The organism is Thermocoleostomius sinensis A174, from assembly GCF_026802175.1.
In the GTDB taxonomy this organism is placed as follows: domain Bacteria; phylum Cyanobacteriota; class Cyanobacteriia; order Elainellales; family Elainellaceae; genus Thermocoleostomius; species Thermocoleostomius sinensis.
Genome location: NZ_CP113797.1, coordinates 5,647,724 through 5,705,394 on the forward strand (window position 1 = coordinate 5,647,724; position 57,671 = coordinate 5,705,394).

49 protein-coding genes (1 of these 49 cut by a window edge) are annotated in these 57,671 nt (G+C 49.8%); 19 read left to right on the plus strand and 30 right to left on the minus strand.

Annotated features, from left to right (window positions below):
- A protein-coding gene (locus OXH18_RS24465; RefSeq protein ID WP_268610155.1) for a type I secretion C-terminal target domain-containing protein crosses the window boundary here: on the minus strand, positions 1–1,269 show its 5' portion. Its footprint begins 117 nt before the window's first position; the window shows 1,269 of its 1,386 coding nt (coding positions 1–1,269); the start codon lies at positions 1,267–1,269; its stop codon lies beyond the left edge, outside the window.
- Between the two features lie 949 nt (positions 1,270–2,218).
- Here OXH18_RS24465 and OXH18_RS24470 point away from each other — a divergent pair.
- A complete protein-coding gene (locus OXH18_RS24470) occupies positions 2,219–5,635 on the plus strand; it encodes a phycobilisome rod-core linker polypeptide (protein ID WP_268610156.1) in 3,417 nt (1,138 codons plus the stop codon).
- Between the two features lie 164 nt (positions 5,636–5,799).
- On the opposite strand, the gene OXH18_RS24475 is transcribed toward OXH18_RS24470, so the two are convergent.
- Positions 5,800–7,251 (minus strand): carotenoid oxygenase family protein, encoded by a 1,452-nt coding sequence (locus OXH18_RS24475; RefSeq protein ID WP_268610157.1) that lies wholly within the window; start codon positions 7,249–7,251, stop codon positions 5,800–5,802.
- A 142-nt stretch (positions 7,252–7,393) separates the two neighbouring features.
- On the opposite strand from OXH18_RS24475, the gene murD reads away from it, so the two are divergent.
- The gene (murD, locus tag OXH18_RS24480; protein WP_268610159.1) at positions 7,394–8,758 is read left to right on the plus strand and encodes a UDP-N-acetylmuramoyl-L-alanine--D-glutamate ligase; all 1,365 of its coding nucleotides are present in this window, start codon (positions 7,394–7,396) and stop codon (positions 8,756–8,758) included.
- Positions 8,759–8,829: 71 nt separating this feature from the next.
- Positions 8,830–9,561, plus strand: a complete 732-nt coding sequence (locus tag OXH18_RS24485) for a glutathione peroxidase (protein WP_315874621.1) — start codon at positions 8,830–8,832, stop codon at positions 9,559–9,561.
- Positions 9,562–9,673: 112 nt separating this feature from the next.
- On the opposite strand, the gene OXH18_RS24495 is transcribed toward OXH18_RS24485, so the two are convergent.
- The gene (locus OXH18_RS24495) at positions 9,674–10,378 is read right to left on the minus strand and encodes a GntR family transcriptional regulator (RefSeq protein ID WP_268610161.1); all 705 of its coding nucleotides are present in this window, start codon (positions 10,376–10,378) and stop codon (positions 9,674–9,676) included.
- 266 nt (positions 10,379–10,644) lie between these two features.
- Between OXH18_RS24495 and OXH18_RS24500 the strand changes: the two genes are divergently transcribed.
- From OXH18_RS24500 to OXH18_RS24520, 5 genes are all read left to right on the plus strand, one after another.
- Complete coding sequence (locus tag OXH18_RS24500; protein WP_268610162.1) at positions 10,645–11,715, plus strand: ABC transporter substrate-binding protein; 1,071 nt, start codon at positions 10,645–10,647, stop codon at positions 11,713–11,715.
- A 295-nt stretch (positions 11,716–12,010) separates the two neighbouring features.
- Positions 12,011–12,784, plus strand: a complete 774-nt coding sequence (locus tag OXH18_RS24505; protein WP_268610163.1) for an ABC transporter ATP-binding protein — start codon at positions 12,011–12,013, stop codon at positions 12,782–12,784.
- Between the two features lie 124 nt (positions 12,785–12,908).
- On the plus strand, positions 12,909–13,745 hold the full coding sequence (locus OXH18_RS24510) for an ABC transporter permease (protein ID WP_268610164.1): 837 nt from the start codon (positions 12,909–12,911) through the stop codon (positions 13,743–13,745).
- 159 nt (positions 13,746–13,904) lie between these two features.
- Positions 13,905–14,996, plus strand: a complete 1,092-nt coding sequence (locus tag OXH18_RS24515) for an aromatic ring-hydroxylating dioxygenase subunit alpha (RefSeq protein WP_268610165.1) — start codon at positions 13,905–13,907, stop codon at positions 14,994–14,996.
- Positions 14,997–15,080: 84 nt separating this feature from the next.
- Complete coding sequence (locus OXH18_RS24520) at positions 15,081–16,112, plus strand: aromatic ring-hydroxylating dioxygenase subunit alpha (RefSeq protein ID WP_268610166.1); 1,032 nt, start codon at positions 15,081–15,083, stop codon at positions 16,110–16,112.
- Between the two features lie 71 nt (positions 16,113–16,183).
- Here the strand turns inward: OXH18_RS24520 and OXH18_RS24525 are convergent, their stop codons facing one another.
- Positions 16,184–16,486 (minus strand): nucleotidyltransferase family protein, encoded by a 303-nt coding sequence (locus OXH18_RS24525; RefSeq protein ID WP_268610168.1) that lies wholly within the window; start codon positions 16,484–16,486, stop codon positions 16,184–16,186.
- An 85-nt stretch (positions 16,487–16,571) separates the two neighbouring features.
- On the opposite strand from OXH18_RS24525, the gene OXH18_RS24530 reads away from it, so the two are divergent.
- The 3 genes from OXH18_RS24530 to OXH18_RS24540 all read left to right on the plus strand — a co-directional run bounded on the left by OXH18_RS24530 (position 16,572) and on the right by OXH18_RS24540 (position 20,158).
- Positions 16,572–17,975 (plus strand): amidohydrolase family protein, encoded by a 1,404-nt coding sequence (locus OXH18_RS24530; protein ID WP_268610169.1) that lies wholly within the window; start codon positions 16,572–16,574, stop codon positions 17,973–17,975.
- Positions 17,976–18,176: 201 nt separating this feature from the next.
- A complete protein-coding gene (locus OXH18_RS24535; protein ID WP_268610170.1) occupies positions 18,177–19,565 on the plus strand; it encodes a DUF2252 domain-containing protein in 1,389 nt (462 codons plus the stop codon).
- Positions 19,566–19,885: 320 nt separating this feature from the next.
- On the plus strand, positions 19,886–20,158 hold the full coding sequence (locus OXH18_RS24540) for a hypothetical protein (RefSeq protein WP_268610171.1): 273 nt from the start codon (positions 19,886–19,888) through the stop codon (positions 20,156–20,158).
- Between the two features lie 188 nt (positions 20,159–20,346).
- Here the strand turns inward: OXH18_RS24540 and mgtE are convergent, their stop codons facing one another.
- The 10 genes from mgtE to OXH18_RS24590 all read right to left on the minus strand — a co-directional run bounded on the left by mgtE (position 20,347) and on the right by OXH18_RS24590 (position 30,433).
- On the minus strand, positions 20,347–21,723 hold the full coding sequence (gene mgtE / locus OXH18_RS24545; RefSeq protein ID WP_268610172.1) for a magnesium transporter: 1,377 nt from the start codon (positions 21,721–21,723) through the stop codon (positions 20,347–20,349).
- A 94-nt stretch (positions 21,724–21,817) separates the two neighbouring features.
- Positions 21,818–22,210: a magnesium transporter MgtE N-terminal domain-containing protein gene (locus OXH18_RS24550; RefSeq protein ID WP_268610173.1), complete on the minus strand. Its 393-nt coding sequence runs from the start codon at positions 22,208–22,210 to the stop codon at positions 21,818–21,820.
- 63 nt (positions 22,211–22,273) lie between these two features.
- Positions 22,274–22,714, minus strand: coding sequence for a magnesium transporter MgtE N-terminal domain-containing protein (locus OXH18_RS24555; protein ID WP_268610174.1), 441 nt, complete (start codon positions 22,712–22,714; stop codon positions 22,274–22,276).
- A gap of 163 nt (positions 22,715–22,877) precedes the next feature.
- Positions 22,878–23,231 carry a hypothetical protein gene (locus OXH18_RS24560; protein WP_268610175.1) on the minus strand — a complete coding sequence of 118 codons (354 nt, stop codon included), beginning with the start codon at positions 23,229–23,231 and terminating at the stop codon, positions 22,878–22,880.
- Positions 23,232–23,243: 12 nt separating this feature from the next.
- Positions 23,244–23,576, minus strand: a complete 333-nt coding sequence (locus tag OXH18_RS24565) for a DUF7219 family protein (protein ID WP_268610176.1) — start codon at positions 23,574–23,576, stop codon at positions 23,244–23,246.
- A 109-nt stretch (positions 23,577–23,685) separates the two neighbouring features.
- Positions 23,686–23,865 carry a hypothetical protein gene (locus tag OXH18_RS24570; RefSeq protein WP_268610178.1) on the minus strand — a complete coding sequence of 60 codons (180 nt, stop codon included), beginning with the start codon at positions 23,863–23,865 and terminating at the stop codon, positions 23,686–23,688.
- Between the two features lie 99 nt (positions 23,866–23,964).
- On the minus strand, positions 23,965–26,703 hold the full coding sequence (gene mgtA / locus OXH18_RS24575; RefSeq protein ID WP_268610179.1) for a magnesium-translocating P-type ATPase: 2,739 nt from the start codon (positions 26,701–26,703) through the stop codon (positions 23,965–23,967).
- A 60-nt stretch (positions 26,704–26,763) separates the two neighbouring features.
- On the minus strand, positions 26,764–26,943 hold the full coding sequence (locus OXH18_RS24580; RefSeq protein WP_268610180.1) for a hypothetical protein: 180 nt from the start codon (positions 26,941–26,943) through the stop codon (positions 26,764–26,766).
- Between the two features lie 1,134 nt (positions 26,944–28,077).
- Positions 28,078–29,460, minus strand: a complete 1,383-nt coding sequence (trxB, locus tag OXH18_RS24585) for a thioredoxin-disulfide reductase (protein WP_315874794.1) — start codon at positions 29,458–29,460, stop codon at positions 28,078–28,080.
- A gap of 154 nt (positions 29,461–29,614) precedes the next feature.
- A complete protein-coding gene (locus tag OXH18_RS24590) occupies positions 29,615–30,433 on the minus strand; it encodes a tetratricopeptide repeat protein (RefSeq protein WP_268610182.1) in 819 nt (272 codons plus the stop codon).
- A gap of 426 nt (positions 30,434–30,859) precedes the next feature.
- Here OXH18_RS24590 and glnA point away from each other — a divergent pair, with 426 nt between their 5' ends.
- Positions 30,860–32,281 (plus strand): type I glutamate--ammonia ligase, encoded by a 1,422-nt coding sequence (gene glnA / locus OXH18_RS24595; protein WP_268610183.1) that lies wholly within the window; start codon positions 30,860–30,862, stop codon positions 32,279–32,281.
- Positions 32,282–32,710: 429 nt separating this feature from the next.
- Here glnA and OXH18_RS24600 read toward each other — a convergent pair whose 3' ends face one another.
- Positions 32,711–33,586, minus strand: a complete 876-nt coding sequence (locus OXH18_RS24600; protein WP_268610184.1) for a DNA adenine methylase — start codon at positions 33,584–33,586, stop codon at positions 32,711–32,713.
- Between the two features lie 235 nt (positions 33,587–33,821).
- On the opposite strand from OXH18_RS24600, the gene OXH18_RS24605 reads away from it, so the two are divergent.
- Entirely contained in the window at positions 33,822–35,018 is a 1,197-nt protein-coding gene (locus tag OXH18_RS24605; protein ID WP_268610185.1) for a murein transglycosylase A family protein, read from the plus strand.
- A 38-nt stretch (positions 35,019–35,056) separates the two neighbouring features.
- Here OXH18_RS24605 and OXH18_RS24610 read toward each other — a convergent pair whose 3' ends face one another.
- Positions 35,057–36,529, minus strand: a complete 1,473-nt coding sequence (locus OXH18_RS24610; RefSeq protein ID WP_268610186.1) for a glycoside hydrolase family 13 protein — start codon at positions 36,527–36,529, stop codon at positions 35,057–35,059.
- Positions 36,530–37,189: 660 nt separating this feature from the next.
- Here OXH18_RS24610 and OXH18_RS24615 point away from each other — a divergent pair.
- The 3 genes from OXH18_RS24615 to OXH18_RS24625 all read left to right on the plus strand — a co-directional run bounded on the left by OXH18_RS24615 (position 37,190) and on the right by OXH18_RS24625 (position 40,178).
- A complete protein-coding gene (locus tag OXH18_RS24615) occupies positions 37,190–37,714 on the plus strand; it encodes a porin family protein (RefSeq protein WP_268610187.1) in 525 nt (174 codons plus the stop codon).
- Between the two features lie 233 nt (positions 37,715–37,947).
- A complete protein-coding gene (gene ffh / locus OXH18_RS24620; RefSeq protein WP_268610188.1) occupies positions 37,948–39,417 on the plus strand; it encodes a signal recognition particle protein in 1,470 nt (489 codons plus the stop codon).
- A gap of 278 nt (positions 39,418–39,695) precedes the next feature.
- Complete coding sequence (locus OXH18_RS24625; RefSeq protein ID WP_268610190.1) at positions 39,696–40,178, plus strand: hypothetical protein; 483 nt, start codon at positions 39,696–39,698, stop codon at positions 40,176–40,178.
- A gap of 359 nt (positions 40,179–40,537) precedes the next feature.
- Here the strand turns inward: OXH18_RS24625 and OXH18_RS24630 are convergent, their stop codons facing one another.
- Positions 40,538–40,855, minus strand: coding sequence for a slr1957 family protein (locus OXH18_RS24630; RefSeq protein ID WP_268610191.1), 318 nt, complete (start codon positions 40,853–40,855; stop codon positions 40,538–40,540).
- 311 nt (positions 40,856–41,166) lie between these two features.
- Here OXH18_RS24630 and OXH18_RS24635 point away from each other — a divergent pair, with 311 nt between their 5' ends.
- The gene (locus OXH18_RS24635) at positions 41,167–41,514 is read left to right on the plus strand and encodes a hypothetical protein (protein ID WP_268610192.1); all 348 of its coding nucleotides are present in this window, start codon (positions 41,167–41,169) and stop codon (positions 41,512–41,514) included.
- A gap of 62 nt (positions 41,515–41,576) precedes the next feature.
- Here the strand turns inward: OXH18_RS24635 and asnS are convergent, their stop codons facing one another.
- Complete coding sequence (asnS, locus tag OXH18_RS24640; RefSeq protein ID WP_268613252.1) at positions 41,577–42,965, minus strand: asparagine--tRNA ligase; 1,389 nt, start codon at positions 42,963–42,965, stop codon at positions 41,577–41,579.
- Between the two features lie 98 nt (positions 42,966–43,063).
- A complete protein-coding gene (locus OXH18_RS24645) occupies positions 43,064–43,858 on the minus strand; it encodes an SAM hydrolase/SAM-dependent halogenase family protein (protein ID WP_268610193.1) in 795 nt (264 codons plus the stop codon).
- A 345-nt stretch (positions 43,859–44,203) separates the two neighbouring features.
- Between OXH18_RS24645 and OXH18_RS24650 the strand changes: the two genes are divergently transcribed.
- A complete protein-coding gene (locus OXH18_RS24650; protein ID WP_268610194.1) occupies positions 44,204–44,494 on the plus strand; it encodes a DUF7219 family protein in 291 nt (96 codons plus the stop codon).
- A gap of 18 nt (positions 44,495–44,512) precedes the next feature.
- Here OXH18_RS24650 and wecB read toward each other — a convergent pair whose 3' ends face one another.
- From wecB to OXH18_RS24665, 3 genes are all read right to left on the minus strand, one after another.
- The gene (gene wecB / locus OXH18_RS24655) at positions 44,513–45,625 is read right to left on the minus strand and encodes a non-hydrolyzing UDP-N-acetylglucosamine 2-epimerase (protein ID WP_268610195.1); all 1,113 of its coding nucleotides are present in this window, start codon (positions 45,623–45,625) and stop codon (positions 44,513–44,515) included.
- A gap of 35 nt (positions 45,626–45,660) precedes the next feature.
- Complete coding sequence (purU, locus tag OXH18_RS24660) at positions 45,661–46,515, minus strand: formyltetrahydrofolate deformylase (RefSeq protein WP_268610197.1); 855 nt, start codon at positions 46,513–46,515, stop codon at positions 45,661–45,663.
- A 103-nt stretch (positions 46,516–46,618) separates the two neighbouring features.
- Positions 46,619–48,034: an MFS transporter gene (locus OXH18_RS24665; protein WP_268610198.1), complete on the minus strand. Its 1,416-nt coding sequence runs from the start codon at positions 48,032–48,034 to the stop codon at positions 46,619–46,621.
- Positions 48,035–48,645: 611 nt separating this feature from the next.
- Between OXH18_RS24665 and OXH18_RS24670 the strand changes: the two genes are divergently transcribed.
- Positions 48,646–48,936, plus strand: a complete 291-nt coding sequence (locus OXH18_RS24670) for a hypothetical protein (protein ID WP_268610199.1) — start codon at positions 48,646–48,648, stop codon at positions 48,934–48,936.
- A 445-nt stretch (positions 48,937–49,381) separates the two neighbouring features.
- On the opposite strand, the gene OXH18_RS24675 is transcribed toward OXH18_RS24670, so the two are convergent.
- From OXH18_RS24675 to OXH18_RS24710, 8 genes are all read right to left on the minus strand, one after another.
- Complete coding sequence (locus OXH18_RS24675) at positions 49,382–50,863, minus strand: cytochrome P450 (RefSeq protein ID WP_268610200.1); 1,482 nt, start codon at positions 50,861–50,863, stop codon at positions 49,382–49,384.
- Between the two features lie 158 nt (positions 50,864–51,021).
- Positions 51,022–52,233, minus strand: coding sequence for a NupC/NupG family nucleoside CNT transporter (locus OXH18_RS24680; RefSeq protein ID WP_268610201.1), 1,212 nt, complete (start codon positions 52,231–52,233; stop codon positions 51,022–51,024).
- A gap of 32 nt (positions 52,234–52,265) precedes the next feature.
- Positions 52,266–53,078, minus strand: a complete 813-nt coding sequence (locus tag OXH18_RS24685) for a creatininase family protein (RefSeq protein ID WP_315874795.1) — start codon at positions 53,076–53,078, stop codon at positions 52,266–52,268.
- Positions 53,079–53,189: 111 nt separating this feature from the next.
- A complete protein-coding gene (locus tag OXH18_RS24690) occupies positions 53,190–53,567 on the minus strand; it encodes a DUF4864 domain-containing protein (protein WP_268610203.1) in 378 nt (125 codons plus the stop codon).
- 46 nt (positions 53,568–53,613) lie between these two features.
- Positions 53,614–53,916 (minus strand): hypothetical protein, encoded by a 303-nt coding sequence (locus OXH18_RS24695; protein WP_268610204.1) that lies wholly within the window; start codon positions 53,914–53,916, stop codon positions 53,614–53,616.
- Positions 53,917–54,058: 142 nt separating this feature from the next.
- Complete coding sequence (gene cysE, locus OXH18_RS24700; RefSeq protein ID WP_268610205.1) at positions 54,059–54,802, minus strand: serine O-acetyltransferase; 744 nt, start codon at positions 54,800–54,802, stop codon at positions 54,059–54,061.
- 192 nt (positions 54,803–54,994) lie between these two features.
- Complete coding sequence (locus tag OXH18_RS24705) at positions 54,995–55,342, minus strand: resolvase (protein ID WP_268610207.1); 348 nt, start codon at positions 55,340–55,342, stop codon at positions 54,995–54,997.
- 120 nt (positions 55,343–55,462) lie between these two features.
- On the minus strand, positions 55,463–57,448 hold the full coding sequence (locus OXH18_RS24710) for a S8 family peptidase (RefSeq protein WP_268610208.1): 1,986 nt from the start codon (positions 57,446–57,448) through the stop codon (positions 55,463–55,465).
- Between the last annotated feature and the right edge of the window lie 223 nt (positions 57,449–57,671).

Genomic DNA, 57,671 nt, shown 5'->3' on the forward strand with positions numbered 1-57,671 from the left:
GTTCGCACCAATTTGCACAACTTGTACAAACTGGTTGTATCGATCGCTCTTGCTAACGTTGACCAATTCCGGCGTGTTAAAGATGGCTCGGAGGTCGATCAGATCATCGGTAGTGCTGAAACCAACGATCGTGTCTGTTCCTTCAGTCAGACTGTTGAAGACATAAGTATCACGCCCAGCGCCACCAATTAAGGTATCATTGCCAGCGCCACCAACCAATACGTCGTTGCCAGCTCCGCCAGTCAGCTTGTCATTGCCAGCCCCACCTTTCAGGAGATCGTTACCAGCCCCGCCAACTAGTCTGTCGTTGCCAGCGCCACCATCGAGTTGGTCATTGCCAGCCTTGCCCTTGAGAACATCATTGCCGCCTTTGCCTCTAAGGATATCGTTACCACTAGTGCCCGGTAGCTTGTCGTTAGACTTACGTCCCTTCACCGTTTGACCCGGTTTACCCTGCTCGAAGTCGATCGGTGCTAACGGCTCTGCCGTTTCTACAGGTACAGGAACTGGAGTTGGATTCGGGGTTGGGTTAGGACTGGGAATAGGTGATGGGTTGGGATTGGGCGACGGAAGTGGTTCTGGTCCTGGTGTCGGAGTTGGATTGGGACTGGGAGCCGGCATCGGATTTGGATTCGGCGTCGGCATCGGCACCGGCATTGGATCGGGTCCCGGCGTTGGCGTGGGGCTGGGCCCAGGGGTCGGATCAGGACCCGGTGTCGGAGTCGGACTAGGACCCGGTGTCGGATCTGGGTCTTCACCCGGGTCTTCTGGGTCTTCTGGGTCTTCACCCGGGTCTTCTGGGTCTTCTGGGTCTTCACCCGGGTCTTCTGGGTCTTCTGGGTCTTCACCCGGGTCTTCTGGGTCTTCTGGGTCTTCACCCGGGTCTTCTGGGTCTTCTGGGTCTTCACCCGGGTCTTCTGGATCTTCTGGGTCTTCACCCGGGTCTTCTGGGTCTTCCGGGTCTTCACCCGGGTCTTCTGGATCTTCTGGGTCTTCACCCGGGTCTTCTGGGTCTTCTGGGTCTTCTGGGTCTTCTGGGTCTTCTGGGTCTTCACCCGGGTCTTCCGGGTCTTCTGGGTCTTCTGGGTCTTCCGGGTCTTCTGGGTCTTCTGGGTCTTCCGGGTCTTCCGGGTCTTCACCCGGGTCTTCCGGGTCTTCCGGGTCTTCACCCGGGTCTTCTTGCTGAAGTTGTTCTAGCTGTTGCAGATTATCTTCCTCTAGTTGCTGAAACTGTTGCTGGCGAAGTAGTTCTTGCTGCTGTTTTTTCATTAAGATTTACCTGTCAAATGAATAGTTGCGAACTAAAATTGGGGCATTCTGGAGAACAAATCCTTACTTTCACAAAATCATTTTCTTTAGCTCAAAAACACCTAGCAAAAAGCTAGGTAAACCATCATCCGAGCTAAAGTAAAAGACTAAGCTTTGCCTTGTAATTTGAAGTAATAGGATTGACTGGGAAACAAGGGGCAATTGAATGACTATTGAATGCCTGTCAAGCTTGTTTAACGCAAGGTAGAATTCCTAAACCCATTGTTAAATTGCCCAAATCAATCGACTTATTAACGGAAAAAACAAAAACTTTCTAACGGGAAAAGCAAAGACTGTTGTGATGCAGCTCTAAATTTGAATCAAACAGAGTATGGAGAGTGGGTTTCGTTTCGACTTTGCTTGACCTACGGTTGGACGTTCAATCTACGCTCACTATGATTGAGACTCCACTCACTCGTCACCCCACTCACTTACGGCAGTTCTCACTTGCATAACCTACAAATCTCCGTAAGGGCAGTTCGTGAACTGTCCCTGTGGCTTATCCATCTGGTGATGGCTGTATCACTCCACTCAATTGCTAGGCAGAGGTTAGCTAGCTTATCTCAACAACTATCCTGAAGCGAATACATAGCCCGCCTTAGAAGAAGTCTTGCCATTTGTCAAGAAAAAGAAAAAAGTAACAAACCTTAAAGCAATTCTCAGGAGAGCGGCGTTGATCTTTTATGATCTCCACAGGAAAGCGGTTCGGCGTACTACACACTTTTTAATAATTCAGTGTAGATCCCCGAAACGTTTTAATCTTAAATATTAAAGCCAGTTAACCCTGGGCGATCGTTCCACTGGAATTCTACAAGTAGCGTTTGATACTTAACCTTCAAGCGATACTGACCGAGCGTCGCCGGGACAGGTTTCAATGCAATCACTATTTCAAGGGAGCTTTTGAAATCCAATGAGTGTTAAGGCAAGTGGTGGAAGCTCTGTTGCGCGTCCGCAGCTATATCAAACCGTACCTGTTGCAACCATTTCTCAAGCCGAGCAGCAAGACCGTTTTCTTGGACGGGGAGAGCTTAGTGAGCTATCCAACTACTTTAGCTCCGGTCTCAAGCGTCTAGAAATTGCACAGGTTCTTACGCAAAATTCAGAATTGATTGTTTCCCGTGCCGCCAACCGGATTTTCACCGGGGGATCTCCTCTCGCCTTCTTGGAAAAACCCAGAGATGATGAACCTGTTGCCATGACCATTGGTGGCACTCCATTAGATCAGCGGGAGTCGATGAAACTAGGAACGGCTACCTATGTAGCTGCTTCTGGTGGTGGCGGCGGTACTGGCTTATTCGGTGGCTTACGATCGCTGTTTACCAGTACGGGGGGTCCGAATCCTCCAGGATTCCGCCCCATCAACGTGTCTCGCTATGGACCTCGCAACATGCAGAAGTCCCTGCGCGATCTCAGTTGGTTTTTGCGCTACACGACCTATGCGATCGTAGCCGGAGACCCAAACATCATTGCGGTGAACACTCGTGGCTTGCGAGAAATTATTGAAAATGCTTGCTCTGGTGATGCAACGATTGTGGCGCTCCAAGGGATGCGGCAAGCCTCCATTGATTATTTTCAACAGGATGCCGAAGCTCAAACGATCGTGGCGCAATACTTTGACGTGTTGCTGACCGAATTCAAGGCTCCCACGCCGTCTAACAAACTGCGTCAACGTCCCAGTGGTGATCTCCAAGGGTTGGAGTTACCGCAAATTTACTTCAATGCGGCAGAGCGGCGTCCGAAATATGCCATGAAGCCGGGGTTGTCAGCCGGGGAAAAGAACGAGGTGGTCAAAGCGGCCTATCGTCAAATCTTTGAGCGAGACATTACTCGTGCTTACTCGTTGGGCATCTCTGATCTGGAATCAAAAGTAAAGAACGGCGACATCTCTATGAAGGAGTTTGTGCGGCGCTTGGCGAAGTCACCGCTGTATCGCAAGAACTTCTTTGAGCCGTACATCAATAGCCGAGCACTGGAATTGGCATTTCGTCATATTTTGGGGCGTGGCCCGTCATCGCGAGAAGAGGTACAGAAGTACTTTGCGATCGTTTCTAGTGGCGGACTGTCGGCCCTCGTCGATGCCCTGGTGGATTCACAAGAATATGCGGACTACTTTGGTGAAGAAACTGTCCCTTATCTGCGCGGGTTGGGTCAGGAAGCCCAAGAGTGCCGCAACTGGGGACCACAGCAAGATCTGTTTAAGTACAGCGCGCCCTTCCGCAAGGTGCCGCAATTCATCACCACGTTCGCGCGGTACAATCAGCCATTGCCTGATCAGCATGTGTATGGGTCAGGGAATGATCCACTGGAAATTCAATTCGGGGCCATCTTCCCGAAACAAACTCGCAATCCCAACACTAGTCCGGCTCCGTTTGGTAAAGATACTCGCCGCATTTTGATCAATCGTGGCCCTGGTATCAACAATCAGTTGAGTAATCCAGCGGCTCGTGGTGTTGCTCCTGGTTCCTTGGGTCCCAAGGTATTCAAGCTAGACCAAATCCCCAGCTACACGGGCACATTCAACAAGCGCGGCGGTAACACGCAGGGCGTCAGTGTTAAGTTTGCTGAAAGCTCAACCCAGAAGGTGATCAAAGCGGCTTATTTGCAAGTCTTTGGTCGCGATGTTTATGAAGGGCAACGGCTAAAGGTCTCGGAAATTAAGCTGGAGAACGGCGAGATTACGGTGCGGGAGTTTGTGCGGCAGTTGGCGAAGTCGGATCTGTTCCGCAAGCTGTACTGGACATCGCTGTATGTCACCAAGTCGATCGAATATATGCACCGTCGGCTGTTAGGGCGTCCCACTTATGGTCGTCAAGAGATCAATTCCTACTTTGACATTGCGGCGAAGAAGGGCTTCTATGCTCTGGTAGATGCCATCATCGATAGCATGGAGTATAGCCAAACCTTTGGAGAAGATACGGTTCCCTACGAGCGTTATCTGACTCCGGGTGGTTTGTCGTTGCGGACCAATCGGGTGGGCAGCATCAGCGATAAGGGCACGAAGCCAGCTGTTGATGAAACCCCAATGTTTGTCCAGATGGGAGCGGTGGCCGATAATCGCAGCATTGCCGATGTAGATTATCGCGTCAATCAAGGGGTCAGCAAGCGCCGAGAGCAAACCAAGACCTTCAAGCTCACCACGTTGGAGCCAACGGCTGTACAAACCGTGATCCGGGCAGCCTATCGCCAGATCTTCGAGCGAGATGTGGAACCCTACATCGTTCAAAACGAATTCACGGCGCTGGAGAGCAAGCTGGCGAACGGTGAAATCAACTTGAAGGAGTTCATTGAAGCCCTGGGTACCTCGCGGCTCTACATCAAGGAGTTCTACACGCCCTATCCCAATACCAAGGTGATTGAGCTAGGAACGAAGCACTTCTTAGGTCGAGCACCGATCGATCAAGCGGAAATCCGCAAGTATAATCAGCTTCTGGCATCAGAAGGCTTGGGTGCGTTCATTCGAGCTATGACCAATAGCCCAGAGTATGCCCAGAACTTTGGGGAGGATACGGTTCCTTATCGTTTGTTCCCAACGTTGCCTGCGGCCAACTTCCCGAATACTCAGAAGCTCTACAACCAACTCACCAAGCAAAACAAGGATGTGGTGGTGCCCAGCTTCGAGCCAGTCAAGTCGCGCATGGACATCACCAAGATGCCGTTGATGAGCAAGTCGATGGCTGATCTAGCCAAGCAAGCGCGTCAGCCCGACCTGACCAAACCCAGGTTTGTAGAACTGGGTCGATCGTTTACCAATGGCGATGGTCAGTCAGTGGAAGTGGGTGTGGGCACAACTCGCCGCAAACCCGCTCGGATCTATCGCTTGAATCCAGACAGCAGCTTGGCCGACAAAGAAAAAGTGGTCAACGCTGCCTATGTGCAGGTGATGGATGTATTCAGTGGTCAAGTGCCGCGTGAAATCCGGCGATCGGATCTAGAAAGCAAGCTGAAGAATGGCGAAATTTCGGTGCGCGAGTTTGTGCGATCGCTGGCTAGCTCCGATATCTATGTCCGTCGCTTCTACACGCCCTACCCCAACACCAAGGTAATCGAATTCTTGTTCCGTCATTTGTTGGGTCGTGCGCCTGCGACCCAAGCAGAAATTCGTCAATACAACAAGCTGTTGGCAGATGGAGGTCTGAAGGCGGCTGTGGATGCGATGGTGGGCAGTGCCGAGTACTCTCGCTATTTTGGCGAAGATGTTGTACCGTACAAGCGCTTCCCTTCGTTGCCTGCGGGTAACTATCTGGGCAGCGTCTTGGCCGATCAAGATCTGGTGAAGCAATCCTGGTCAGATTACTCACCTGCTTTCTTGACAGGACGGTTTAGCTAATCAATGTAGGGTGAGGGATGAAGGCTGAATCACCTCCTTGATCTCTCACTGTTACCTTTTTCTTTTGTTCCCCCTGATCTCAGCCGATTGGGGGAACTTTGTTATTGCTCGGAGTTCGTTATTGCTTGGAGTTCTTGAAGTTATTGCTTAGATGTCGCAGCCACTTAAACCGATCGCCAAATGCCGTGAAAACTAAACGGAATCACCTGCGGCAACCCCAACCGGCAAACGGGTTCGTCGGTTAACCGATCACTATCTAAGATCCACAGTTCGCTGCAATTAAGATTGCCGTCGTATACCACCGTTAAAATCCAGCCGCGATCGGGATTTTCAGGATCAGGTGCATAGATCGGTTCTGAAGGGTAGCGACCCGTACCAAAGTCCGCTTCGGTAAGAGTATTTGTGGCGTAATCCACGCGAGCAATGCAGCCAAATAGCTCTTGGGTTGGATCAACGCCAGCCCGATGCACGTTGAGGTACGTGTGTCGCCACGCTTGCCCAACCTGATGAGGAGGAATCACCGGAAATTCGCAAGAGCGATCGACAACAGGTTGCAGATCAAGAATCTTTCCCGTTTGTGGATTTAGCCGCACGCGATACAATTGTCCTTGACTGTGGGTCTGGGGTTGCCCCGTAGGAACTTCCCGCAGAAATTCATTGGTTTCGGTGAAACTATCGAAGCGAACAAAATCCAGCACTATCATGCCATCCGGATCAACCGCGCCGTTGCCAAAATGCCACTGAAACCATGGGTTGGCTTCGCCACGACTGACCACTGCCAGCGTTTCGCGATCGACCACTAAGATTTGCGTGGGTTGCTGCGGTTGCCACTCCAAACACTCGCTGTAGCTGCTTGTTCCTAACAATATGGGCAACACATTTAACTTCAGCGGCGGCACAAAGAAAATTAAGTATCGACCTGCCAAAGCGAAACTGTGTAAAAATGGAGCCTCTTTTAGCTTAATGGTCGCTTTATTCTGAATGATGCCGCGTCGATCGCTGCGATAGAGGTGCAATTGAGATTGCGTATCCACTCCAATATTGAAAATTTCTCCTGTCTGTGGATCTTGACGAGGATGAGCCGAGTAAGGTTGATTCGCGGCTAGCCCGCCATTCAAATCATCTAGCCCCTGTGTTTGTAACGTTTCCAAGTCTAGCGCATGGGGTTTTCCTGCTTCCCACAAAGTCAACAGGCGATCGGGAAGCGCAAACACAGACGTATTCGCCGTATTTTTCAGCGTATTGGCATTGGTCATTAGACTGAACCAATAATTCCACAACGGCCCCGGCGGCTTCATTCCATAATTGCTGTACAAAAACTCACCCACTTCAGACTCAGCCAAATAGCCCGCCGTATTGACATAGCGATACAATCCAGTAGCGCCAGCTTCGGTTAGGTGCACCGCCAAAACGGCACCATCGCCATCAAACCAATGGCCGACTGGTTGCCCGCCCCGTTCCAGCCGCCCTGGGCCATTACGATACAGCGTACCCCGCAACCGATCGGGAATTGTTCCCGACAACACTGTCAACGGCGTCTTAGCGAATTCTTTAGCAGGTTTGGCAAAAGCCTTAGCCCACGCACGGCGATCGAGGGAAGTAGAGAGTGCTGTCATACCCGAATCCTAAGATTAAGAACTGTATCTTGCTCTCATTGTGACGCATTCTAAAGTATCAAGCGAAACAGCCCCACTCCCCGTTCCCTACTTCCTATTCCCTAGTAGGATAAAGAGTGCTCAATCGTGCTTTGTGACCCTCATGCCAAACGCCTACGTCATCGGTCTTGGAAAATCGGGAATTGCGGCCGCACGCCTCCTGAAGCGTCAAGGTTGGCATGTCACCGTCAGCGATCGAGGGAATTCAGCCACACTTCAGCAGTTGCAGCAAACCCTGGCAGCCGAAGGAATTACCGTTCAATTAGGGCATACATTGCAGCCCAATCCGGCCAAGATGCAGCAAATTGTGGTCAGCCCGGGGGTGCCGTGGGATGCTCCCCCTTTGCAACAAGCTAGAGACCTGGGGATTGAAACCATTGGCGAAACCGAACTAGCGTGGCGATCGTTGCAGCAAATTCCCTGGATTGGCATTACGGGCACAAACGGCAAAACCACCACCACTGCTTTGATCGCTGCCATTTTTCAAACTGCCGGATTCCACGCCCCTGCCTGTGGCAACATTGGCTATGCTGTTTGTGAATTGGCGCTTCAAGAAGCCACAGATTCCCAGTCTCCTCCACTCGATTGGATCATTGCCGAACTCAGCAGTTACCAAATTGAAGCATCGCCTACGATCGCACCCAAAATTGCTGTTTGGACAACCTTCACGCCCGATCACCTCAGCCGTCATTACACCCTAGAGAACTACTACCGCATCAAAGCCCAGTTATTGCAGCAAGCCCAACTGCTAGTCATCAACGGGGACGATCCCTATTTGCGTCAACACGCGGTCAACCAGTGGCCAAGGGCCTATTGGACGAGCACCACCGGAAAAGCCAACTTACCGAATGGGCAGGGTGCTTTCATTGAAGAGGGATGGGTTCACGTTGGAACCGATCGCCTTCTTCCCGTCTCAGCGTTGCGGATGGTAGGCGCACACAACCAGCAAAATCTGTTGATGGCAGTGCTAGCGGCCCGACTCGCTGGAATTGATCAAACCGCCATTGCCGAAGCGATCGCCACCTTTCCAGGAGTACCCCATCGATTAGAGCACCTTGGGACTTGGAACGGACTGCAATTCATCAACGACAGCAAAGCGACAAACTACGACGCCGCACAAGTTGGGTTATCGTCTGTGGAAGCGCCAGCTATTTTGATTGCTGGGGGAGATGCCAAAGCTGGTGATGACACAGGTTGGATTGCCACGATTAAAGCCAAAGCCGCTGCCGTCTTGCTGATTGGCAGTGCTGCCCCAATCTTTGCTCAACGTCTAGAGCAAATGGGCTACACCAAGTATGAAATTGTGGAAACGATGGATCGAGCAGTTGTTCGGGCGGCTGAATTAGGACAATACCATCAAGCCAAAGTGGTGCTTCTATCTCCCGCTTGCGCCAGCTTTGACCAATACTCCAACTTTGAAGAACGGGGGGATCATTTTCGGCAATTGTGCCAGCTATTACTTGATTAGCTAATTTGACAAATTGTAGTCATTACGAGTACGCTTTTAGAGATTTTGTTGTTAGCGTATAGGAGTTGCCGATGCTATCCAATCGAGAAGGGCAGAGAGTGCCAGACGTTACATTTCGCGTCCGCAAAGATAGTAATTGGCTGAGTGTCACCACCGATGAACTGTTTACCGGAAAAACCGTGATTGTGTTTTCTTTGCCCGGTGCTTTTACCCCTACCTGTTCCTCGACCCATGTGCCCGGCTACAACGATCTGGCCCCGGTGTTTAAGGAAAATGGCGTAGATGATATCGTCTGCATTTCAGTTAACGATGCATTTGTCATGAACGAGTGGGCAAAGGATCAAAAGGCTGATGAAATTACGTTTATTCCCGACGGTAACGGCGAGTTCACCGATGGTATGGGCATGTTGGTTGATAAGACCGATCTAGGCTTTGGTAAACGATCGTGGCGCTACTCGATGTTGGTAAAGGATGGCGTCATTGAAAAAATGTTCATTGAACCCGACGAACCGGGCGATCCCTTCAAAGTATCCGACGCAGAGACGATGCTGCGCTATATTAACCCTGATGCGCAGAAGCCGATGTGCGTCACACTATTTACGAAAGTAGGATGTCCCTTCTGTGCACGGGCAAAGTCCATGCTGCAAGAGCGAGGTTTGGTTTACGACGAAATCGTTTTAGGGCGCGATGCGACGATGCGATCGCTGCGGGCTGCTACTGGAGCTAGTACGGTTCCCCAAGTTTTTATTGATGGTCGGTTAATTGGCGGATCGGAAGCCTTGGAAAAACATTTAAGTGCCTAGATGAGGGCATAGGGAAAGAGGTGAGGAACTCTGGAGGCAACTGTCTGTAGCTCCTCACCTTGTGTCGTTCCCCTCTATCTGCGATTGTTTCAGGTCGTACCTATCGTGTTTATCAAGTCATGTACAACCGTGCTACTCCCTCTTTAATCACCTCCACCAACTGTTCCTGCCGCAATGTCACATGGGCCGACATACAATTCACCGCCGCTTCAGAATTGCGATCGCAAATTGCCTGCAAGATCAGGTGATGTTCAGCGCAGGTAGTGCGACGGTAATGATCCTGCTCCATCGAGATTAAACGTAAATAATGGGCGCGGGCGTTGATATTTTGTAGCGTATGCAGGAGTTCGCTATTGCGGGAGAGTTGGGCGAGTTGCTCATGGAACCGCTCATCACACCGGGCACACTCCACCGGGGTGAGGGTGCAAAACGACTCCGCCGCCTGTTTCCAAACGTGCAGCAAATCCTCAATCTCTTCATCGGTAGCTCGTTCCGTCGCCAGTCGGGCACTCATCATCTCTAATCCGCACCGGACTTCGTAGAGATCGAATACGCGCTTCGTGTCCAGGGGTTTACAGGAAAAGCCCTTGCGGGGGACAAAATCCAGCAGTCCTTCTGCCACCAGCCGATTCAGCACCTCTCGCAGGGGGGTTCGGCTCACCTCAAAGGATGCTGCCAATTCCACCTCATTCAGCGGCTCACCGGGACGAAACTGATAGTTCATCGCCATCTGCTTCAATTGCTCATAGATGCGATCGACGCTACTGCCGGATTTTTTTTGACTCGTCTTAGGGGACTGGGATCTGACTTTAGCCACGGGAAGACTCCAAAAACTGCGACAGAAATTCAGCAATGGTAGCTGAGGATACAGAAGTCGCTGGGTAAAGCCGCTAACTTCTGTTGTATACAAGGTTGAATGCAAAAAGATATTCAAACTTGTATGTCTAGTATACGCCAACTTTCTAGCCCCAGATATAAAGCTTTGCGCCTTTTTCTGGGAAGCCCGTTCACCGCTTCGATCGCTTTGTTTTCGCTTGATTCCGACTGTATTTCGACTGTTCCTCAACCACAGGATTTCTGATCATGATGTTTTCTCGCAATTCCGCACCTTTCCAACTGAATCGGCGACGTTTTTTGCGCTATGGTTCCCTGGCAGTGGGAACAACGGTGCTGGCAGCCTGTACGAATGCTCCGCGCAATGCAACGACCTCCAATTCGGGTGCAACGACTACTGCTGGCAGCCTGGATCGGATCACCTTTGGCACAAGCTGGTTTGCCCAGGCCGAACATGGTGGGTTCTATCAAGCGGTCGCCACCGGAATTTATGAAGAACATGGACTGGATGTCACCATTCGCATGGGAGGGCCCCAGGTCAACGGCAACCAGTTACTCATGGCTGGAACGACGGATTTTAAGATGGGCTACGCCATTGATGCAATTAATGCGATTCAGGAAGGCTTGCCCAAGGTGACGGTGGCGGCCATCTTCCAGAAAGATCCTCAAGGTTTATTAGCCCATCCCAATGTTGGCATTAACTCCTTTGAAGACCTTCGGGGGAAAACGATTCTGCTCTCCACCAGTGCCCACACAACCTTCTGGCCGTTCCTGAAGGCGAAGTACAACCTGAGCGATGACCAGATGGGGGTTTACACCTTCAATGTGGGGCCCTTCGTGGCAGATAAAAATCTGGTACAGCAAGGGTTTATCACCTCTGAACCCCATGCCATTCAAACGGAAGGCGGATTTGAGCCAGTGATTCTGTTAATGGCGGATCATGGCTATCCCAACTATTCCTGCACGATCGAAACCCGACGGGAAATAGTAGACAACAATCCTGATCTAGTGCAGCGATTTGTTGATGCATCGATCAAGGGTTGGTACAGCTATCTGGAGAATCCGGCTCCTGGAAATGAATTGATTAAACAAGACAATCCGGAAATGAGCGATGAGCAACTCGCCTTTAGTCTAGCCAAGCTGAAGGAATATGGCATTATCACCAGTGGCGATGCCGAAACCCTGGGAATTGGAGCCATGACGGACGATCGCTGGCGGGAGATTTTCACCACAATGTCTGAACTGGGTGTGTTTTCCAATTCAGTGAACTATGAAGCGGCTTACACTCTAGAGTTCACAAATCAGGGAAAACAGGCTTAACAAGGCTAATGATAGTAGATTGGCATAAATAGGAGATCTTGCGATCGTCTAACCGTTCAACTGACAGGCAAGGTGACTGCGCTACGGATGGTGAGAACCTGTTCACGAAGCCAATCAAAATCTAATGTTTTTGGAGCGATAGGTTCATCCTTCAACTCATTTACCCTTTCTCCACACTCTCCATTCCCGATTCGCTACTCCCGATTCCCGATTCCCTATCCTGAGAGGATGTCGCCAAATGTCTGCTTCATTAATTTCAACTTTATCCAAACCTAATTCACTTAATTCAATCGCAATGGAGTCTTCGCCGATGCTGACCTTAGAGCATGTGGGCAAAACTTACGCCAATGGCACTGTGGCGTTGCAAGATTTTAATCTGGTGGTGGAACCCGGAACCATTACCAGTCTGGTAGGGCCATCGGGCTGCGGTAAGAGTACGGTGCTGCGAATTATTTCTGGTTTGGGGGATCTGAATACGGGGCGGATGTACTGGGGAGATCATCGTCCTTCCCATCGGCTGGCCTATGTTTTTCAGGAAGCGGCTTTGATGCCCTGGGCTACGGTGATGGATAATGTGCGATTACCACTGAAACTGGCGGGAGTCCCCAAGCGACCATCGATGGAACTGGTGTCGGAGGCGATCGCCCAGGTGGGGTTAGAAGGGTTTGAGCGGGTGTATCCCAGGGAACTGTCTGGCGGTATGAAGATGCGTGTTTCGATCGCCCGGGCCCTGGTGACTCGTCCCAATATTCTGCTCATGGATGAACCCTTCGGCGCGTTGGATGAGATGACCCGCAGTAAGCTCAACCAGGATTTGCTCACCCTCCAGCATCAGCGACAACTCACGATTTTGTTTGTCACCCACAGTATTTATGAAGCGGTGTATTTAGCGCATCGAGTGGTGGTGATGGCAGCGAAACCGGGACGAGTGGTGGCGGAGATTGAAATTGATAGCCCCCATCCCCGCGATCCAGACTATCGCACCTCTGCTCAATTCAACCGCTACTGTCGGGATGTTTCCCACTGTTTATCTGAAGCGATGGGAGAATCCCTGGTTCCGTCCCTCTAGGAAGCAAACTGAACACCCTGAACCTCTTGTGGGGTGGGCATCTTGCCCGCCCAGTCAACAACGCAGAAGCTCTGCAACAGATCATTTAACCCTAACTCTGACCAGTGAATCCGGAAATTAAACCATGCTGACTCCTGCCCTTAAACAACCCCAAACTTTGCCCCGCTGGTCGCGATCGCTCCTTTCAGCCGATGTGTTGGCTCCTGTGATTGTAGGACTGCTGATACTGACAAGCTGGGAACTGGCGGTGCGCTTGACCCATACCCCTGCTTACCTCCTGCCTGGCCCCATTCTGATTCTGCAAACCCTGGCGAGGGACTGGCCGCAGCTTTTGCCGTCCTGGTGGGTCACGATGAAAATTGCCTTCACGGCTCTGGTGTGTGCCACTGTATCTGGACTGTTCGTGTCCATCCTGTTTTCCCAAAGCAAGTGGATTGAACGCAGCTTCTTTCCCTATGCCGTCCTGCTGCAAACCACGCCGATCGTTGCAGTGGCTCCCCTGATTATCATCTGGCTTAAGAACAACACCTTTGCTGCGCTGGTGGTCTGCGCTTGGATTGTCGCCTTCTTTCCGATCGTCTCGAATACCGTACTGGGACTGAACAGCACCGATCCGTCGCTGGTGAATCTGTTCAAACTGAACCGAGCCAATCGCTGGCAAACCTTAAGATACCTGCGTCTACCGGCTGGATTGCCCTACTTTTTGGCAGGACTGCGAATTAGTGGCGGTCTAGCATTAATTGGAGCCGTTGTAGCGGAGTTTGTCGCGGGTACAGGTGGAACCCAATCGGGATTGGCTTATCAAATTCTCATGGCAGGATATAACCTGCAAATTCCCCGGATGTTCGCCGCCCTGGTACTGATCACCATTTCTGGCATCGGCATTTTTGTTGCCCTCTCCGCCCTCTCCCACGCCCTCCTCAAGGATTGGCACGCCAGCGCAGTCCGTCATGAAAACTAGGGGCGATCGGGTGTTTATTGGAATGCCCCAATCAAAACTGATGATCCTCCTCCACTCCTCACTCCTGCGGGCTACGCTCACGCTCCGCGAACATTCCTCACTCCTGTACGGGCGATTCGCAAATCGCCCCTTCACTCACTCACTCACGGAGAAAACCCCATGCTGACTACTCAACAACCCGTCCTGCGTCGATTCTGGTATCCCGTTATCCCCTTAGAGAACCTGCTAAATGGCCCGCAATCCTTCACGCTATTAGAACAACCCCTCGTACTGTGGCTGGATCAAAACGGGAAGCCGGCTGCCTTAGCCGATCGCTGTTGTCATCGGTCTGCCCAACTGTCGAAGGGAACCATTAAGAACGGTTGTGTTCGCTGTCCTTACCACGGTTGGGAATTTGACGGGAATGGCTCTTGCACGACAGTCCCTCAGCTTGATCCCAATACTGCGATTCCCAAAACCTATCGGGTGACTGCCTTTCAATGTGTTGAGCGGTATGGCTACGTTTGGGTTTGCTTAGATGACCATCCCCTCCAACCGATTCCCGACATCCCCCAATTTGCCGATCCCAATTTTCGGTTTATCCACGAATTCTATGAACCTTGGAAGGTGGGCGGATTACGGGCGATCGAAAATTCGTTTGACAGTGCCCACGGTCACTTTGTCCATGCCAGTTCCTGGGGCGATCAGTCCAATCCCCAACCCCCGCCGATCGATGAGGTGACAGAAACCGACTTTGGCTTCGTCATGCAGCACTGGTTAGAAGTCCTCAACCCTGATCTGCAAAAGAAAAACCTGGGTATCGCCGCCGAGAAAACCATCCGCACCAACGAGCGCACCTGGTATATGCCCTTTGCCCGCACCCTGAGAATTCAATATCCCAATGGACTGGAGCATTTGATCTTTACTGCCTACACTCCCATTGATGACCAGCATTCCCAGGTAATCCAGTTTTGCCTGCGAAACGACACCGAAGCGGAAGCCAAAGCCGCTGACATTATCGCCTTCGATCGCCAGGTGACGTTAGAAGATCGGGTGATTTTAGAAGGAACAGACTATGATGCACCGCTCAGCTTGTCTGAAGAACAGCACATGGCCAGCGATCGTCCTGGTATCCTCATGCGCCGACGATTGGCAAAACTCCTCCGCGATCATGGTGAAGTGGAACAGCGACGATCGGATCTTTCTCAAAAGCGGTTGGTTGCCCCTATAGAAAAGCCAGTTCGCAATCTGGAGCAGACCGCTTTCTCCTGACCAATTACATCCGTAACTTTGATTGCTCTTCCTTGCAATAGCCTCTGAAGTATCAAATCACTAAGATTATCTGGAGATTGTTTGATGTTATCCACTCAAGAGCCTGTCTTGCGCCGTTTCTGGTATCCTGTGCTGCCGATTGCTGATCTTAGCAATTCTCCCCGCTCCTTCACGCTGCTCGGACAACCGTTAGTGCTATGGATCACCGATAATGGAGCGCCTGCCGCTCTCGCCGATCGCTGCTGTCACCGTTCTGCCAAACTCTCATTGGGGATTGTTCAGCAAAACTGCATACGCTGTCCGTATCACGGTTGGGCATTTGACAGTGCAGGAATCTGTACCGATGTGCCTCAACTCGACCCTGAAACAGCAATTCCGAAAACCTATCGTGTGCCTTCCTATTTGTGCGAAGAACGCTATGGCTATGTCTGGGTTTGTCTGGATGATGACCCGATATTGCCCATTCCCGAAATTCCAGAAGCAAACGTATCCGAGCATCGGCTGATTCCTCAGTTCTACGAAGTATGGAACTGTAGTGGACTACGATTGATGGAAAATTCCTTTGACAATGCTCACCTGAGTTTTGTCCACGCTGCCTCATTTGGCATGGAAGATCAGCCTAAGCCCGCTAGCTCTGAACTGATTCCTCAGGAATTGGGGCTTAAAGTCTATTCAACGATTCCCGTTGTGAATCCGCCTGCCCAGCAGCAAAACCTCAACATTCCAGATAGTTTAACGGTGCGCCATATTGAATCAACCTGGTATCCTCCCTTTATTCGCACGCTCAAGATCACTTACCCCAACGGCTTGCTTCACCTGATCTTTACTGCTGCCACGCCGATCGACGATCGCACCTCGCAAATTGTTCAATTCTGCATTCGCAACGATACTGAAGCCGATGTTAGCGCCGAGTCAATCGTAGCCTTCGATCGCCAGGTTGTTGAGGAAGACAAGGTGGTGCTGGAATCCACCGACTACGACACCCCCCTGGATTTGACGGTTGAACAGCATATGTCCTCAGACCAGCCCGGTATCGTCATGCGGCGGCAACTGGCGGCACTGATCAAGTCCTATGGGGCAGGTCAGCCGAAGGGTCAGGTGTTGGCAGAGATATAAGGGCTAAGAGCAGTGCTACCGCTGAGGCGGTGAATTTTTCAGCAAGTCATGCAGTGGCTGAATTAATTGCGTCAGATCACACGAATCATATCCTCTAAAACAGGGGTTCGCAGGTGTTCTTTCAGCGCGTCCACCGTACCCAAATCGATGGAGCGCTGAAGCACATCTTCCAAGAAATATTGGATATCAAAGACCTGGAAAAAACCCACTGGTTTAGAGAATTCCACCAAAATATCTACATCACTGTCAGCATTCGCCTCATTCCGGGCAACAGAACCAAATACCCCAAGCGACTTCACCCCCATCGCTTCCAGGGTCATCCGATGCGCCCTGATCCGGTTAACAACCTCATTTTGATCAACGCCTGTAGACATAATCCATCGCCAAAAGGTATCTAGCTCTACTGTACCAATGCCCCAGTCCTCTCTCCAAAACCCAAAATTTAAAACCCAAAAGTCTATGCAAACCCTGATCCAATCCGTCCTTACCCTCCAGCACAACAGGCTCCAAACCGTCGATGTCCTTCTGGACGATGAGCAGATTCATACCATCGCCCCTGCCGGAACCCTCTCCCCATTGCCTCAGCAGCAGGTGATTTCAGGACAGGACAAATTGCTCCTACCGGGATTCGTCAACGGCCACACCCACTCCTCCCAGGTCTGGCAGCGAGGGCTGATTCCCCAACTGCCCCTGGAACTGTGGCTGGCGAATGTATTCGACTCTACGCCCCAACAGGTTGAACAGTTTTACTGGGGGGCAGTGAGTACCGCAGTCGATACCCTGCTGTCTGGGGGCACTTGCCTGATGGATCATGCCTACCTCATTCCTGGTCAAGAGAGGGAAACGATCGATGCCTTGGTACGAGGCTATCAGGATGTGGGAATTCGCGCCGTGATCGCGCCGTTGATTCAAGATTTACCCTTCACCGCCGGACTGCCCTCCGGGTGTTTACTACCCCAATCGTCATCACCTCGGTCTGCATCCCAGTGGCTGGACTTAATGGAGATATTGATTGCAGAATTCCATGATCCCGATTGCGGTATCTACATCGGGCTGGGGCCCACTGGCTTTCACCGTTGTTCCGATGAACTGCTTCAGGGTTGTGCCGAACTGAGCGATCGCCACCAGCTTTGTTATCACACCCATCTCCTCGAAACCCGCGCCCAGCACCAACTGGCTCAGGAGCGTTATGGCATCAGTGCAGTAGAGCATCTCTACCAATTGGGTTGTCTGGGATCACGCACCTCTCTGGCTCACGGGGTGTGGATTGACGATACCGATATTGAATTACTGGCATCCACAGGGGCGACTCTGGTACACAATCCCGTTAGCAACCTGCGTCTGGGCAGTGGTTTGGCTCCGGTTCTCAAAGGTTTACAAGCGGGGTTAAACATTTCCTTTGGCTGTGATGGAGCAGCCAGCAACGATGCCCAAAACCTGTTGGAGGTGATTAAGTTAGGCACGATCCTGCATACAGTGTCTGACCCGGATTACAAAAACTGGCTGACCCCAGAGCAGGCATTGCAAATGGCAACAGTGGGCGGAGCAAAGGGCGTGAATTTGAGCGATCGCACGGGTAGCCTTACTCCAGGAATGGACGCTGATCTGGTACTCTATAATCTCAACCATCCCTCTCTGTTGCCCCGAACCAATCCCCTGCAACTGCTGGTGCTGGGACGACCCACCGAAGTCGTGGAGTCCGTTTGGGTGAAGGGTAAACCGATCGTTAAGCAGGGACAGATGATGACCATAGACATCCATACACTGCACAATGCGTTGCGTCACCACGCTGTAGAAATCAGCTTGTTCTCACCTCAGCATCGAGCAGTTGAATCCCACTATCATCAAGTGATGCTGCACTAGGATGCTGACGTAAGTTGCCTTAAAAGGACATAGCCAGAACAAACAGCCGTGAGCTAACAGACTGATTATCGACTGATTTTTATGGACTAATTATTTTTGATCGCTTCCAACTGTTCTGTGGCAATCTCTGGCAATCTATAGTTGATGCCACAAAGCCTTAACTAGCATAAAGGCAATATTAACTGCTCACGATCTAACCGTATGGATTTATGGTCTAGTCCTCAACCACCCTCTCGCAGCGCTGGTCCTAGCACGCCGCAAGGCGATCGCCAAGTTGCCGGGAAAGCCCTGCGTCAAACCGTACCGCGTTCTGCCCATCGTGACTGGCACCCGAACAGCGATCGTCCTGACCCACTAGAATTACTCGCAAAATCTAACCAACAGCGCATTCCAGATCTGATTCCGATTCGGCATTGGCGCATGATGCAGTCTCCGTTTACCTTTTTGCGCGGCAGTGCCATCATCATGGCAGCAGATTTGGCCACAACTCCGACGACTGGCATTCAAGTTCAAGCCTGTGGGGACTGTCATTTGCTCAACTTTGGCGGGTTTGCCACGCCCGAACGCAATCTCATTTTTGATCTAAATGACTTTGATGAAACGCTGATGGCTCCATGGGAGTGGGACGTGAAGCGGCTTGTCACCAGTTTCATCTTAGCGGGTCGAGACTTGCAGTTGTCAGATCAGTCCAGTTCAGAAGCGGCACAGGCGGCTGTTCAAGCCTATCGATTGGCGATCGCTCAGTATAGCCAGATGCGAACGCTGGATGTGTGGTACGCCCGTCTAGATGCCGATGTGCTAATCGATCACGCGCCCGATGAAGACACGCGCAAACATTGGGAAAAAATGGCCGCCAAGGCGTTTAACCGCACCCTAGACCAAGCCGTAGCCCAATTAACCGAAGTGGTGGAAGGACAGCGCCGCTTCATCGATAATCCACCGCTCATCTATCACCTGCCCAATCAAGCCGAGTATTTTGAGCAAATTAGCAGTTTGTTTGAGCAGTACCGGGATACGCTTCAGGTCGATCGCCAGTTCTTGCTCGATCGCTATCGTCTGGTAGATGTGGCCTTGAAAGTGGTGGGCGTTGGCAGTGTGGGGACGCATTGCGGCGTTGCCCTGTTGCTAGATGATAACGACGATCCGCTGCTATTGCAGTACAAAGAAGCCCGTCCCTCAGTGCTGGAACCCTATGCAGGCAAGAGTCCCTATCCCCACGAAGGACAGCGCATTGTCAGCAGACAGCGGTTGATGCAAGCCGCCAGCGATATTTTTCTGGGTTGGACTACAAATGTGGAAGGGCATGACTTTTATTTCCGGCAACTAAAAGATATGAAAACTGCCATCAAGCTCAAAGGGATGTCTGCCCGTAGCTTGGAAGATTACGCCGAGATTTGTGGCTCTGCCCTAGCGCGTGCCCATGCCCGCACAGGGGACTCTGCTCTGATCAGCGGCTACTTGGGCAAAAGCGATGCTTTTGATCAGGCCGTGACGGATTTCGCCGTGGCCTACGCTTACCAAGTGGAGCAGGACTATCAAAGGTTGGTGGAAGCGGTGCAGTTTGGTCACGTTGAGGCAAAACTGGGGTAGGGCATATCGTGAAGTTCAACCCAATGCGACTATGTGGGTAGATTGCACAAACAATCTTGAAACCATCTTAAGTGATCTAGTTCTATGGGGTGACTATGAGTTCTGCCTTAAGACCCTCCTAATTTAGCCGTCAGAGTTGCTAGATTGTGATCACTGAAATTGATGGGCATTTAAGTTTTGTGCTTTACCGAAAGCATTAGCGGGATAACTTTTAACGTGCCAAGCTGAACCTGATTTGGGTTGGACTCCCTGGCTAATTTGTTATCTAAATGTTTGTTATCTAAATGTTGTCTAATAAGGTTGCAAATGCAACTTCCTGTATGAATTCTGAGTTTATGGATTCTGATTCCGATGACCCTTTTCCGAGCTTGTTTCGCCAATTCCTTCTGGTGTTGCTCAGTCTTTTTGATGATGCCTTAATCGTCGGACTTTCCAAACTGGGTTGTGAAGTTCCTTGTCTTAAAGTCCTTTCTCCAATTGTGCTCAGCGGTACGGCTCTGTACCTAGTAGTTCAATTTTGCAAGCATGGCATTCCCGGCTTAATTGCAATTTTGCAAGCATTCCAGCAGGAACCCGAAGGTACGGAAGCGTGAAACGATTAGGTTCATACTAGTAATTAATGGATAGATAGCGATTAGGGAAGGTGCAACACAAGTTTGTGCTTCTCTAGACAGTCGAAACAATAATTTGACTGTAAGCAGCATGAGGTAACCGTTTACCGATGGTGGGAACAAGAGTAAAAGAAAACTGGGGGCATAACACCCCCAGCAGAAACTGTGAATCAAGTTTGAATGCCTAACAGTAAGGAAACCAGATAAAAGTAGAGCAGTAGCCCGGTAAAGTCCTTGATGGTGGTAATGAACGGATCGGCAGCCGGACCATGATCAAAGCCGAATCTCAGTAGAATCCAGGGCAAGAGGGCACCCAAGACCGCTGCTAAGGTGACGACCGCGAACAGAGAAAGGCCAACAGCGATGCCAAGTTGGGGTACTTCATTGGGGGCACCCTGCCAGAAATAGGCGATCGTTCCCCCTGCTAGACCTAAAATCGCGCCCATGATTAGACCAATACGGAATTCCCGGAACAAGTAACCTCCGTAATGCCGAATGTCGATATGTTGCCATGCCAGTCCACGGGCAAACACAGTTGTGGATTGGGTTCCAACATTTCCACCCATGTCCATCACCACAGGAATGAAAATCGCCACCACAACGACGGCTTCCAAAATTTCCTCAAAGTTCTGGATCACACCCCCGACAACCATACCGCCAATCAGGGTAATAATTAGGCACAGAATCCGAAGTTGAACGGCATAGCGAATCGGCCCTCGAACTAACTTTTCACTCCACGCTTGGTCACGGGTTAACAGCCCCCCGACCCCCGCCTGAGCCAGAGCCGCGCTGGAGGCTTCTTCTTCGATCAGGTCAATTACATCGTCAAAGGTAAGATCGCCCACAAGCCGCCCCTCGCTGTCTAGTACCGGAATGGCAGGCAGGTCATAATCTTTCAGCAAACGTGCCGCTTGCATCTCAGGAGCAATGGCACTGATAGCAATGTCCCGACCATCTGCCAACTGCTCAATCAGCAGTTCTGGGTTGGCTTTAATCAAGCGCACTGTGCGGACAAAGCCTCGATACATCCCCTGGGGATCAATGATGAACACTAAATCCAGGTCGTTGTCTCCAAGTTGAGATTCGCGCACAGATGCCAATACGGCACTGACTTTTGAACCTTCTCGCACTGCCAAATAGCGCAGGTTCATCCGCCGCCCAGCACTGCCTTCGGGGTAGCCCAGCAGCAAATCGACGGCCTCACGTGAGGTAGGTCTCAGTTGGCTGAGCAGACGCTTGGTTACTTTGGCGGGTAGCTCTTCAAACAAACGGACTCGTTGTTCAGGTTCAAGGGCTTCTAAGATTGGTAGGATTTCAGGATCGGTCATTTGCCGAATCAGGTCAGCTTGCTCGTCCGGACTGAGCATTTCAAAGACCGCGATCGCCTTGTCCTTATCCAACAATCGAAACGCCAGAACCCGCTGGGGTGGATCAATTTCTAGCAACGATCGTACCAGTTCAGCTACGCTGAGTTGATTAGCTGTTAACTTGGCAGCACCTAATCCCTTGGGTTGATTGAGTAATTCTTTGAATGCATTCTGTGCCATGAAAAACCTCCTCTCGTTTACAACAGTTGAAGCTGAGTAGTTACCATTTGCCTAAGTCAGTAAGGTTTCCTCCTTTTCTGATTGATGACAGTGCTTACACGGTGCGAACCATGATGCCTCGCAGGGCAGCGGTGGCGCGACAAAATTCACTCGCCATTGTGGACACAAATTCCTCGCGCATGGCAGTCGGCAAATTGGCAAAAATCTGGTGACGATCGATCGGACGCAGTGCAGTCAGCAACCAGATCGCTTCTGGCAAATCTATCTCCTGAAATAGCTTTGTCTGCTCACTCACCTGAAGCTGCTTGAAGACTGAAATAGCTTTGTCTTTTTGGAGCAGTAATAGGATCAATCCCTGGCGATGAAGGGGAATCTTGGGCAGCGATCGGGCGATCTCCGCTACACTGAGATGGTTAACTTGGCGTTCCATCGCATCTAGTTGGGTCAGGTTTTCTAACAAGATGTCCAAAACTGTGCAAGACATCATTCACCTCTCTGTATTGAAAAATTAAGAAAAAAATTGAAAACTATTACTGTTGTTGTTCCAAAATTAATCACCGCAATCATCGATCTCCCACCAATCGGGATAATCATCATTAGAGTCATCGGTGAATGACGCTGTTGGTAGTTGCGGGATGTTCAACAGTTCGTGAACAGCCGCTTGAAATTCTTCGTGTAATTTGGCAATCAGTCCATCAATCGCCTCAGTGGGCAAACCAGCTAGGAGTTGCTGTCGGTCTTCGGGTCCCATTGCTTCTAGGACTGGTATCAGCGCTGCGGCATCCATGGATTGCAGTAACTCCATCTGAATTGGAGGTGGAAGATAAGTAAGAACTGCGATCGCCAATCCTTCTCCCAATAGCTCAAAGGCAAGCAATCGTTGTTCCGGATCAATTTCAGCTAGCGATCGTGCCCGCTCTTCAATGCGTTGAAGTTGACTAAAGACGGCTGAAATTTCTGGTTGTAATGGGGGCAAGGCGTTGTCAGCCATTGTTCACCTCCTGAATCACTTCTGGAATGAAACGTCATTCGGTCATCGGACAAAGGCGCAGGATTATCCTTGCGAAGAATCGTTTGCTACAGCAAAGGCATGAGTGAGGGCGCAGCAATAGGCAGACTAGGGTGAAATGCCTCGCTTCAAATACTTCAAATTGCTAATGGTCAACGCTGATAAGTTGAAGGCATCGGCGCGTCACCCGTTTTTCCTGCCACTTCAGCCAGAGCATCGTGACCCGAAAACCACAAAACAGCAGGAACCGTCGCCACAGAGAATCGCTGGAGGCAGGTTCATCAGGTACAGGCAGATTCAGACGCAATAAACGAATGGCATCGGCTGCGGCTGAGCGTTCCGCGTTCCGGGCAAGCATCAAGAGAATCTCCTGACGAGATTTCAACGTTTCACGATTTGCCAGAGCACAATAGAGATGGAATGCCAATCGCTGGCTGCAATAACGCTGCTGCAAAACCATGCCCAGTTGAGAGCGCTGCAATGAGAATTGGGTCGCCATCCTTCCCCTCCCCTAATCGGCATCCAGGGCAGGGGGAAATGCGCTGTTAGCCAAGTTATCTATTGTCATCAGGGCATTGAATGCAGAATGACAAGATATTGGGCTAGAAGGAATGTGATTGCTATCGGCGATTAAGGACAGATAGGGCTGTAATTCGTCCCAAAGGGTCAGCAATTGCTGATAGGTTTCATGGGTTGGGAGTTTGCCACCCGTATGCAACCCAGCAAGAAGGGATACCCGATAGGCAAAGGACTGAAGATGAATGTTAAATTCCTGGCTGAACTGGTTCTTGTCGCCCCGATAACGGGCGATCGGGCAGGCAAACTGTTGAAGTTGAGTTTTCATGATCGCCTCCAAAGATACGTAGCTTGGTTTACTGAAGATGCTTCGCTTGAGCAGTTTTTGGGCAACGCTTGAAGAAGATCCGGCTGCCCGTAGACATGAATAGTAGACATTAATATCGGGGTTGGCGCTGTTGGGGAACGCCCTGTTTCATCATCACCACGACGATGAAATAAACGAGGGCATAGTATCCAATGAAGATGGCAGCAACGGCGAGGAGCGCTGCCCAGACATTTTCTAATACCAGCATGGAACAAATCTCCAAATCATAAATGGGAATCGATCGAAACATCAAAAAAACAGGTAGGAATCCGAAGTAGGAAAGGTGCCAGCTACATTCGCTTCCTGAGTATTGCAGGCAGCCAGCACCAGCGAGAGGAGAGTCTTACCCCTATAACCACTTACCAAAGGTGCGGATATAGAACCCTTTGAGATATTGAGTCAGTAGACAATAGGAACCCAAGATCAACCACAGCCAGATAAAGTAACTGGCAGGTAGGGGAACCATGCCCAATCCCGCCCCGATTGGGGTAAAGGGCAGGATCATGCCCACAATGATGGCTGTTCCGGTTGAGAGCAACACGGGCAGCGAGGGCCAGCTTTGCAAAAAGGGAACGCGAGCCGTCCGCAACATATAGACCACCAAGGTTTGGGAAAGCAGCCCTTCCACAAACCAGCCTGAATTAAACAGTTGCACCTCATCTGGTGTGTTTGCACTAAAGACAAACCACATGACGATGAAGGTGGCATAGTCAAAGATGGAGCTAATCGGGCCAATGAACAGCATGAACCGCCCGATGTTGGGTACATTCCACTTCTGGGGTTTGCGGAGAAAATCCTTATCCACGCTGTCGAAGGGAATCGTGGTTTGGGACAGGTCGTAGATTAGATTCTGGGTGAGTAGTTGAATCGGCTGCATGGGCAGGAAGGGCAGCACCGCACTCGACCCCATCACGCTGAAGACATTGCCAAAATTGGAACTGGCGGTCATGTTCAGATACTTGAGAATGTTGGCAAAGGTGCGCCGTCCTTCAATCACCCCTCGCTCTAGCACCATCAGGTTCTTTCCCAGCAGAATAATATCCGCCGATTCCTTGGCAATGTCTACGGCCGTATCCACAGAGATGCCTACATCCGCATCCCGCAGGGCTGCCGCATCGTTAATGCCATCGCCCATGTAGCCCACAGTGTGCCCTTGGTTCCGCAACAGACGAACAATGCGGGCTTTTTGCAGAGGAGAAACTTTGGCAAAGACTGTGGTGGTATCCAGTTGGGCTTTTAGTTCCTCATCGCTCATCCGCTCAATCTGGCTCCCTACTAGCACCCCCTGAACGTCTAGGTTCACCTCTTTGCAAACTTTGCGGGTGACAATGTCGTTGTCGCCAGTGATCACTTTCACAGCAACGCCATTGTCCTGGAGGGCGGCGATCGCCTCAATGGCACTATCCTTGGGCGGGTCAAGGAAGGCCAGATAGCCCACCAGAATTAGGTCAACTTCATCCTGGGCGTTGTAGGTGGGAACCGTATCCAGGGGAATGGGGATTTCCTTATAGGCAACGGCAATTACCCGAAAACCATCTTCGTTCAGGCTTTGCGTCACCCGTTGCCCTTCCATCCGCACAAACTCACTCATGGGCACAATTGCGCCCCGATATTTGGCATGGGAGCAAACGTTGAACAGTTCCTCCACCGCTCCTTTGCAAATCAGAATGTGCTTGCCCGCTGCCTGACCAACCCGCGACTCTACCACCACCGACATCCGCCGCCGCACAAAGTCGAAGGGAATTTCATCGACCTTGGCATAGTTTTCCGCTGGTTTGAGTGCTGTCTTCAACTCCACATGCTCCAGCACCGCCACATCCAGCAAGTTTTTTAAGCCGGTTTGGTAGTAGCTATTCAAATAGCCATATTCCAGCGGTTGATTATCCTCGTAGCCGTGGATATCCACATGCCGTTCCAGGACGATTTTATCCAGCGTTAATGTACCGGTTTTGTCGGTGCAGAGAATATTCATTGCGCCAAAGTTTTGGATAGCATTGATACGCTTCACCACCACTTTTTGATTTGCCATGACGACTGCTCCCCGCGCTAGGTTTGCGGTCACAATCATGGGTAGCATTTCGGGGGTCAGCCCCACCGCAATGGACAGGGAAAACAGCAGCGCATCTAGAAAATTGCCTTTGGTAAGCAATTGAATCAAAAAGACGATTGGCACCATCACCGCCATGAAGGTAATCAACAGGTAGCTGACCCGGTTGACGCCTTTTTCAAAGCTGGTGAGAACCCGCTTACCGACAATGTTTTTTGCCAGAGAGCCGAAGTAGGTGCGATCGCCTGTAGACACCACCACTGCCGTCGCTGCGCCGCTGACCACGTTAGTGCCCATAAAGCAGACAGTGGGAATATCTAGCGCACTCACCTGATCTTGATTCATCTGTACATCTGCCCGCTTTTCCACCACACTGCCCAGAGTGTCATACTTTTCCACGGGCAGAGATTCACCCGTCAGCACCGCCTGGCTGACGAACAAATCCTTTGAGGTCAACAGTCGCACATCCGCCGGAATCATATCTCCGGCAGATAACGCCACCACATCGCCCGGAACCAACTCGCTCAGGGGAACCTCTCGGCGAGATCCGGGGGTGTCCAGGCGATCGCGGCGAATCACCGTTGCCGTCGTACTGACCAGTGCTTTCAGCTTTTCCGCCGCCTGGGTGGAGCGGTATTCCTGGAAAAACCGCAGGAAACCACTGACCAGCACCATGACAGATAAGATAGTCACCGCCGTCAGGTCTTTATCTTCTGGTTCAGCCAAGGCATAGTCTAGAACATACGAAACAACCGCTAGCCCTATCAATACCCAGACAAAGGGATTGTTGAACGCCTTGAATAGTTGCGCGTACCAGGTTGGCGGCTTTTCGTGACTGACTTCGTTTTTGCCATACCTTCGCAGGCGATCGCGGGCATCGGCTGCGGTCAAGCCTTTGCGGTTACTGTTGAGCGATCGCAACACTTGGTCTATGTTGTTGCCCGCTTCTTCTAAGGCACGTAGCGACAGTTTGGCGCTTTCCAGAGAGCGATCGCTGGCAGTAACTCGTCGCCGATTCGTTGGCGTTGGGGTATTTTGCATCGTTAGCCTCTCGCCGATGGGATTGATCGATGGGATTGATCTCAGAAAACTAGATTTCGATTAGGTCGAAGGCAGCAGGCAAGGCTCACTGGGTTGTTCCTCCTGGACAGCTTTGCGAGTAGCCGCACGCTTCATCCAGCCATCAATCCAGCGCCCAAACAGCACTTTGAGAAACTGTCCGCAAACAATTGCCAGCACATCATCAATATGATCGAGAACAAATTCAAACAGTACGAACATGACAATCACCTCCTTGGGCGGCTGAAACTTGCAATCTAAAGCTAATTTGTAGAGAAAAGCAGCACAATTTGAGGGACTAAACTTTCAACTTTAAAACATAGAAAGTCAGCCCGTTATAACACCGCAAATGGGTGATTTGAAACAGGAACAATACCAAATTTTTCAATAGAAACTAGTCTGCTTTTGCTGGCTATCAAATAGCAAATAATTGATCCTTGCAAATCAATTTATTTGATTGCCGCGATCAATCATCAGCCGTTTAAATTACCGCAAACCAGAAGCTATTTCTATTCAACTTGATTTTGATCAGCACAACATCTTGTGAACTACTACAGTGAACCAAATGCCTACTGTCAGTTCAACTCGAAATGCTCATCTGCTATCGAGGTAGGGATCTAAAGTCTTTAATCGTTCATCTCCTTTATCAGTACAATCGCCGTGTCCAGCGGCGATCAGGAAATGAACCTGGGACTCTAAGCCAGAGTCACGTCGGACAGATTCATCAAAACGATCGCCCCCAGACCACGCGCCGGATGAGGGTCAGAATCTTTGTCAGAGACTTGATCAGACATCAGAGTTTCTTGAGTTGTTGCAACGCTGCAACTACTGCCAGAAGCCTCCATTAATGAACTCCTTAAAACAATGAGAGAATAATGAGTAAACAATTAAATTGCGATGCTGTCATCGCCGTTTACAACTATAGCCTTAGAACTTTTTTTATGTCAACCAATTTAATCCTAATCAATGCGAATAATGTGAAAACATGAATAACAGAAATTTTGTTCAAAAAACCTCAAAAAATTGCTTAGGGAGGGTGTTAAGGTACAAGTCACCTTTGTACTCTCGTCTAAATCTTTCTCCCAAAACAGGAGAGGAACATTGAAGCCTTTCTTCCCTGTTCTCACACATAGGAGTAGGGATTGGGAGATGAGGGCAAATTAACTGATAACCCTCGATGACCCTCACTCTAAATCCCCCTCCTAGAGCCGGAGAGGGACGTTGAAGACTATTCGATCGCTTCGACTGCCCGTCCCCTCTTGTGGAAGCAGGCGTTTACCTTGAATGACATACGGAAAAAGGTCGAGAGGAACGCTGATTATCCTTTCGCCTTTTCCCTCATCTTTCACAGATGCTCTACAACGCAACTGGAGTGGCTACATGCTCTTCAATCATCTGGCGATACTGGCTCTTGGGCTTCACGCCTTTCATCTCGCCAACTAGGGCCTTGTTTTTAAAGAACTGAATGGTAGGAGTTCCAACCACGCCAGCCGATTCGGCAATTTCTGGATCTTCGGTGATGTCGATTTCCACATAGTGGACGCGATCGGCAAACTCATTCACCACTTTCTCTAGAATGGGCTTCAGTGTATGACAGGGACCACAGGTAGGAGAGGCATATTTGACGATGATCAGGCGATCGCTTTCGTGATAAAGCTTGCGCAAGGCATAGCCACCTGCATGATGAGTACGAGCGATGTCAAATTCGGCCACTTGTTCCTGCTCGGTTTTGCGCTGAGGCTCGACAGTCGGTCGTTCAGACGCCTCAGTTTGATGGAATTCTTGCAGTAGTCCGTTTGAAGACAGCCAACGCTCGGCTAACATGGCCGCCATACAGCCTGTTCCTGCGGCTGTAATCGCCTGACGAAACTCATGATCTTGGACATCGCCAGCGGCATAGACACCTTCAACATTTGTTTCCACGTGGTTGCGCGTCACCACATAGCCAACATCATCCAATTCAATTTGTCCTTTGAACAGAGACGTGTTGGGGGTGTGACCGATCGCATAGAATAGCCCCTTTGCTGGCAAGTCAGCTTCTTCCCCTGTTCGTACATTTTTGATTCTGACGCCCGTCATCCGATCGTTCTCGCCAAATACATCGACGGCTTCAGTGTTCCAGTGCACCGTAATTTTGGGATTTTTCAAGACGCGATCTTGCATGGCCTTGCTGGCGCGCATTTTTTCACCCCGCACCAACATATGGACGTGAGAGCCGTATTTCGTTAGATAAACCGCTTCTTCGGCTGCCGAGTCGCCTCCGCCAATTACCGCCAGATCTACATTTCGGAAAATGGGGGTAGCTCCATCACAGATGGCACAGGCGGAAATCCCTCGACTCCAAAACTGTTTCTCACAGGGCAAGCCCAACCGCTTAGCCGTAGCTCCGGTGGCAATGATGATACTGTGGGTCCGCACTTCGCGTTCGTCCGATCGAACCACAAACGGGCGTTGGCTCAGATCTACGTGCGTCACGTCCTCGGTAACAAGCTCGGCTCCCCAGCGCAAGGCCTGCGCCTTCATTTGATCCATCAAGTTTGGTCCGGTGATGCCGTCTGGAAACCCGGGAAAGTTTTCTACCTCCGTCGTGGTCATCAATTGCCCACCCGGTAGCCCTCCCGCCTGAAAGCCCTCAAACACAAACGGCTTCAGGTTTGCGCGTGCCGCATAAATCGCAGCGGTATAGCCTGCCGGGCCAGAACCGATAATGACAACGTTCTCTACCGTTGGGTTTGTCATAGCTGTAGATAAACTCATAACGACTACGCTTAATATAGCTTATCATACTTTCATTCCATTCCATCAGCAAATTTTCGATGGGGCGAGTTTACCAGTCGGTTGAATCACGGCAGTTTACTTCAGCAGTTTTAATCGATCGTCCTACATTGCTGATTTAGTAAAGTGTCAGAGTCAATTGTTTACGATAGTGTTTGGTTAATGGATGATCATCTCCCAGCAGCGTGAAGATCAAAAGCATGGTTTTGCGAGCACCATCACCTCGGTAGGTTCGATCGGTACTAACAATTGCCAACAGCCCTTGTAACGCCATTTCGTAGTCTTCTGCCACTATCTGTTCAATAGCTGCAAAAAAGGCAGGGTCTAACTCGTGCTCCGGTGGTTTTTCGCTTTCTAACGTCAGTTGAATTAAGTGCCCCAATGCTTCGGCTTGGGCATAAAATTCTCGTTCGTTTGGTTCAATGGACGCTAATAACCCTTCAGCGGCGGCTAGCTCATCCTGCTGAATCAAAAACTTGGCATAGGCAATCGCAATTTTGCGATCATGCGGATGTTGTTCCAACAACTGAGCAAACACCGCCTTAATTTTCTGACGATCGCCCGTTGCTAGAACGGCCCTGGCGGCTTCAAGCCCCAGGTCTGCTTTAGATTTCAGATTCAGCCTCGATAACAGTTCCCGCAATTGAGGCTCTGGTAGCACGCCTACAAAGCCGGAATACATTTGCCCCTGATGCACAACGCGGACATCGGGTACGCCCTCGACATGATAGATACTGGCTAAATCGGGATTGCGATCGATATCAACCTTGGCAAGAACGAAATCGTATTCTGTCACCAGTTTTTCCAGCATGGGCTTTAACATTTGACATGGCCCACACCATTGCGCATAAAAATCTACCAACACAGGTCGTTGATGCGATGCTTCCACAACATCGGTCATAAAGTTGCTGCGATCGACTTCTACAGAACTGCCCATCTATGTGACCTCCCGTGGCAACACTAGTTTTTAGTGTAGTGTGCAGGTTTAACCGCCGGGTGCATCCATTGCCATGAATTAATCCGGAGAAGTTCATCCTCTCGGCATTGACCAGAAAACTCAGAGAAAAACTTGATCTCTTAAGAAATTTGAAAGCCTTTTTGTATATTCGAATACAAAACGTCGTCGAGCGTGTTTCTACGATGATTCAGATGTGTCAAGATCCGGTTCATTCACTTCTATATGGCGCATTCTTACCTAACTGGAATCCTTGTTACTTTCCGGTGACAGCGAGCCTGGGAAGATGTCTTATACAAACGCGCTTGAAATTCATACGCTGTAATTGAACCGACACATTTTTCTTGTCCTTTTTTGTCCTTAACAGACTTCAATTAGCAGATAGCTCAGACGATCAAGGAGTTGTTCATGGCTCAGACCCCGCAAGACGTTTTGAACTGGATTAAAAACGATGGCATTGAACTGATTGACCTCAAGTTCATTGACCTACCTGGAATTTGGCAACACTTAACGGTTTGTGCTAACCAAATTGATGAAAGCAGCTTCACCAATGGTGTGGCCTTTGATGGCTCCAGCATTCGGGGTTGGAAGGCCATCAATGAATCGGACATGACGATGGTGCTTGATCCAACGACGGCTTGGATCGATCCCTTCATGGCAACTCCCACCCTCAGCGTTATTTGTAGTATCAAAGAACCTCGGACGGGCGAATGGTATTCCCGCTGTCCACGTGTTATTGCTCAAAAAGCTGTGGATTATCTGACCGTAACGGGCATTGGTGACACCGCTTTCTTTGGTCCTGAAGCTGAATTCTTCATCTTTGATGATGTCCGCTTTGACCAAAATCAGCACGAAGGCTACTATCACGTTGATTCGATCGAAGGTCGCTGGAACTCGGGTAAGGTTTATCCGGAAGGTAATCTGGGCTACAAGCCTCGCTATAAAGAAGGGTATTTTCCCGTTGCTCCCACAGACACCTCGCAGGATATGCGATCGGAAATGTTGCTGACGATGGGTAAAGTTGGCGTGCCGATCGAGAAGCACCACCACGAGGTCGCAACGGGTGGACAGTGCGAACTGGGAATTCGCTTCGACACCCTGGTAAAATCCGCTGACAACTTGATGATTTACAAGTACTGCATCAAGAATGTAGCGCGCAAGTACGGTAAAACTGTAACCTTCATGCCCAAGCCTGTGTTTAATGACAATGGTTCTGGGATGCACACTCACCAATCTATCTGGAAGGATGGTCAGCCCTTGTTTGGTGGAGACGGTTACGCTGGACTAAGCCAGATGGCACTTTGGTACATTGGCGGCATTCTAAAGCATGCTCCAGCTCTGCTTGCTTTCACTAACCCTACAACCAACTCCTACAAACGCTTGGTTCCAGGGTTCGAGGCTCCGGTGAACTTGGCCTACTCTCAGGGCAACCGATCGGCTTCTGTACGGATTCCCCTATCGGGTGACAGCCCCAAGGCCAAGCGTCTAGAGTTCCGTTGTCCTGATGCAACCTCAAATCCCTATCTCGCATTTGCTGCAATGCTCTGCGCAGGGATTGATGGCATCAAGAACCAGATCGATCCAGGTGAACCGCTTGATGTCGATATTTATGACCTCAGCCCTGAAGAATTGGCCAAGATTCCGTCTACGCCAGGTTCGTTAGAAGATGCGCTGGAGTGCTTAGAAAAGGATCACGACTTCTTAACGACGGGCGGTGTCTTCACGGAAGACTTGATCAATACCTGGATTCAATACAAGCTGGACAACGAAGTCAACCCCATGCGGCTGCGTCCGCACCCTTACGAATTCGCCCTCTACTACGATTGCTAACTTGTAGGCTAGCGGATGACAACGGAAGGACACTCCAAGTCCAACACGCTCTAATAGGAAACGAATCCACGAAATACTTTCACGGTTCGGTCTACAGCTACAGATGACTTGGAGTTTCAAGGATTCAGGATTAATGGTGAGGCACGATTGGGTGCCTCTTTTTTGTGTTAATTGTTGGTGGGTAGGGAATGGGAGTCGGGAATGGAGATGTTGTTCATTGAATGTTCGAATTCTTTGAAGGTGAAGTTATAACAGAAACTTTATCCGATTCATTCTTTTTTATGTTCGTATAGATGTTACTAGTCGTTTCTTTCCTAGTCTCGATCGCATCGCATCTTGATTCAGCGAGTTGGAATTGATGGGGAGTTTGACGATGGAAGGACAATTCATATTTGGTAAGCAACATTTGGTAAGCAACTAGGTCCTTTTCTAGTAATTCATCACTAGGACTTCATCAATCTTGCCGCGCTTGAGCACGTTGGAATTGATCGATCGGGCGGCGGTGACTTTCTCTATACGGTAGGATTGATATAACTCCACGATGAAGCTAGTGTAAGCGTTGCTCAATAATACATAGCACCCCCGATCGCTCAGCGCATCAACCGTTAACTTCAACCGAATCTGCTCGTCCTTGTTAAAACCATTGGCTGCATAACTGGTGAATGAGGCCGTTTCCGAAACCGGATCATACGGCGGATCAAAATAAATAAAATCTCCTGGTTTTGCTGTTTTAACGGCAACTTGAAAATCATCGTTCAAAATTTTTAGGTTAGAACGATTAAGATATTGGCTAACAGCCCTTAAGGTTGTTTCGTTAACAATATTAGGATTGCGATAACTGCCAAACGGCACATTAAACTGTCCTTGAGAATTGACTCTAAATAGACCGTTGTAGCAAGTGCGATTAAGAAACATAATCCGGGATGCTCGTTCGATCGGCGTTCTTTCTTTAAACTCCTGGGTTCTGTCCCAAGCTCTAATTTGGTAATAATAGTCTGCTTGGTTTTTATGCTGGCTCAAATACTCAATCAACTCTTCTACAGAATCCCTGATTACTTCATAGCAATTAATCAATTCCGAGTTGCTGTCATTAACGATAGCTTGGTGTGGTTGCAGCTCTAGAAACAGCGCTCCAGCTCCCAAGAAAGGTTCATAGTAGGTATTGTAGACCTTAGGCAAATAGTTGGCGGTAATGGTAGGCACTAATTGCCTTTTTCCACCTGCCCATTTAAGAAAGGGTTTGACTAGCTGCTTGGATTTCGCTAGCGTCTGGTTCGCTGATTCTACTAGCTGCTCTGTGCCCATGAAGCTACCAAATGCTATCTAAAAAAATGACAACAAGTGTTTTTAAACAACTCTTTTTTTAGTCTATAGTAATTAAGATCACCCGTACTATGAATTTTCAACGACGAATTTTCAACGACGGCTCCTAACTAGCTCCTCACTAATTAAGCACTGGTTCTCAGTCAAGACTGGAACTGCCTATGCAAACTACACATGGTTCCTGAAACCAACCTGCTAAAACTGTCTTGCTAAATCTATGCTGAATCGCGTCGGTCTCTTTTACTTTTTCTGTGCCCTGTTGATTAGTCTGGCGATCGGGGGATCTCCACTCGCTCATCAAACCCCAACGAGTTCATGGCCCAACCCCAACGAAGTTACAGTATCCACCGCTTCCACTGCTTCTGCTGTAGCAACCACACCTGCGGTTTACCAAGCGATCGATGAATATCATCGTCCCCGTTTCAGCGTTGATGGGCATCAGGTGATGCGTACAGGCAGGCTGCCGCGTGTTGAGTTGCGCTTCAACGAAACTGACTTGCTGACTGTTCTGCAAAATACACAGGCCTATTTCCAAACCTATGGCGAGGAAAATGCAGAGGTGCAGCGAGAGGGTATTCTGGGGGCGCAGGGGGTAACGATAGCAGATGTGTTAGATACACTGGAGTTCATGATCGCGACGCTTCAGGAAGACCTACGCCATCAGCAGCCTACTCGCCTCAAAGATCCGAACTTCATTAATACTCACTTTCGAGTCATAGAATGGTCGGCTTATGATCCGGCCAATTTAAGGGAGAAACAGGTGCGCCTGACCAAATACGCTGTGTTTACCCATCCTGGTTCTCGGTCTCCCACAGCGGTGTTCACTGTCCCGCTCTATCAACTCCCAGATGATGCCGAAACCGATCGGTTCTACCTCAACTACACTAAACAAGAGGTTCTAGCGGGCATTTACGAACCGGGAGGCGCAGAATTTGGCCGAGTCGAACCGCTGGCATATTTGACGCGAGATAGCTTTGAAGATGCTCTGATGCAAGGAACGGTACTGGTAAACTTTACGGACGGCTCATCCGCTTTCTTTAATGTCGATCGCAATAATGGCATTGCTTACGATACGAATATTTCACCCTATCGCCAAGGGCGCTATTGGTACTTCAAACCGGTTGATGCGATCAAAGGCTATGGACATACATCCGAAGCAAAAATTTCTATTAAACCTGGTGTCACGTTTGCTGGCGATGTACTGAATATTGGGTTAGGACGCATTGTGGTGTTAGCCGCTCCATCGGGAACTGCACAACTAGGCGTCATTGCCGATACAGGCGGAGCTTTTTTACCCAACCTGCATCAGCTAGATTTTTTGGCGGGTGTATTTCGCGATCGAGATGAGTTTTATACCCACATCAGCCAATTGCCAGAATATGCAAATGCATACATCTTGATTCGTAAGCCCTAGAGCCATGGAACCTAACAGCTTCCGCTAAGAAATGGTACTCATCCCAAAATCAGCCCTGTTCGGGGTGGAATCTCCAAAAACAAGTTGTCGGCAGTCCAAAGAATCGAAGTGTGTTTTTCAGCGTCGGCATTGGTGCTATAGAGAATTTGGCTAGGCTGTGCATGTAAACGCATTCCAACGGTTTCCAGGTCGATGCGGGCTGGAATATCATCGGAGTTTACCGCCACAATCAATACATCTCCTTCCCAAAGCCGAGCAAAGACATACGCTAGACCTTCGGCTCCTAACAAGCGATATTCCCCAATACGCAGAGCCATGTGGGCATGACGTAAGCTGATTAACTGGCAATGGCACTCGAAAAGGTCTGTATTCCACTGGGCAGGAGGTGGAAAACTGCGCCGACAATCCGGATCAAGGGCCCCCTCCAGACCAACTTCATCGCCGTAATAAAGACTGGGTGCACCAGGAAAAGTCATCAGCAATAGGGTTGCTAGTTTAACACTGTTAATGTCGCCGCCTGCAAGGGTCAGCAACCGTGCTGTGTCATGGCTGGCTAAAAGATTGAGTTGAGTGAGTTGAATGTCCCAGGGATAGCGATGCAGCAACAGTTGAATCTTTTCCGCATAGGTGACGGCATCCATCGCTGGATAGGGATCATAATCGCGATCTTGCACCTGATCACGAATCACCCGATCGCCTGCAGTATAAGCAATTGTGGCTCCGGCAAACCAGTAGTTCAGAACGCCATCAAACTGCGTACCGTCTAACCATTGTCGTGCATCTCGCCAAATTTCACCCACAATGTAGGCGTTGGGGTTGATGGCTTTCACCCGATCGCGAAATTCTTGCCAAAACCCCGGTTCTTTGATGCACATTGGTACATCCAGCCGCCAGCCGTCAATGCCTTGACGAATCCAATGCTCGGCTACTTGCATAATATATTCCCGCACAGCCGGATTAGCGTGGTTAAATTCTGGCAAAGCGCGGTTGTCTGCCCAGCCCTTATAGTTTGCCGGTCGATCGCCATCGTAGGGAGCCAGTGGCCAGCCTTCAATCTTAAACCAATCAATCCAGGGCGAATGGGGACCATTCTCCAAAATATCGTTAAAGAAGAAGAAACCGCGACTGGCATGGTTAAAGACGCCATCTAGTACAACCTTCATACCTCGCCAGTGGGCCGCTTCCAGCAGGCGATAGAAAGCAGTGTTGCCACCCAATAACGGATCGACCTGGTAATAATCCTGCGTGTGGTAGCGATGATTGCTGGCAGACTGAAAGATGGGTGTGAAGTAAATAGCAGTCACCCCCAAGTCTTGCAAATAGTCGAGTTTATCAATCACACCCCATAAATTGCCACCTTTGTAGCCCTGGGGGGTGGGTGGGGCCTCCCAAGCTTCTAAGGGTACCGTCTCTAGCTTGGGCATCAGGGGTTGCAACCCTCTGGCGAAACGATCGGGAAAGATTTGATAGAAAACAGCATGTTTCACCCAGTCTGGTGTGTGAATTGGCATAACCCCTCTCTGTATTCAGTCCTCTCGGTTTTCCCGGCTGCCTACTTCGTAAGCTCGGCGTAGGGTCGCTTAGCATTTATCAACAATTGACATAGTGCAGCATCTCACAGCATCCGACAAGGCTCAAGTGGGAATTGATCACATTCTCTGTATTCAACTAGCCAGCCAGCGTTTTTTCTGACGGCTGCGATCGAAACTAGGGAAGAATTCCTCCTTTTGATTGGAACAATTCACGAGCTTTTGGTGTCTTACTATCCATCTTTTTTACATTGATATCCTTTAAATAAAACGCTTTTTTGAATAAGAAAATAATGTTAAACAAGAGTTAAAAAATTGAATGTGACAGTTGTAAAACAGGCTATTTTTTTAGAAAAAATCAATTTCAAAACCTATAACTAAATTATGAGCAAATTACAGCAAAAGCACCTGTTCTTCTAAACTGCTTCTTTGATTTATTCTTCAAACAAAGAGCATAAAAGAAGCGAAATCATTGCTCTATTGATCGGTTCAATCAGCGATTTATCTTTACGAACATGAGAGATAAATTGTGCTCGATCAGGGTGAAGTTAATAGATTAATTGACAACTCATCCGTGTACAAATCAATGGCTAACTCAGCTTAGCCACTGTAATTCAGCACTCTTCAGGAAGGAAGGTATCTATGAAACGGTCTATCAAAGTGATCGCTACAACTTCGATTGTTTCAGCAATGGCAGTAGGATCAATTTTGTTTTCTGCCGATCGCGCTTCTGCACAAGTCCGAGGGATGGAAGGCAGCTATTTAGGCGGTGGTGTATCGGCTGGCGTTACTAATGTTGATGAAGATGGATCGGTTTTAGGTGGTAATATTCAAGGGCGTTTAGATGCGCGAGAATTGCCAGTATCGTTGCGTGGCGCATTCCTATTTAATGGAGATAATAGTGCCATTATGCCGATCGTTTCCTATGACGTTGGAGTGGCTCCCAATACAAACCTGTATGTGGGTGGAGGCTACTCTTTTGTATTAGGTAGAGGAGAGTCGTCGTTGTTAGGAAACCAAGACGCGCCAGTGGTAACACTGGGGGTGGAAACGGCAGTGAATCCGAATGTTGTGCTGTATGGCGATGCCAAGTTAGGGATTGATGCTTACAAAAATAGCTCTGGCTCGGCAGTCAGCTTGCAATTAGGGGCAGCCTACCGATTCTAGTTGGATTGGTTGGATCGATTGGGACGATCAACTCGATCGTCCTGTCAAATCAGGGGGGAGGTCCTGGAACATGACGTTGCTAGAGTTGAGTTCTCATCCTCCCTTCTTTTCTAGTTAGAAAAACCTGTCTAACCCTGATGAGCCACAAAATTCTCAACACAAGTCTCTAAAATAGGAAGTATTCAGTATTTGTGACTGGGTTCGTTACTGCTAGAGACTAGAGATATTGCTTTATGTTTGAAGCCCTTGCCGATCGTCTGGAAGGAGCCTGGAAAAAACTCCGGGGTCAAGACAAAATTTCGGAGTCCAATGTTCAAGAGGCGTTACGAGAAGTTCGTCGGGCCCTATTAGAGGCAGATGCTAACCTCCAGGTTGTCAAAGATTTTGTTGCTGAAGTGCAGAAGCAGGCACTTGGCGCAGAAGTGATTGCAGGGGTCAATCCGGGACAGCAGTTCATCAAAATTGTTTATGATGAACTAGTGTCAGTGATGGGAGACACCAATGTTCCGCTGGCTCATGCCGATGTAGCCCCGACGATCGTACTGATGGCAGGGCTTCAGGGGACGGGTAAAACCACAGCTACCGCGAAACTGGCTCTGCATTTGCGTAAACAGGAACGCAGTGCGATGCTGGTGGCAACAGATGTTTACCGTCCAGCGGCGATCGATCAGTTGGTAACGTTAGGGAAGCAGATCGGTGTGCCCGTCTTTGAGATGGGGAGTGATGCCGATCCAGTGGAAATTGCTCGGCAGGGCGTTGAACAAGCCAAAGCTGACGGCATCGATACGGTCATCATTGACACAGCAGGTCGCTTACAAATTGACCAAGCCATGATGGCCGAATTGGCTCGCATCAAACAAACCGTGCAGCCCCACGAGGTGTTGCTGGTGGTAGATGCCATGACCGGACAGGAAGCCGCGAACTTGACACGCACCTTTCATGAAGAAATTGGTATCACTGGGGCCATTCTTACCAAAATGGACGGCGACACTCGCGGTGGCGCTGCCCTATCAGTACGTCGGATCTCGGGTCAGCCCATTAAGTTCATTGGGGTTGGCGAAAAAGTAGAGGCACTACAGCCGTTCTATCCCGATCGCATGGCCTCACGAATTTTGGGCATGGGCGATGTGCTCACCCTGGTAGAAAAAGCTCAGGAAGAAGTCGATCTAGCGGATGCTGAAAAGCTACAAGAGAAAATTCTGACTGCCAAGTTTGACTTCGCCGACTTTCTGAAGCAAACGCGATTGATGAAAAACATGGGATCGCTAGCGGGAATTGTAAAGCTGATTCCAGGCATGGGCGGCAAAATTTCCGACGAACAGTTGCAACAAGGCGAGGCGCAACTGAAACGGGTGGAAGCCATGATTAACTCGATGACCCCCGAAGAACGCAGAGAACCAGAGTTGCTGTCGGGGTCTCCTAGTCGCCGTCGTCGCATTGCCAAAGGGTCGGGGTATTCCCTGGACGATGTCAGTAAACTGGTGAAAGATTTCCAGAAAATGCGATCGCTGATGCAGCAGATGGGTCAGGGTGGATTGCCCGGGATGGGAATGCCCGGATTGGGAGGGATGTTTGGTGGCGGTGCGCCCGCTGGTGGAATGCCCAGTCCTCCCCCCCCCGGTTGGCGCGGCTACCCCGGTGCAATGTCGCCAGGAAAGAAGAAGAAAAAGGACAAGAAAAAGAAAGGCTTTGGCACGCTGTAATAGCTATAACAAAGGCTAAAGGTGAAGGATAGAAAGTGAGTAAATATTCCGAGGGTTGATGATGTTCTACCGGGATATCTATCCAATTTTTGAACCTTGAGCCTGTATCATTTGCCCCTTTTTCAAGCCTTTCTCTTTTCTCCTTTTATCCTTTCATTCCCAGGTCCATATCGTGCTAGGCTCGTATCTATAGGATCAATAACAGTCTCAGGCTTGCCTTGCCGTTGGCGAGGTGTTCGTGAGGTTGGAAGGAGAGGTTTTTAGGAGCGATCGCAACAATGGTATTAAAGTTTTTAGGATTGGGTAAGAAATCCGAATATTTTCTAGAGGCGGAACCACAACCGTCCAACGGTTCTGAACCTGCAACCGCAGAAAAACCCAAGACGGAATCCGTTGCTACAACAACCCCTGAAGCGGTCAAGGACGCTGTGTCTTCAACACTGGAAACAGCAGCGTCTGAAGCAAAATCAGCCCTAGAGGCCGCTGCCGCCGTAGCCACTTCTGCCACAGAGGCTGTCGCCTCTAAAGCAACAAAAACTACAAAGAAATCGAAAAAATCGCAGAAAGCAAAGGTGGAATCAGTCACTGTTGAGATTGATGAAACAACCCAAGCAGAGGCGAAAGCTGAAATTAAAGCAATTCCAGCTTCTAGTAACACCTTTGCGACCGATCATCTCATTCCGAAGAACACCCCTCGCCGCCGTCCGGGCCCCAGCCTAGATATGTTTAAGGACATGGCACGACAGATGAACTCGAAGTAGGTCAACGGATATATCCATCGATCGACGGTTATCTCGTTTATTTCTACTTATTTCTACTAAGACAACCTAAAGGAAAGGATGAAGAGTCTATGCCTCTTTAGTCCTTTCCTTTTTTGTCTTGCTTTTTTGTAGTGAGTAGTTTGTATTGAGTTTGATTATTCATCAACCCGGGTATTGGTTATGACCTACTCCCCGGCGTTCCTGAAGCAGATAGGAATTGCCCTCATCCCCAACCCTTCTCCCTAGGGTGAGGGCTGCAAGAAGCTCCAGCACGAGAATCATCTTCTTTCAGCAACGCCTGACCTACCGCCTACTCCCTATTCCCTGACCTATCCCTCAGCTAGTCTATCGTCAGCTTCTTAATCTTCGACTTCAAGTTGGGCGACGATCATGGCACAGATCGCAAAAGCAGACACTAGCGGCATGGGTGACTGTAATAGATAAGTAAACAGTGCCGACATAACACTAATGCCGATCGCCGTCACACACCATTTCCGTTCATCCGGGCTTAAGCCTTGTTTGGCTTTAATCAGGCGTAGTGCCTGGTTAGGAATTGGCAACGGCATCACAGCATTAGGCGGGAACGCCCAGTATTCCTTGCGCTCGCGCACAAATAGATCTGTCCAACCGTTTTCCTGACACCAATCCTCAATCCAGGTGTAGCAATAGTGATTCATAACTCAAGGCAGAAGAATGGACTACAACTCAAAAACAATAGAACCTAGACCCAACAACCCTCAAAACGAACAAGCTCTACAGAGGCTCTGTAGAACTAGCAAAACCATGAGTTGATTTAAGAAAACTTCCTACTGTTCGTAGGCTAACAAACTCAACCGATGACAACCATCTATGGCAATCAAAGTTTACTCAAACCAATCTTCTGGTTACAGAGCGTAAAGCACTTGTGACAAAACTTAGGGCTAGGACAGTTAATAGCTACGTTATTGTCTTTCTAGCGCCTGATTGCAGCCTCCATAGATAGATTTTCATGAATGAGCTTGCCAGAAAAGATTTGTTCACTTGTTTAGGAGCCTGGCTAGCGTTGGAGCTTGTCTGTTTTGGGCTGCTGCCAGGGATTGGGTTAAATCGATCGAACGTTAATATCGAGCCTTGGTTTATCGCCAGTATTCCCTTAGGAATTGGTGGAGCGTTTCTGTTGGCAAGCAGTACTCACTTCCTCGAAGGCGATCGACCAGAGACGTGGTGGCAAAAGCGCTTGACTCAAGTGTCGGCTGTGCTAGTTAGCTGGGCCGGGTTGTTGGGCATCAGCTTTCCGTTACTAGTGATGAGTTTGCTGATTTTTATTGAACTGTTTGCGCAATTACGGGGTTCATGAAATTCTCGTTGCAGGCGGGCAGTGCCGACCTTGCTTGGAACCTACCCTCGATTCAAGCGCAATCAAAATTCAGCTTCGCGGGGTGCACGCGGAAAGGGAATGACATCGCGGATGTTCCCCATTCCGGTCATAAACTGCACCAGCCGATCGAACCCTAAGCCAAACCCGGCATGGGGTACGGTTCCATAACGGCGCAAATCTAGATACCACCACAGAGTTTCGATCGGCAAGCCACATTCCTGCACCCGTCGTTCTAACACCTCTAAGCGCTCTTCTCGCTGCGAGCCGCCTACCAATTCCCCAATTTTAGGAGCCAAAATATCCATCGCCCGTACAGTTTTGCCATCGTCATTTAAGCGCATATAGAAAGCTTTGATAGCGGCTGGATAGTCGGTGACAATCACAGGTTTCTTAAACAGATCTTCCGCCAAATAGCGCTCGTGTTCTGACTGCAAATCCGCTCCCCAGGACACGGGATACTCAAAGGATTTGTCGGCTTTTTCCAGCAGGGCGATCGCATCAGTGTAAGTAATGCGCTCAAACTGGCTATTAATGATATTTTCAGCCGTTGCTAGCACTGAATCATCAATGCGGAGATTGAAGAATTCCATATCTTCCGGGCAGGTTTCCAGCACATGCTTGAAGACATGTTTAAGGAAAGCTTCCGCCAAGTCCATGTTGCCCTCTAGTTCACAGAAAGCCATCTCCGGTTCTACCATCCAAAATTCGGCCAAGTGGCGCGATGTGTTGGAGTTCTCAGCACGGAAGGTGGGGCCAAAGGTATAGACATTTGTGAAGGCCATCGCCATAATTTCGGCTTCCAGTTGTCCGCTTACTGTTAGATAAGCCCGTCGCCCAAAAAAGTCCTCACTAAAATCAATTTCGCCAGCGTCTGTACGGGGCAATTTTTCAAAGTCTAACCCTGTTACTGTAAACAGTTCCCCGGCTCCTTCGGCATCACTGGCCGTAATTAGCGGTGTATGTACCCATAGGAATCCCCGCTCTTGAAAGAAATTGTGAATGGCCGTCGCGCAGGCATTCCGCACCCGAAACACAGCCCCCAAGGTATTAGTGCGGGGTCGTAGATGTCCGATCGTTCGCAAAAACTCAAAGGAATGGCGCTTCTTTTGTAGTGGATAGGTTTCGGCGTCGGCTTCACCATACACTTTAATAGTATGGGCCTTCAGTTCAATCCGTTGGCCCTTAGCGGGCGACTCAACCAACACACCGCTGATCTCGACTGATGCGCCAGTGTTAGCCTGCTTCATCGTCTCGGCATAGTTGGGCAAATCGTCATTCACCACCACTTGCAGCCCTGCCAGCGAGGAGCCATCGTTGACTTCTACAAAGCTAAAGCTCTTTTGGTCGCGTTTTGTGCGCACCCAGCCTTGAATGGTGACAGGTTCGTTGGGTTGACCGTAGCGAAGCAGATCCAGAATGCGTCGAGTCATTGTCATGAGCGTCAGGGTGAGCAGGCGAAATTTGGTCGTCGATTGTACTGCCTCTGAGTGTAGCAAGGACTGACTCGATCGATGAGGGTTGGGGTGGCTTATCCTTGTCCGATGACCACCTGCACAACATCTTCCCAGTTCAGACGCAGTTGAAAATGAGCATCACCACCGCTAATGGCCAGTTCTACCCACCCGTGACTACCTACTAACGCCAAAGGTTCACCGGGAGAGACATCGCTGTAGGTACTACAACCGGGCACTGTGCGTTTACCAACCAGCACCGACCAGGTTTTACCATCAACATACTCACCTGGAATATTAGTGATAACGTTGCCAAAGCGATCGATATGCTGAATATTGCCCCGAAAGCCGTGTGCGGTGGGGGTACAACTGGCAATTGGACATTGAGCCAGATTGACAACGTCGATCGGATCTCCCAGTTTGGTGATAGGAACGCCACTGGCCAAATGGGCGGCAACTGGCGCAAAGATATCCCGCCCGTGGAACGTGTGGCTAGGGTCTGGGACACGCCAATAATCGCGGTTGGTGAGTTCAACGCTGTGAATAACGGACTGTTGTGCCAGTAGGCCGGTGAAAATGCCGTTATCCGGACCCACCAAAAACCCCGTTTCCAATTCGAGGGCGATCGCCCGGCGAGCACTGCCTACGCCTGGATCAACGACCGCCACATGTACCGTTCCAACTGGAAAGAACGGATAAGCACTGAGCAAATTAAACTGAGCCACCTGAATATTTTGGGGAGGCACCTCATGCGTTAAATCAATGACCTGCACATGGGGATTAATTTGGGCAATCACTCCTTTCATAACCCCAACATAGGTGTCGTTCCAGCCAAAATCGGTTAGCAGTGTCAGTAGGGAAGTTGCAGTCATGGAGGGCACAAAGCAAAGAGGGGCGATCGGTGAAGTAACGTAAAAGCCTAGGTGATCTGTCCCCAAGGTAGCCCAACTTATGACCAACTAGGCACAAGAAAATGGTCAGAACAAACAGCAAATAGCGTAACTTGGGTAGCGTGAGGTACTGAAGTAACAGCCTTATGATCAAAAGGACGCGAGAGGAAAGGTTTTGACGATATGGCTTCTATCCCGCCAACCGTTGTCCTTTACCAAAGAGACTAACAGGAGTCATGGAGCCGATATCAACAGGTTTGGAACATCCCGATTTCTCAATACAGAGTCGTGCCAACGTTCACAACGAGGTAATACAGAGGTAATACAGTGGTCAATAGCAATAATCCAAACAGCAATCAAAACGATAAAGATCAGTTTTTTCATCCTCAGTCGAAATACTATGGTGAGTTTTCGCCGGAGGCTCTCGCCTTCAATGCCAACTTGCAAGAGTTTGCCTCTCGGGTTGGGATTGTCTGTAACTTAGAAACAGGTGGTAAGATTTCCTCCGAAGAAGCCTACACAGAAATTAAGCGACTTTGGAAACAACTGAAACAGTCAAAACACGAACTGTTAGATACCGCCAGACCCCCTTCACCCGATTTACCCACCGACGAATGAATATCGAAATGGATTGATTTAGCCAAAATGAGCTTTGACGGCTTGCACAATTCGCTGAGATGCTTGACCATCGCCAAAGGGATTGACCGCATTAGCCATAACCTGATACGCATCGGCATCGGCAAGCAGCGTTGCCGCTTCTGTGGCAATGGTTTTTGGATGGGTTCCCACCAGTTTGGCTGTACCCGCTTGGACGGCTTCTGGGCGTTCAGTGGTTTCTCGCAGAACTAACACTGGTTTTCCTAGACTGGGTGCTTCCTCTTGCAGTCCTCCAGAATCGGTTAAGAGCAAGTAGCAGCGTTGAATGGCCCCAACCAGTTCGCTGTAATCTAATGGTTCTGTCAAAAATACGCGAGGATGAGACCCTAGTATGGCTTGCAAGGGTTCTCGTACCGTCGGGTTGCGATGTAAGGGCAGCAGCAATGCTGTATCAGGAAAGCGATCGAGCACATCCAAGAATCCGGTAGCAATCTCTTGCAACGGACTGCCCCAATTTTCGCGGCGATGCACTGTAGCCAATAATACGCGATAGTGCTCCCAGGCTAAATTTTCCACCGGGCAAGCAGGCTGCTGGGCGGCTACGGTCAACAGCGCATCAATCACGGTATTGCCCGTATGATAAATCTTGCCGATGACCCCCGATCGCTCTAAATTTTCCACCGCAAGCGTCGTAGGGGCAAAGTGAAGATGCGTGATTTGCGAAATCAACCGCCGATTCGCTTCTTCTGGGTAGGGATTATAGATGTGATCAGTTCGCAGTCCAGCTTCCACGTGCCCCACCGGAATTTGCTGATAGAAAGCCGCTAGGGCCGCTGCCAATGCGGTTGTGGTATCGCCTTGCACAATTACCAATTGGGGCTGAAGCTCGTGGAACAGGGTTTCCAGTCCTCGTAGGCTGCGGCAGGTGATGTCGGTTAAGGTCTGCCCATGCTGCATGATGTTCAAATCGCGATCGGCTTGCAGCCCAAATAATTTCATGACTTGGGACACCATCTCTCGGTGCTGTCCGGTGAGAATGACTTGGGTGGAAAAGGCTGGATCTTGCTGAAAAGCTTGAATCACCGGAGCTAACTTGATCGCTTCGGGGCGGGTTCCTAGAATGATGCAAACTCGAATCGGTGACTTAGCCATACCTATTTCGCTCTACATGAATCAAGACCAAACCATTAGGCAAACACCACAGTGCGGTTGCCATATACCAACACGCGATTTTGCAAGTGTAGGCGCACGGCTCTGGCCAATACAACCCGTTCTAAGTCTTTACCCTGTCGAATCAAATCTTCTACCTGATCGCGATGGCTCACCCGTACTACATCTTGTTCAATGATGGGGCCTTCGTCTAAATCTTGGGTGACATAGTGGGCTGTTGCGCCAATGATTTTAACACCCCGATCGAACGCCCGATGATAGGGATTGGCTCCTGGAAAGGCGGGCAAAAACGAGTGATGAATATTGATCAGGGTGGGAAACTGGGCAATAAACTTTGAGCTAAGCACCTGCATATACTTTGCCAACACTACTAGATCAATGTTGTACTGCCGCAACAAGTCTAGCTGTTTGGCTTCCTGTGCTGGTTTGGTATCTGGTGTGATTGGTAAATAATGATAGTCAATACTAAATTGGTCGGCGATCGACTGCAATTGTGGATGATTGCTGATAATGAGGGGAATTTCTGCATTCAACTCTTTCGATCGCTGTCGCCAGATCAAATCAAACAAACAGTGATCTTGACGGCTGACCCAAATCGCAATCCGAGGCACCCGATCTGAAAAATGGAGTTGCCAATTGGCCTGTAAAGGTTGGGCAATGGCGCCAAAAGCTGGAGCAATGATATCTCGCGGCAAATTAAATCCGGCTAGCTCCCATTCTATCCGCGTTAAAAACAACCCCGCCGAAGCATCGGTATGCTGATCGGCATGGATAATATTGCCGCCATTTGAGTAAATGAAATTGGCAAATTTCGCGACCAATCCCCGTTGATCGGGACAGGAAATTAACAGGGTAGCAGTTGGGCTAGACATAGAGGGCTAAGGCGTAAATAGAAGATACGATCGACAGACTGAATGAGCTAGGGAATGGAGAGTTGGGAGTTGAGAATGGGGCGTGGAGATGAAGTGATTAGATTTAGACTCGATCGATGGGTGAATGGCGACGTTCTTGGAGCCGTAGGGCAATTTCCTGATGGGCTTCTCGGGTGATGGGGTAAAAATAGGCTAACACTAAACTACAGAGCAGAAATAAGGCGGGCACAGGCGCGATCGCCCACCGAATGGCCCACAAGGCAGAATCCGGCTGGAGCGGAGTAGGCTGCTCGGCGGTGGTGGCAATAAACCCTGTCCAATCAAGGCTTTTACCTACCAAAAATAGAGACACCGCCACCCCAATTTTTTGCAACTGTGACATAAAGCCATAGAAAATACCTTCGCGACGCTGACCCGACTGAAGCTCATCGAGATCGATAACATCCGGTAATGTAGACCACGGAACCAGATATGCTACTGCAATTCCCATCCCCATCGTCACCGCTAAAACATAGACAAAGCCGATTTGCTGCGGTTGTAAAAAGAAAATTCCTGCTTGGGCCAAGAGCCAGGGCGGAATCCCTAGAAAATAAATGGTGCGTTTATCCACCCGTTGCCCCAACCAACTCCACCCGATTGTGGCGACTAGTGCGGTGAGTTGAGCCGTAATCCCTAATTGCGTCACGTCTTGCTCTTGCCGTCCCATGTAGTGCACTACAAAATAGGGCAACACGCTAGCAATGAGTTGCATGGCTAACCAAGAACACAGGAAAATTCCCATGATCAGGAGAAATGGGCGATGGCTTAAAACCGTGCGCATTTGTCTGAGCAAGGAAGGAGAAGGCGCGACAGACGCCGATCGCTGCAATTGCATTGTTTGAAAGCGAGAAAAAGTGCCACAAACACATAACAATACTGCCAGTATGGCCAACACTGCACAGTTGATTGCCAACACGAGATATTGCTGTTGGGTATCAGGAATCAGTTCAAAAATGACTTGCGCCATCACCAACGCAAAAATACCGCCAGCCAGATCAAATGCCGTTTGAAAGCCAGCCAAACTCGTGCGCTCCGTATAGGTCTGTGTCAATTCAGACGCCAGAGTGGTATAGGGAATACTGACCGTCGTAGAGGCAATGTAATATAGAAAGGCAATGCCTGCATAGTAGCCAAACAATTGCCATTGATTTTCCATAGGTGGCACGAGCCATAGCAGGATGAACAATCCAGCGAAGGGAACGACTCCTGCCAGCATCCACGGATAACGCTTGCCCCAGGGAGATCGAGTGCGATCGCTTAACCAACCCACCATTGGATCATTGATTGCATCCCAAAGGCGTCCCAACAACAGCACCGACCCTGCCAAGGCTGGATTTAGTCCAGCGACATCCGTCATGAAAAACAGCAGAAAGAAGATGACAATATTACCCAGAATCGACGCGGTTAGCATTCCCGTGCCATAGCTAAGCTTTGTTTTAAGCGTTAAGCGCTCAATATTTAATTCCTCTGGGTTGGTCATACAGTTGATGCCTCTCTGATTCCCGCAGCCGTTACTCAACCGTGAACGTTTTCTGTGAGCATTCGTCTATGCTCCTATGTCCTTGCGGTTATTGTACGGAACCTTCGGACACTACGGCGATTCTTGATAGCATCGATGTTTATCGATGTTTGGGACTAATTTCTCGCTCGCAATTCCTGTTCTCCCGGTTGTTACTCCCCAAATTCATCGTTCGTTAACAGAAGCAACGCAGTTATAAAACTCTGATGAGTCACAACAGCCAAGAGTACACATTTTCACTGCTTGGATTTACCGTAATAAATAACAGCCACTTGTTACAAAAGTCACCTGTATGAGTCTAGATTAGTTTCTATCTCTTCAATCGAAATGTTGAGGTCGTGGTTTAACCAATCGCATAACGTTAACCAATGCAGAAGCATTCGATCGAATCTTTCCTCATCAGTACAGCAGCACAGGATGAACATTAAGTTACGACCGCTAAAAAACATCCTGAAGGGAAGCATCTCACCAGAATACTGCTAGAGGAGAAATCTCCCTACATTCCTGAGAACATCACACTTGTGGTCTGATTTTAATTTATAAATCTTCACAACATTACGAGGTAGGTAGTCGTGTTATCCCAATTACTAGGAACAGTCGGTACTCAGTTTTATTCCACAACCGTCTCAGAAGTGGTTGTCCGTGAATTTGTCGATACCGATCTGGATGTTGAGGGCTGGTATGCGCTTGGACATCAAAAGCAAAGTGAGTTTTTGGCAGCCGTGGGTAAACAAGAGTCGATTTGGCGACTGCGGCGTAATCGAGTAGAGTACCTTTGGGCCATTCTGGAAAGGAATCATCTAGAGTTATTTGATGAAGCGGTTTCCGGTGCGCGTCCAATTACGGTCATTCGGTTGTTTTAGTTCGGATCTCAACTTCTTGCCTAAGTTAGACGATGAAGCAGTGCCCTAATTGCAAGTCATGGATCTAAAGCATCCTGGATTGCATATTTAAGCTCTTTGTCAGCAGGACGTTTAACGAATTGCTCATGACTGTAGATCCAGAGTGGCAGAATGAAGGCTCTAGACTCATTCACCAAATACATCAGCCTAACCTGCCTAGATGCCCCTTTGGCAAGCCTAAACTCTAGCTTAAGAAACGTCCAACCTTCAGGAAGTTTCATCTTACTTGGCAGAGGCTCATCACGAGAACTGGAGGGGTATGGATCATCCAGCAACCCTTCCAGTACATTCACTACAACTTCTACGACTACTACAACTTCTCTGTTCCTACACAATCGCCTCTGAGTTAAATCTTGTTCCAACAACTCCGCACTCAAAAAATCTAGTTTCTGGATCAATGACTGTTCTAGGTGGGTAATTGCACCATCTCTCGAATATTGCCGCGAACGGTTCCAGGCTTTTGCTCAAACTGACGATCTTGTTGATGAATGTGCATCGGCATTCCCTGCTTGGGAGCCATGACAATCACACCAGCTTGATCGATTCTGGCGTTGGGAATCAATTGCAGACGATAGCGTTGCAATAGCATGGCCAAGATTAATTTGATTTCCATCATGGCAAATCCGGCTCCAATGCAAACCCGCGAGCCTGCACTGAATGGGTTATATTCATACATCGACGGTGCGATCGTTTCCCACCGCTGCGGACTAAACACAGACGGATTGGGATAAAGCTCTGGCATTTGGTGCGTGTGGTAGATGCCGACAAATACTTCAGTGCCTTCCGGTAAGAAATAGCCCCCTAGCTCCGTCGGTTTTGAAGTAATGCGGCCATTCCAGGGAACAGGTGACAGAATTCGCATACTTTCTTTAATCACTCGTTCTAGTAAGGGCAACTGAGATAATTGAGCGATTGTTGGGGCTGCTCCATGCAAAACAGAGTCCAGTTCGTCCAGCAAATCGGCAGCTACTGACGGGTGCTGAGACAACAAAAACAACGTCCAGGTCAGCGCATTAGAACTGGTTTCATGCCCAGCGGCAAACAAAACGCCTACATGCCCCAATAGTTCGTCTTCGCTGAGTCCAGTGCCGTCCACTTCATCACGAGCTTGAATCAGCATCGACAGCACATCCCGATCGCGATCGATGGTGTGGCGTTTGCGATCGATCAGTTGGCGCATCAGGTCATCCAGTTGCCCAATTTGCGTGAGAAAGCGATGGTAGGGCAAGCCGGGAAGGTCAAAAGGGAAAAACAGCAGCAGCGGCGTTCCTAACGTGCCAAGTGCCTCTTGCAGGAGTTGTCCGATTCCCCCGCCTGCTTCGCCAATGTCTTCACCAAACAGCGTTTTTGTGGCAACGCGCATGGTCAATAGCCGCATAACTTCAGACATATCACACACTTGCCCCGGACGGAGTTGCTCTAAGGTCGATGCGGTCAGTGCCACAATGTCATCGCGATAGCTTTCGATCTGCTGGCGATGAAACGCGGGCATCATCAGTTGGCGATGCTGACGATGTACGTCGCCGTTAAGTCCAAATAAGCCCACGCCAAAGTGCTTCAAGGGCTGCGAGCGGTTTGACTCATTGCGTCTGCCATAGATTCGTCCCGACAGCGGATGCTTGGTATAGATTTCATGCTGGGTGGCCACCTGCCGCACAATCTCTGGGCCATAGGCAAACACTGTTCCAGGGCAGTTGGGATCAGACGAGTAGAGGTTACTGCCGCCGCCCGATCGCAATGCCACAATCGGACCATATTGTTGAAAAAGCTGGCGAGCAAACCCGATGGAATCTTGTCCAAAGCGAATGACATTGAGCAAATGTCCCAGTTCCGTTTTAGGATTAGGGCCAGGGACAGAGAGGGATTGAGGGCGCACAGAGGTCAGCATAGAAGTACAGCGTGGGTTCCATTGAACGTTGCAGTCAGCAAACGATTAACCGTTTAAACCAAAATACTCGTTCGCGATCGACGATTCCTGAGAAATCAGGTTTCTTTGAGCTAGTACTTCTCTCCAAACGTCTATGGTTGACCCTATTTACCCTACCCTCATAGCAACATTCCTGCGATCGAGGCGGTCATAAAACAAGCTAATGTACCTGCAATCATCGCTCGCACTCCTAGCCGGGCTAAATCATGTTGCCGTTCGGGGGCAATGCCGCCAATACCGCCAATTTGAATGCCGATCGATCCTATGTTGGCGAAGCCGCAGAGGGCATAGGTGGCAATAATTACCGCCCGTTCAGAAATGGCATTACCTTCAATCAACTGCTGTAAATCCAGATAGGCAATGAACTCATTAAGAATGGTTTTCTTGCCCAGCAATGCCCCCACCTGCCCACAATCTGCCCAGGGTACACCCATGAGCCAGGCGATCGGCGCGAGCAAGAAAGAAAGAATCAACTCCAGCGATAGCTCCGGTTGATTAAACAGCACTCCGCCCAACCAACCCAAGAAAGCATTGAACATGGCTAACAATGCCAAAAAGGCAATCAGCATGGCCGCGATATTCAAAACCAACCGCAAGCCGTCTAGCGCTCCCAGTGTCACGGCATCCACAGCATTGATTGAGGGTTTGTCAACATCGATTTTGACAGCCCCGCGCGTGGGAGATTCTTCCGTTTCTGGATACATGATTTTGGAAATGGCCAAGGCGGCCGGGGCCGACATCACCGAGGCGGCAATCAAATGTACAGCCGGTACACCAAACGAAATATAGGCTGCCAATACACCCCCTGCAACCGTGGCGAACCCACCCGTCATGATTGCGTGTAATTCCGACATAGTTGCGGTCGGTACATAGGGTTTGATCAACAGGGGTGCTTCGGTTTGGCCCACAAAAATATTACCGGCGGCCGACAAAGATTCTGAGCCAGATGTACCCAATGTGCGAATCATCAGCCACGCAATCCCCTTTACCACCTGTTGCAGAATGCCGTAGTGATACAGCAAACTAATAAAGGCTGAAAAAAAGATGATAGTGGGAAGAACTTTGAATGCAAAGAAGAATTCTTGGAAATTGTCGCCGAATACAAATCTAGCTCCCTCATCAGAGAAATTGAGGAACTGCGTGACTACATTTCCCAAGAACTGAAAAATGGAAAACCCGATCGGAATTCTGAGAATAAACACTGCAAAAATAAACTGCAAGGCAATGCCCCAGAGCACAGACTTCCAAGCCACCATTTTGCGGTTAACTGAGATTGCATAGGCAATCCCTACAAACACCAGTAACCCTAATAGTGCAACGAAACGTTCCATCACTCCCCCTGCTTTGTTGAAGGTTTTACTGTTTAAATTTTTTTCCATGCTTTGGGTTGCTGAAAATGGTAGATATCTTGAATCACCTGCACCCAACCAGTGGTGAGAGCTTCCAAGAACCGATCGCCTTTTTCTTTGGTGGCCACTGTTGGATCACCCAAAACTCCGCTTTGGCTTAAATCTCGCGTTGTCCAGGCAAAGGGAAGCTGACCCTCCATGCTCAACACACTAGACTGAGGGAGTTCTTGCGGATACTCTGTAGCGGCTTGTTCCATGCGCACTTGATCCGGCAAAATCGATAGCAGCACACTGGTTTCCGCATCGCCTGCATGGATTCCCAGTTCTGCCTCTTTAGAGGTCAGCAAGTCGATCGGCAGGTTGGGAACGCGCCAAACAAACAGCGGAAACACCATGAAGTCTTCATAGCGTTGATGCAGGTCCCGCGCTACAATTTCCATGATTTGTGGTTGCCCGCCGTGGCCGTTAACCAACGCAAACTTGCGGAACCCGGCCCGATACAGACTTTCCCCAACTTCCATCAAGGTGGCAATTAACGTGTGCGCACTCAGTGTTACCGTGCCCGGAAAGTGCCAATGTTCGTTGGACTTGCCGTAGCACAGGGTTGGCAGCACGTAGGCGGGAATGTCGGGTTCCAGGCGCTCTGTGGCCTTTCCCATAACAGCGGTTGCAATGGCCGCATCAACCACCAACGGCAGATGGGGTCCATGCTGCTCGATCGTCCCCACAGGCTGAAGCAACACCACGTTATCTTTGTTCGGCATCTGCTGGATCTCAGTCCAAGTGAGATAGGGAAAGAACCGATCGGGAGGAATAAAGCTATGCATACCGTCTTCTACAACCATGCCCGTATTGTATGAGCACTAAAGGATACAAGATTGTAGCAAAATGGCATCTCTTCTCAAGTTTTTTTGTGAATGGAAAATGCACGTTATGGGTTATGGACCGTCAACTTGACCATCAACTTGATCGTCAACTGGCATCAGAAAACAACCGTGAATTCGCCAACTGTCGTCCGGTTGCTGCTGCATTAAATAAACGGCCATGACAATCGTGCCTTCGGGCCCCATCAACAGCACTTTTTGAGCCGGCATGGCTTCCACGGTGGTTAGCTCCTGAAACACAATGGCACGGGGACGGTATACCGCTGGATAGCCCAATCGCACCATGCGCATAAAGGCTTTGGCGGTACCAAACTGCGCCTGAATCCCCGGACTGGCAAACGTGAAAGCTTCGGTGGCATCGTCGCGTTGAAAGGCAGCTAGTTGGCGCTCGATGATGGCGCGAATGGCTTGGCGATCGGTGGAGGGTAACACGGTGATGGGGGTTAGAGGGCAGGAATTAGGGGTTGGAGAGCAGGTGCTAGAAATCAAACGGGTTGAAATCTGAGGGATCAAAATCTGGTCGGGGCCGATCGGGGGGTTCCAGGGGTTTCAATTGGGTGGGCGGGCGATCACTGCTCCAGGCCCACCAAACAGTCTGACAGGAGCATTGATAAAACTCTTGCCAGCGCCGCTGTCGATTTTCCATGAGAACAGGCGCTCGACGATTTACCCAAACCTGTTGAGCTTCTAGGGATGAAGCTCGACAAGTCGGGCAATGAAATTCGTAAGCGTGAACTGCCGATTGAGTCCAGTCAGGAGGGGTCGGAGCAAAGGCATCCATGCAAACACCCAGGTGGAAAGATAAGCAGCGTTTATGTCTAAAGCATAAGAGATATAGCTGGCTTCGGCACAGGGTGTCTCTAGGAAGAAGCTTAATGCGCCGTGGTTCCCTGTGGAAGCTGTGCTATTTCAAAAATAATGCATTAGATGCCAGATCCGTCTAAATACTGTTCAATCACCCGATCTTCAAGACGACAGACAGGTACGCGAATGTCCTCTAACAGGTGATGAGTGGAGTGGGCAGTTTTCTGCAAGCTTTGTACTTGCTGTTCTAACGTTTCAATGCGATCGAGCAAGGCACGAATTACTTGGGCTTCCGAGTCAGGTAACTGACCATGATCGAGGGGATTAACGCGCACGCCAGAGCGATAAACAATGCGTCCAGGGACGCCAACCACAGTGCAATCGGGCGGCACATCGCGTAACACCACCGACCCGGCCCCAATCCGCACGTTGTCGCCAATGGAAAGATTACCCAGTACCTTTGCGCCGGCTCCCACTACCACGTTCTCGCCCAAGGTCGGGTGGCGTTTGCCGCTTTCTTTGCCGGTTCCACCCAAGGTAACGCCTTGATAAATCAGAGCATAGTTGCCTACGATCGCTGTTTCGCCAATGACAACACCCATGCCGTGGTCGATAAATACACCTTGCCCAATTTGAGCACCTGGGTGAATTTCAATGCCTGTAAAGAAGCGGGCTAAATGCGAAATTAAACGAGGCACGAACGGCATTCGCAGGCTGTAGAGGCGATGGGCCAGCCGATGCAGCAGCAGGGCTTGTAAGCCAGGATAACAGAACAGCACCTCTAACCAATTCCGAGCCGCCGGATCTCGATCGAAAATGATTTGAAAGTCAGCGCTTAGGGTTCTGAATAGGGTTTTAAACACGGGCAGTCACCACGGTTGGCAAGATAGTTAGCAACAGTCAGACGATTGGCAAATCAAAGCTATCAGTTTTGAGTCTTGTGCAATAGCACTCAAAGTCTATCTTAACGTTCCAGGTGAATTCCTAGATTAGACACAGCTGAGTTCATCGGTTTGCGTTGCTCCCAGAACAATGACGAACAATGACGCTCAGAGTTACGATTGCATTTTCAGAAGTTGATGAATGCTTTGGAGTTCTGACAAAATAGCTCGCAATAGCTCATGGGTGATGGTTTCGCTCGGTTGTTGAACTTCGATCGTCACCTGCTTAATTCCCAAAATGTCTTTGGCAAACCGAGCCACTTCGTTGGGATGGAACAAGAGCGGATCGTCTTTGTTGACTCGGAATTCTGGGTTTAGCTTACGCGGATCATAGGGCGGATTCAGGTTGTCTGGATTGGTGTTGGCATAGCGATAAACGGAAGCACGAGAACGGTTTAGGGCTTTCTGGGCGGCTTCAATGGACATCAGCCCTTCAGCATTGGTTTCTACTGCAAACTCCATCAGTAATCTCTCATCAGTAATCTTTTTGTGTCATTGCGAGACTCACTTGTATCAATTTCATACTTTAACGTATTTTGCCACGTCTGAGGCGGGCTGTCGGTCGAGTGATTCAATGCGCTCCTAGAAGCCCAGTTCCAAGGTAAAACTTCGTAGGCTGCCGCGATCTTCACCAGCTTTATCAATCACCTCTACGGTCCAGCTACCTTTGGGGCTTTTGCCCCGAAGACTGACTAGGCCTGGTGTGTTGGCTTCATCGTAAACCGTATTGATATTACGAGTACCCCGCCCTCGGCGGTTGTGCAACGCCACAGAAATGACATTGGTTTCTTCGGGAGGCTTCAGCAGCACCACCAGATCGCGCAGATCACTGTGGTGGATATCTACAAACACTTTGATGGATTGGAGAGGATTGGTTACGGGCACCATCATTGACAGCGTGGCAGGCTGCAAGTAGCGGATGGGCATCTCTTGAATGGCACGATACATGCGGACAGGTGTGGACTGCGTGGGAATGGCCGACTCGATCGCTTGTCGGGCATTCAGCCGTCCATAGCCATAAAATGGACTACGACCATCCGCGTTATATTGACCGTCTGTTTCATCAATTTTGTCGCTGCTTTGTTTCAAAATCTCGCGCACCTGATCCCAACGTAAATCGGGGTTTTGTGCTAAAACCAGTGCTGCCACGCCTGCTGCTCCTGGACACGCACTCGACGTACCCCCGAAGGAGTTGGTGTAGTTGCCTGCCTCGTCTCCGGCCGCCGCATTGCCGGAATTGTAGCCGGCTGCTCCCGATCGATCGGTTGTCCAAATACCCGGAGTTAAACTCTGCTCGCCATTGTTGCTGGGAAAGGCACACCAAATTGCATTGCCAAAGTCGCTGTAGGCGCTGCGTTTACCCAGGTCGTTACAAGCAGCCACAGCAATTACCTTGTCATAACTGGCATAACCGTCGTTGTCTACGCTTTCGTTGCCGTTGCCTGCTGCCCAGCAAATCACACAGCCTTTACCATTGCGTCCTTGACTGACGGCATAGTCGATCGCCAAGCGGGTACTGTCGGGCAAGGGGACAATTTCATTGTGCAGCGGGTCATCTGGGTTCCACCAGTCGCCGTCGGTCGGGCCCCAACTGCACGAAATCACATCGGCTCCGTTACGTGCCGCCCAGTAGAAAGCATCGGCTTCTGCCTGAGACCCCAAGGCAGAGGCTAGCCGAATCGGCATGAGTTTAGCTCTGGGGGCCACACCAGACGCCCCAAAATTGCCATTGGCACAGGCAACGCCCGCGCAGGCGGTTCCGTGATTTTCGTTGCCCCTAGGACGGGGATCATTGGTACGACGGGTCGCGTCACGAGGAGCCACAATTTTGCCAGACGATCGAAATTCTTCGTGGTTGATATCAATTCCCGTATCGATCACCGCGATCGTCATGCCCTCGCCTTGAGTAATAGACCAAGCCGCTTCGACATTGGCGCTGGCTTCGATGAGGGTATCATTGAGCGTCGTGGTTTTCAAATGCCACTGTTGTGGAAAAGCTTGTCGCCGCCGACTTTCACGAATCAATTCTGGGTGGCACAATTGCACCAACTCCTCTTGCAACAACCGCTCGGCAATATCAAACACCGCCAGTCCGGTTCCTTCAGGAGCACTGACAAAGTAGGCATTGAGCGCATAGTCGATCGATCGCTTGATTATTAAGTTGTAGCGTTGCAATAGTGCTTGCTGCTGCTCTGGTTCAACCTCGTCATGAAACTGAATGAAAAAATTTTCCGTATACAGCACCGGAACTTGTGCCGCTGTCACCAGTAAGCGCCCGGCAAAGCGAATTTCAGGTTCAGCTTTCAAAACCGATCGCGCCGTGTCTCGCAAGGAACTGTCGGTCTGAGGAACTCTGGCTTGCAGCACTTCAACGCCCGCTTCGCGAAATTCGCTGACCTGTCGAAATTCGCTCAGAAGCGCACGGGTTTGGGGCGACACAGGGGCAACTTCGTAGGGACGATCGAGCATCAAGGGTTTGCGGTTATAGGTACGGACTGCCACAAACTGATTGCTCACTGTTAACTCATAGGATGGGCCGCCTTTGCCGCCGTACTGCACTCTGACCATATCTTTATCTCCTGGGCTTGGGGACTGAAAGCGGGAATCTTCTTGTGTTATACCTGCGTTGAAGCCGCGTCTATGAAAAGCGTTGGCGAAATTTAATAGATGAAAGAGGAAATGGGTGTTGGGGGTTGGGAGTTAGAGGTTGGGGGTTGCCGTGAGCGCAGCCAAAGGGTGGATGAGGAGATGACAAGATAACGTTATCTTCAGAATAGGAGGGGCAAGCAAG

What these genes read in the sequence shown, in the direction of transcription:
- OXH18_RS24470 (WP_268610156.1), top strand. Translation starts at nt 2,219, where the DNA reads ATGAGTGTTAAGGCAAGTGGTGGAAGCTCTGTTGCGCGTCCGCAGCTA.
- OXH18_RS24475 (WP_268610157.1), bottom strand. Translation starts at nt 7,251, where the DNA reads ATGACAGCACTCTCTACTTCCCTCGATCGCCGTGCGTGGGCTAAGGCT.
- murD (WP_268610159.1), top strand. Translation starts at nt 7,394, where the DNA reads ATGCCAAACGCCTACGTCATCGGTCTTGGAAAATCGGGAATTGCGGCC.
- OXH18_RS24485 (WP_315874621.1), top strand. Translation starts at nt 8,830, where the DNA reads ATGCTATCCAATCGAGAAGGGCAGAGAGTGCCAGACGTTACATTTCGC.
- OXH18_RS24500 (WP_268610162.1), top strand. Translation starts at nt 10,645, where the DNA reads ATGATGTTTTCTCGCAATTCCGCACCTTTCCAACTGAATCGGCGACGT.
- OXH18_RS24505 (WP_268610163.1), top strand. Translation starts at nt 12,011, where the DNA reads ATGGAGTCTTCGCCGATGCTGACCTTAGAGCATGTGGGCAAAACTTAC.
- OXH18_RS24510 (WP_268610164.1), top strand. Translation starts at nt 12,909, where the DNA reads ATGCTGACTCCTGCCCTTAAACAACCCCAAACTTTGCCCCGCTGGTCG.
- OXH18_RS24515 (WP_268610165.1), top strand. Translation starts at nt 13,905, where the DNA reads ATGCTGACTACTCAACAACCCGTCCTGCGTCGATTCTGGTATCCCGTT.
- OXH18_RS24520 (WP_268610166.1), top strand. Translation starts at nt 15,081, where the DNA reads ATGTTATCCACTCAAGAGCCTGTCTTGCGCCGTTTCTGGTATCCTGTG.
- OXH18_RS24525 (WP_268610168.1), bottom strand. Translation starts at nt 16,486, where the DNA reads ATGTCTACAGGCGTTGATCAAAATGAGGTTGTTAACCGGATCAGGGCG.
- OXH18_RS24530 (WP_268610169.1), top strand. Translation starts at nt 16,572, where the DNA reads ATGCAAACCCTGATCCAATCCGTCCTTACCCTCCAGCACAACAGGCTC.
- OXH18_RS24535 (WP_268610170.1), top strand. Translation starts at nt 18,177, where the DNA reads ATGGATTTATGGTCTAGTCCTCAACCACCCTCTCGCAGCGCTGGTCCT.
- OXH18_RS24540 (WP_268610171.1), top strand. Translation starts at nt 19,886, where the DNA reads ATGAATTCTGAGTTTATGGATTCTGATTCCGATGACCCTTTTCCGAGC.
- mgtE (WP_268610172.1), bottom strand. Translation starts at nt 21,723, where the DNA reads ATGGCACAGAATGCATTCAAAGAATTACTCAATCAACCCAAGGGATTA.
- OXH18_RS24550 (WP_268610173.1), bottom strand. Translation starts at nt 22,210, where the DNA reads ATGATGTCTTGCACAGTTTTGGACATCTTGTTAGAAAACCTGACCCAA.
- OXH18_RS24555 (WP_268610174.1), bottom strand. Translation starts at nt 22,714, where the DNA reads ATGGCTGACAACGCCTTGCCCCCATTACAACCAGAAATTTCAGCCGTC.
- OXH18_RS24560 (WP_268610175.1), bottom strand. Translation starts at nt 23,231, where the DNA reads ATGGCGACCCAATTCTCATTGCAGCGCTCTCAACTGGGCATGGTTTTG.
- OXH18_RS24565 (WP_268610176.1), bottom strand. Translation starts at nt 23,576, where the DNA reads ATGAAAACTCAACTTCAACAGTTTGCCTGCCCGATCGCCCGTTATCGG.
- OXH18_RS24570 (WP_268610178.1), bottom strand. Translation starts at nt 23,865, where the DNA reads ATGTTTCGATCGATTCCCATTTATGATTTGGAGATTTGTTCCATGCTG.
- mgtA (WP_268610179.1), bottom strand. Translation starts at nt 26,703, where the DNA reads ATGCAAAATACCCCAACGCCAACGAATCGGCGACGAGTTACTGCCAGC.
- OXH18_RS24580 (WP_268610180.1), bottom strand. Translation starts at nt 26,943, where the DNA reads ATGTTCGTACTGTTTGAATTTGTTCTCGATCATATTGATGATGTGCTG.
- trxB (WP_315874794.1), bottom strand. Translation starts at nt 29,460, where the DNA reads ATGACAAACCCAACGGTAGAGAACGTTGTCATTATCGGTTCTGGCCCG.
- OXH18_RS24590 (WP_268610182.1), bottom strand. Translation starts at nt 30,433, where the DNA reads ATGGGCAGTTCTGTAGAAGTCGATCGCAGCAACTTTATGACCGATGTT.
- glnA (WP_268610183.1), top strand. Translation starts at nt 30,860, where the DNA reads ATGGCTCAGACCCCGCAAGACGTTTTGAACTGGATTAAAAACGATGGC.
- OXH18_RS24600 (WP_268610184.1), bottom strand. Translation starts at nt 33,586, where the DNA reads ATGGGCACAGAGCAGCTAGTAGAATCAGCGAACCAGACGCTAGCGAAA.
- OXH18_RS24605 (WP_268610185.1), top strand. Translation starts at nt 33,822, where the DNA reads ATGCTGAATCGCGTCGGTCTCTTTTACTTTTTCTGTGCCCTGTTGATT.
- OXH18_RS24610 (WP_268610186.1), bottom strand. Translation starts at nt 36,529, where the DNA reads ATGCCAATTCACACACCAGACTGGGTGAAACATGCTGTTTTCTATCAA.
- OXH18_RS24615 (WP_268610187.1), top strand. Translation starts at nt 37,190, where the DNA reads ATGAAACGGTCTATCAAAGTGATCGCTACAACTTCGATTGTTTCAGCA.
- ffh (WP_268610188.1), top strand. Translation starts at nt 37,948, where the DNA reads ATGTTTGAAGCCCTTGCCGATCGTCTGGAAGGAGCCTGGAAAAAACTC.
- OXH18_RS24625 (WP_268610190.1), top strand. Translation starts at nt 39,696, where the DNA reads ATGGTATTAAAGTTTTTAGGATTGGGTAAGAAATCCGAATATTTTCTA.
- OXH18_RS24630 (WP_268610191.1), bottom strand. Translation starts at nt 40,855, where the DNA reads ATGAATCACTATTGCTACACCTGGATTGAGGATTGGTGTCAGGAAAAC.
- OXH18_RS24635 (WP_268610192.1), top strand. Translation starts at nt 41,167, where the DNA reads ATGAATGAGCTTGCCAGAAAAGATTTGTTCACTTGTTTAGGAGCCTGG.
- asnS (WP_268613252.1), bottom strand. Translation starts at nt 42,965, where the DNA reads ATGACTCGACGCATTCTGGATCTGCTTCGCTACGGTCAACCCAACGAA.
- OXH18_RS24645 (WP_268610193.1), bottom strand. Translation starts at nt 43,858, where the DNA reads ATGACTGCAACTTCCCTACTGACACTGCTAACCGATTTTGGCTGGAAC.
- wecB (WP_268610195.1), bottom strand. Translation starts at nt 45,625, where the DNA reads ATGGCTAAGTCACCGATTCGAGTTTGCATCATTCTAGGAACCCGCCCC.
- purU (WP_268610197.1), bottom strand. Translation starts at nt 46,515, where the DNA reads ATGTCTAGCCCAACTGCTACCCTGTTAATTTCCTGTCCCGATCAACGG.
- OXH18_RS24665 (WP_268610198.1), bottom strand. Translation starts at nt 48,034, where the DNA reads ATGACCAACCCAGAGGAATTAAATATTGAGCGCTTAACGCTTAAAACA.
- OXH18_RS24675 (WP_268610200.1), bottom strand. Translation starts at nt 50,863, where the DNA reads ATGCTGACCTCTGTGCGCCCTCAATCCCTCTCTGTCCCTGGCCCTAAT.
- OXH18_RS24680 (WP_268610201.1), bottom strand. Translation starts at nt 52,233, where the DNA reads ATGGAACGTTTCGTTGCACTATTAGGGTTACTGGTGTTTGTAGGGATT.
- OXH18_RS24685 (WP_315874795.1), bottom strand. Translation starts at nt 53,078, where the DNA reads ATGCATAGCTTTATTCCTCCCGATCGGTTCTTTCCCTATCTCACTTGG.
- OXH18_RS24695 (WP_268610204.1), bottom strand. Translation starts at nt 53,916, where the DNA reads ATGGATGCCTTTGCTCCGACCCCTCCTGACTGGACTCAATCGGCAGTT.
- OXH18_RS24705 (WP_268610207.1), bottom strand. Translation starts at nt 55,342, where the DNA reads ATGGAGTTTGCAGTAGAAACCAATGCTGAAGGGCTGATGTCCATTGAA.
- OXH18_RS24710 (WP_268610208.1), bottom strand. Translation starts at nt 57,448, where the DNA reads ATGGTCAGAGTGCAGTACGGCGGCAAAGGCGGCCCATCCTATGAGTTA.